The organism is Methyloglobulus sp. (assembly GCF_040079455.1).
In the GTDB taxonomy this organism is placed as follows: Bacteria; Pseudomonadota; Gammaproteobacteria; order Methylococcales; family Methylomonadaceae; genus Methyloglobulus.
This window is the reverse complement of sequence record NZ_JBEBKJ010000018.1, coordinates 1-48,499: the sequence shown is the minus strand read 5'-3', so window position 1 is coordinate 48,499 and position 48,499 is coordinate 1. Positions and strand designations below refer to the sequence as shown.

General features: G+C 45.6%; 43 protein-coding genes and 1 pseudogene. 25 read left to right on the top strand and 19 right to left on the bottom strand.

Annotated features, from left to right (window positions below; translation table 11 throughout):
• The first annotated feature begins 742 nt into the window (after positions 1–742).
• From ABL924_RS06285 to ABL924_RS06245, 9 genes are all read left to right on the top strand, one after another.
• On the top strand, positions 743–1,420 hold the full coding sequence (locus ABL924_RS06285) for a hypothetical protein (protein ID WP_349026220.1): 678 nt from the start codon (positions 743–745) through the stop codon (positions 1,418–1,420).
• Positions 1,421–1,807: 387 nt separating this feature from the next.
• Entirely contained in the window at positions 1,808–1,984 is a 177-nt protein-coding gene (locus ABL924_RS06280) for a CsbD family protein (RefSeq protein WP_349026219.1), read from the top strand.
• A 97-nt stretch (positions 1,985–2,081) separates the two neighbouring features.
• Positions 2,082–2,360: a CsbD family protein gene (locus ABL924_RS06275; protein ID WP_349026218.1), complete on the top strand. Its 279-nt coding sequence runs from the start codon at positions 2,082–2,084 to the stop codon at positions 2,358–2,360.
• Between the two features lie 90 nt (positions 2,361–2,450).
• Positions 2,451–2,768: a small metal-binding protein SmbP gene (smbP, locus tag ABL924_RS06270; RefSeq protein ID WP_349026217.1), complete on the top strand. Its 318-nt coding sequence runs from the start codon at positions 2,451–2,453 to the stop codon at positions 2,766–2,768.
• A gap of 331 nt (positions 2,769–3,099) precedes the next feature.
• Positions 3,100–3,339 carry a DUF2171 domain-containing protein gene (locus tag ABL924_RS06265; RefSeq protein WP_349026216.1) on the top strand — a complete coding sequence of 80 codons (240 nt, stop codon included), beginning with the start codon at positions 3,100–3,102 and terminating at the stop codon, positions 3,337–3,339.
• Positions 3,340–3,436: 97 nt separating this feature from the next.
• Positions 3,437–4,069: a DUF502 domain-containing protein gene (locus tag ABL924_RS06260; RefSeq protein ID WP_349026215.1), complete on the top strand. Its 633-nt coding sequence runs from the start codon at positions 3,437–3,439 to the stop codon at positions 4,067–4,069.
• 165 nt (positions 4,070–4,234) lie between these two features.
• Positions 4,235–4,780 carry a hypothetical protein gene (locus ABL924_RS06255; protein ID WP_349026214.1) on the top strand — a complete coding sequence of 182 codons (546 nt, stop codon included), beginning with the start codon at positions 4,235–4,237 and terminating at the stop codon, positions 4,778–4,780.
• Positions 4,781–5,012: 232 nt separating this feature from the next.
• Positions 5,013–5,396 (top strand): DUF302 domain-containing protein, encoded by a 384-nt coding sequence (locus ABL924_RS06250; protein WP_349026213.1) that lies wholly within the window; start codon positions 5,013–5,015, stop codon positions 5,394–5,396.
• A gap of 122 nt (positions 5,397–5,518) precedes the next feature.
• Positions 5,519–5,755 (top strand): DUF2789 domain-containing protein, encoded by a 237-nt coding sequence (locus tag ABL924_RS06245; RefSeq protein WP_349026212.1) that lies wholly within the window; start codon positions 5,519–5,521, stop codon positions 5,753–5,755.
• On the opposite strand, the gene ABL924_RS06240 is transcribed toward ABL924_RS06245, so the two are convergent.
• Together ABL924_RS06240 and ABL924_RS06235 are read right to left on the bottom strand one after the other, a co-directional pair.
• Entirely contained in the window at positions 5,756–6,802 is a 1,047-nt protein-coding gene (locus ABL924_RS06240; protein WP_349026211.1) for an AI-2E family transporter, read from the bottom strand.
• A 136-nt stretch (positions 6,803–6,938) separates the two neighbouring features.
• Positions 6,939–7,085, bottom strand: coding sequence for a hypothetical protein (locus ABL924_RS06235; protein ID WP_349026210.1), 147 nt, complete (start codon positions 7,083–7,085; stop codon positions 6,939–6,941).
• Between the two features lie 556 nt (positions 7,086–7,641).
• On the opposite strand from ABL924_RS06235, the gene ABL924_RS06230 reads away from it, so the two are divergent.
• Positions 7,642–8,418: a Crp/Fnr family transcriptional regulator gene (locus ABL924_RS06230; RefSeq protein ID WP_349026209.1), complete on the top strand. Its 777-nt coding sequence runs from the start codon at positions 7,642–7,644 to the stop codon at positions 8,416–8,418.
• Positions 8,419–8,470: 52 nt separating this feature from the next.
• On the opposite strand, the gene ABL924_RS06225 is transcribed toward ABL924_RS06230, so the two are convergent.
• Complete coding sequence (locus tag ABL924_RS06225; RefSeq protein WP_349026208.1) at positions 8,471–8,650, bottom strand: hypothetical protein; 180 nt, start codon at positions 8,648–8,650, stop codon at positions 8,471–8,473.
• Positions 8,651–8,948: 298 nt separating this feature from the next.
• Here ABL924_RS06225 and ABL924_RS06220 point away from each other — a divergent pair, with 298 nt between their 5' ends.
• Positions 8,949–12,740, top strand: a complete 3,792-nt coding sequence (locus ABL924_RS06220) for a PAS domain S-box protein (RefSeq protein ID WP_349026207.1) — start codon at positions 8,949–8,951, stop codon at positions 12,738–12,740.
• Entirely contained in the window at positions 12,737–13,585 is an 849-nt protein-coding gene (locus tag ABL924_RS06215; RefSeq protein WP_349026206.1) for a response regulator, read from the top strand. Before ABL924_RS06220 ends, ABL924_RS06215 begins: the two co-directional genes overlap by 4 nt.
• A 261-nt stretch (positions 13,586–13,846) precedes the next feature.
• Here ABL924_RS06215 and ABL924_RS06210 read toward each other — a convergent pair whose 3' ends face one another.
• The 6 genes and pseudogenes from ABL924_RS06210 to ABL924_RS06185 form a co-directional block, all read right to left on the bottom strand.
• The gene (locus tag ABL924_RS06210) at positions 13,847–14,284 is read right to left on the bottom strand and encodes a DUF2721 domain-containing protein (RefSeq protein ID WP_349026205.1); all 438 of its coding nucleotides are present in this window, start codon (positions 14,282–14,284) and stop codon (positions 13,847–13,849) included.
• 166 nt (positions 14,285–14,450) lie between these two features.
• Complete coding sequence (locus ABL924_RS06205; protein ID WP_349026204.1) at positions 14,451–23,189, bottom strand: glucoamylase family protein; 8,739 nt, start codon at positions 23,187–23,189, stop codon at positions 14,451–14,453.
• 308 nt (positions 23,190–23,497) lie between these two features.
• A complete protein-coding gene (locus ABL924_RS06200; protein ID WP_349026203.1) occupies positions 23,498–23,656 on the bottom strand; it encodes a DUF3309 family protein in 159 nt (52 codons plus the stop codon).
• An 80-nt stretch (positions 23,657–23,736) separates the two neighbouring features.
• Complete coding sequence (locus ABL924_RS06195; RefSeq protein ID WP_349026202.1) at positions 23,737–23,877, bottom strand: DUF3096 domain-containing protein; 141 nt, start codon at positions 23,875–23,877, stop codon at positions 23,737–23,739.
• Positions 23,878–24,065: 188 nt separating this feature from the next.
• Positions 24,066–25,065: pseudogene (locus ABL924_RS06190) on the bottom strand (DUF1207 domain-containing protein).
• Between the two features lie 131 nt (positions 25,066–25,196).
• Positions 25,197–25,847 carry a BON domain-containing protein gene (locus ABL924_RS06185; RefSeq protein ID WP_349026201.1) on the bottom strand — a complete coding sequence of 217 codons (651 nt, stop codon included), beginning with the start codon at positions 25,845–25,847 and terminating at the stop codon, positions 25,197–25,199.
• Between the two features lie 565 nt (positions 25,848–26,412).
• Here ABL924_RS06185 and ABL924_RS06180 point away from each other — a divergent pair.
• From ABL924_RS06180 to ABL924_RS06155, 6 genes are all read left to right on the top strand, one after another.
• Complete coding sequence (locus ABL924_RS06180; RefSeq protein WP_349026200.1) at positions 26,413–26,727, top strand: BON domain-containing protein; 315 nt, start codon at positions 26,413–26,415, stop codon at positions 26,725–26,727.
• Positions 26,728–26,798: 71 nt separating this feature from the next.
• Complete coding sequence (locus ABL924_RS06175) at positions 26,799–27,017, top strand: DUF883 C-terminal domain-containing protein (protein WP_349026199.1); 219 nt, start codon at positions 26,799–26,801, stop codon at positions 27,015–27,017.
• A gap of 13 nt (positions 27,018–27,030) precedes the next feature.
• On the top strand, positions 27,031–27,468 hold the full coding sequence (locus ABL924_RS06170; RefSeq protein ID WP_349026198.1) for a phage holin family protein: 438 nt from the start codon (positions 27,031–27,033) through the stop codon (positions 27,466–27,468).
• A complete protein-coding gene (locus tag ABL924_RS06165; RefSeq protein ID WP_349026197.1) occupies positions 27,465–27,896 on the top strand; it encodes a hypothetical protein in 432 nt (143 codons plus the stop codon). The genes ABL924_RS06170 and ABL924_RS06165 overlap by 4 nt, the downstream gene beginning before the upstream one ends.
• A gap of 517 nt (positions 27,897–28,413) precedes the next feature.
• Positions 28,414–29,097, top strand: coding sequence for a hypothetical protein (locus ABL924_RS06160; RefSeq protein WP_349026196.1), 684 nt, complete (start codon positions 28,414–28,416; stop codon positions 29,095–29,097).
• A gap of 462 nt (positions 29,098–29,559) precedes the next feature.
• Positions 29,560–30,537, top strand: coding sequence for a hypothetical protein (locus tag ABL924_RS06155; RefSeq protein WP_349026195.1), 978 nt, complete (start codon positions 29,560–29,562; stop codon positions 30,535–30,537).
• On the opposite strand, the gene ABL924_RS06150 is transcribed toward ABL924_RS06155, so the two are convergent.
• Both ABL924_RS06150 and ABL924_RS06145 read right to left on the bottom strand, forming a co-directional pair.
• Positions 30,508–31,026, bottom strand: a complete 519-nt coding sequence (locus ABL924_RS06150; protein WP_349026194.1) for an oleate hydratase — start codon at positions 31,024–31,026, stop codon at positions 30,508–30,510. The two genes, ABL924_RS06155 and ABL924_RS06150, sit on opposite strands and share 30 nt — an antisense overlap.
• Before the next feature lie 20 nt (positions 31,027–31,046).
• A complete protein-coding gene (locus ABL924_RS06145; RefSeq protein ID WP_349026222.1) occupies positions 31,047–31,310 on the bottom strand; it encodes an oleate hydratase in 264 nt (87 codons plus the stop codon).
• Between ABL924_RS06145 and ABL924_RS06140 the strand changes: the two genes are divergently transcribed.
• Positions 31,290–31,457, top strand: a complete 168-nt coding sequence (locus ABL924_RS06140) for a hypothetical protein (RefSeq protein WP_349026193.1) — start codon at positions 31,290–31,292, stop codon at positions 31,455–31,457. The two genes, ABL924_RS06145 and ABL924_RS06140, sit on opposite strands and share 21 nt — an antisense overlap.
• 271 nt (positions 31,458–31,728) lie before the next feature.
• Here ABL924_RS06140 and ABL924_RS06135 read toward each other — a convergent pair whose 3' ends face one another.
• The 4 genes from ABL924_RS06135 to ABL924_RS06120 all read right to left on the bottom strand — a co-directional run bounded on the left by ABL924_RS06135 (position 31,729) and on the right by ABL924_RS06120 (position 33,585).
• A complete protein-coding gene (locus tag ABL924_RS06135; protein ID WP_349026192.1) occupies positions 31,729–31,878 on the bottom strand; it encodes a lmo0937 family membrane protein in 150 nt (49 codons plus the stop codon).
• Between the two features lie 222 nt (positions 31,879–32,100).
• Positions 32,101–32,283: a CsbD family protein gene (locus ABL924_RS06130; protein WP_349026221.1), complete on the bottom strand. Its 183-nt coding sequence runs from the start codon at positions 32,281–32,283 to the stop codon at positions 32,101–32,103.
• 416 nt (positions 32,284–32,699) lie between these two features.
• Positions 32,700–33,080 (bottom strand): hypothetical protein, encoded by a 381-nt coding sequence (locus ABL924_RS06125; RefSeq protein ID WP_349026191.1) that lies wholly within the window; start codon positions 33,078–33,080, stop codon positions 32,700–32,702.
• 247 nt (positions 33,081–33,327) lie between these two features.
• The gene (locus ABL924_RS06120) at positions 33,328–33,585 is read right to left on the bottom strand and encodes a hypothetical protein (protein ID WP_349026190.1); all 258 of its coding nucleotides are present in this window, start codon (positions 33,583–33,585) and stop codon (positions 33,328–33,330) included.
• Between the two features lie 594 nt (positions 33,586–34,179).
• Here ABL924_RS06120 and ABL924_RS06115 point away from each other — a divergent pair.
• The 3 genes from ABL924_RS06115 to ABL924_RS06105 all read left to right on the top strand — a co-directional run bounded on the left by ABL924_RS06115 (position 34,180) and on the right by ABL924_RS06105 (position 36,332).
• Positions 34,180–34,323, top strand: coding sequence for a hypothetical protein (locus ABL924_RS06115; protein ID WP_349026189.1), 144 nt, complete (start codon positions 34,180–34,182; stop codon positions 34,321–34,323).
• Positions 34,324–34,624: 301 nt separating this feature from the next.
• Entirely contained in the window at positions 34,625–35,140 is a 516-nt protein-coding gene (locus ABL924_RS06110; RefSeq protein WP_349026188.1) for a hypothetical protein, read from the top strand.
• 553 nt (positions 35,141–35,693) lie between these two features.
• The gene (locus tag ABL924_RS06105; protein ID WP_349026187.1) at positions 35,694–36,332 is read left to right on the top strand and encodes a Pycsar system effector family protein; all 639 of its coding nucleotides are present in this window, start codon (positions 35,694–35,696) and stop codon (positions 36,330–36,332) included.
• Positions 36,333–36,372: 40 nt separating this feature from the next.
• Here ABL924_RS06105 and ABL924_RS06100 read toward each other — a convergent pair whose 3' ends face one another.
• The 3 genes from ABL924_RS06100 to ABL924_RS06090 are packed head-to-tail and all read right to left on the bottom strand — an operon-like array spanning position 36,373 to position 40,549.
• Positions 36,373–39,738, bottom strand: coding sequence for an NAD-glutamate dehydrogenase domain-containing protein (locus tag ABL924_RS06100; RefSeq protein ID WP_349026186.1), 3,366 nt, complete (start codon positions 39,736–39,738; stop codon positions 36,373–36,375).
• Between the two features lie 37 nt (positions 39,739–39,775).
• Positions 39,776–40,201 (bottom strand): ATP-binding protein, encoded by a 426-nt coding sequence (locus ABL924_RS06095; RefSeq protein WP_349026185.1) that lies wholly within the window; start codon positions 40,199–40,201, stop codon positions 39,776–39,778.
• Positions 40,202–40,210: 9 nt separating this feature from the next.
• Positions 40,211–40,549, bottom strand: coding sequence for an STAS domain-containing protein (locus ABL924_RS06090; RefSeq protein WP_349026184.1), 339 nt, complete (start codon positions 40,547–40,549; stop codon positions 40,211–40,213).
• 1,113 nt (positions 40,550–41,662) lie between these two features.
• Between ABL924_RS06090 and ABL924_RS06085 the strand changes: the two genes are divergently transcribed.
• The 3 genes from ABL924_RS06085 to ABL924_RS06075 all read left to right on the top strand — a co-directional run bounded on the left by ABL924_RS06085 (position 41,663) and on the right by ABL924_RS06075 (position 47,476).
• On the top strand, positions 41,663–44,953 hold the full coding sequence (locus tag ABL924_RS06085; protein ID WP_349026183.1) for a multicopper oxidase domain-containing protein: 3,291 nt from the start codon (positions 41,663–41,665) through the stop codon (positions 44,951–44,953).
• Between the two features lie 138 nt (positions 44,954–45,091).
• A complete protein-coding gene (locus tag ABL924_RS06080) occupies positions 45,092–45,379 on the top strand; it encodes a hypothetical protein (RefSeq protein WP_349026182.1) in 288 nt (95 codons plus the stop codon).
• A 315-nt stretch (positions 45,380–45,694) separates the two neighbouring features.
• The gene (locus ABL924_RS06075; protein ID WP_349026181.1) at positions 45,695–47,476 is read left to right on the top strand and encodes a hypothetical protein; all 1,782 of its coding nucleotides are present in this window, start codon (positions 45,695–45,697) and stop codon (positions 47,474–47,476) included.
• A 688-nt stretch (positions 47,477–48,164) separates the two neighbouring features.
• Here ABL924_RS06075 and ABL924_RS06070 read toward each other — a convergent pair.
• Positions 48,165–48,440: a hypothetical protein gene (locus ABL924_RS06070; RefSeq protein WP_349026180.1), complete on the bottom strand. Its 276-nt coding sequence runs from the start codon at positions 48,438–48,440 to the stop codon at positions 48,165–48,167.
• Positions 48,441–48,499 lie beyond the last annotated feature (59 nt).

Genomic DNA, 48,499 nt, shown 5'->3' with positions numbered 1-48,499 from the left:
TTTTGGTCGTTTGCACGGGGATGACCTTGCCGTCTGCGCGGTCGCTGGATTCTTTAGTTTACTGTTATTGGAAGCGATCAAGTCATTGTGGTTTCGTGTTGGAGGTACGAAATTGCCGCAACGGAGTTTATTTTGACCATGTTATTGACAAGAAACTCAAATAATCTTAATGGAATCTCTAAGAACCCAAAAATGATCCTTCTCTCTGTGGGAGAGAAGGCTGGGATTATTGCATTACAATCAATAATTTATAACAGCCATCTAGCCCCCTCTCTTGCTGGAGAGGGTTGGGGTGAGGAGAATAAAATCAACTGTTTATATCTCCCTCATCCCGACCTTCTCCCTCAAGGGAGAAGGAGCAGATACTTGTGTAGATACTTATGCCCAGATGGAGAGCTAGAAGTTACCTTATGTGTGAAAACGCACAGACTGCGGCTGCTTTTTCGACTAGACTGCACACAGAGTTTTAAGTCAAGCCCGACTGTACATTGAGACTTGGCTCATCAGTTAGGTGAATTATCCTTTTTTGGGTGCTTTCATGTATTTTGATTCATGAGAGTTATTCCGATTTCTGGGTACGACAATTCGTCACGTCCACACAACTGATAAAAGCTAGTAGGCTACACCTTAATTTTGTAGATGTTCATCGCCATGTGATTTAGCAACCCCTCTAATGCGGATTTTTAGTTCGATCCGCATTTCTTTTTAACGAGGTCATTATAAAACACAACTACTCAGCCCTATGAAAAACAGTCACTCCGCCAATAGCTGCCAACAAAACCCGTGTATTGAAATTGACAAACGAATCGCCTATCACCAGGCAGGACGTGCCGCAGCCATTTATCTTGGCAACAAACAAAAACAATTACCTGCGGTGTATTTTCATATCATTTTTAAACAGAGGGAGAGATCTGAACAGCAAGCAGATCGATTCCCGCGCTCGTACGGTAACTACACCGCAACAGTTGAAGGTGGTCATTTAATTCAGAGTTTGCCCATCTCATTCGCCGAGGCTACAAGAGGCTTTACCCGACCCCAAGAAGAAGAATACCGATGTGCCTTTGAAGCAGATATTATGAATTTGCTGACGGGATCACTGGCCGAGGCAAAATTTATGGCATCGCGCTACGATAAGGTTTTCAATGCCAATTTAGCTAATCTTAGTGTGCTACGCTTCTATGGCGGCAGTTCTGATGTTAATGTTATCAATGAATATTTGGAGTGCCTTGTACCCCACAAGGCAGGGCGTAATCAGAAACTGATAGAGCTATTTTTAGAGGCTTTCAGCTTTATCAACGAAAGCTCAATCTGGCATGCTATCTCTGCCTTAGCAGCATTTATCCATGATGAACCAAAAGATATGATTAATTGCGAAGATGTTATTTCATTTCTTGATTCTCATTTTGTCGAAACCACCTAGTATTATTCGATGCTGTGATTCGGGTATTGTGTATTTTTTATGCTGGTTCACAATACATTGTACAAATACAACCAATCACCCGGATGGTATGAGCATTGTAGAGGAAGCCCTTGTGCTGCTGCCTAGGCAACTCAAGGGATTGCCCCTACAATAGCGTGAAAAATCAAACCTACTGATTATTTATGATGATCAGTCTCAAACCTGCTTATATTCCATAAACATTAGCCACTATGGAATTGGCAACCACGAATTTATCCCTATCTGTTCGATACCGCACCGACCAAGGTTGATTTTGAGCGTATCTTCTCACCCAAGCGTTGGGAAACATCAATCCGCGCTTTGGTTGTGACTATCTGGTCATGGCTAACACCTTATCAGGAGATACTCATGAACAAAGATCAAGTAAAAGGCAAAATCGAAGAAGTCAAAGGTAAGATCAAAGAAGCCGCTGGTGTAATATTGGATGACAAAGGGTTGGAAGTAGAAGGGAATGTCCAGAAGAACGTCGGTAAGATACAAAAAGGGGTTGGTAATATCGAAGAAGATATTAAGAAAGGCAACTAGTACCACTATCTGAAGTGTGCAGCCGAGTCGAGACAAATTTATCAGGCTGCACGGTGACAACAAGATAGTTACAAAAACAATTACACGGGAAATAAACATGAAATTTACTAACATGAAACGCGCTGGTTTATCAGCGGCAATTGTTCTGTCCTTATGCTCCTTGTCCGCTTATGCCGAAGAAAAGCAGGATGAACCTTATATGAATAAAGACCAAGTCGATGGCACGGTCGATGAAACCAAAGGTAAGGTCAAGGAAGCCACTGGCAAAATACTGAACGACAAGGGACTGGAAACAGAAGGGACTGTACAAAAGAATGTCGGCAAGATACAAAAAGGCGTTGGCAATATCAAGGAAGATATCAAAAAAGACAAATAAAACCCACACTGCCGAAGTTTTTTGGCAAGTCAAAATAGGCAGCCAACTACCCGGTAGCGATGAGATATCTTATATTTTACAGGAAAAAATATGAAACTTACTAACATGAAACTCACCGGCTTATTATCCGCCGTCATTTTAGCTTTCGCCGCGTTTGGTGCTTATGCCGGTGAAAGCCACATGGCGGAAGCGCTCAAACATGCAGAAGCCGCGGTCAAAGCCGACGATGGGAAAGGTATCGCCAAACATGCAGAAGTAGCGAAAACCCATGCCAAAACTGCCGATGAACATTTGGATGCTGGTGTCACCAGCCTGACTGATGCTATCGATCACGGCAAGATGGGTCATACCGACTTGGCGAAGAAAGCCGCCGAAGAAGCAGTAACCCATCTGAAAGCTGCACAATAAAATTGTCGGCTTAGGAATTGCAAAGAACGGCGGGTGAATAAACCCGCCTTTTTTATGCCCATTTATGCAGCAACATCAAGCCTTATCATATCTGTGGCGAACAACCCTGCCCTATGTGCGTAGCCGCACAGACCCGCCTTATTGAGACGTGTATATTCCAAGGTGAGACAAGGAATTTAGTGGGATAAACGGTGAAGGTTCTCGTCAAGAATAAATCGAGAAGTTGGCTCAAGACTTAAATAACCATCGGTATTCCTAAGCCTTGCCTGTTGCCCATTACTAAGAAGTATCACTCAACCTGCTCATCACACTGAGCCAAGCGGAGAAAACCATGATTAATAGCGACCAGATTAAACCTGAAATGCCCGTCGTATGTTCCGAAGACGGTCAATTTGCTGTTGTAGACCACATGGTAGATAAAAATACCATCAAGCTGAACAAAGATAAAACAGGGCTGCACCATTACATTCCGTTAAGCTGGGTAACCTCAACCGAAGGCGGTAAGGTTAAAGTTGACCGTCCGGGCGATGAAGCCATGGAAGATTGGTCGACAACCCCGCCAATAGCATAGATAGACGCATCATTCCACTGATTATAAAAACACGGCGACAGTAGCATTTGCTACTGTCGGGAATTTGGACTCACTTTTTAGGAAGGTAATCTAGAGTATGAATCAATTATCGGGATTAAAAATGAAACGGGTCAGTAGAACTTTTTTTAAGGGGTTGATCGCCATTGTCCCTCTTGTCCTAACGCTTTATTTGCTTATCTGGCTTGCAGCCACTGCTGAGTTCGCGCTGGGGAATATCTTCAAATTTTTCTTTCCTCATAGTTGGTACATAAAGGGATTTGGGTTTGTGTTATGTCTTCCTCTCGTATATTTTTTCGGAAGATTTCTGGATTCCCGAACTTTCCGTGGACTGTTCAATATGCTTGAAGAGCTATTGTTTCAGATTCCAGTTGTCAAAAGCATTTATAGCGCAATCCGCGATTTTACTTCCCTATTCTCCGGCAAACAGACAGGGAAATTTAAACAAGTCGTGTTGGTCAATGTGCCTCAGGGTAAGGGCCAGCAAATAGGCTTTATTACTGTTTCGGATATTGAAGAGAATCCCAATAGCTTCCTTACCAATGACCAAATTGCCGTATTTTTGCCATTTAGTTATCAGATGGGTGGCAACACAGTCATTATGTCGCGCAAAAATGTCTTGGAAATAGATTTGTCTGTTGAAGATGCCCTGCGTTTTATCGCAACAGCCGGAGTTGTCGGCAATGTTAACGGTGAAAAAGATAAAATCTAAAGGGTGTGAAATTCACTGAGATGGAAAAAACACATTAAAAAAACATCATAAACCTGCACATTCAATGTGCGTTACCGAACAGTGCGGAATAGGAAATTTTGCTATCGTTAACCTCAAAGCTAAGGTGGTTTTCTCATCTATAACTGAATATTGAGGGGAAGGGTTATGTCAATCAAACAAAGTAAATATGTCTTAAAAGTGTTGATTATTTCAGCATTCGCATCGGTTTTAGTCGTTTCAATGCCGCAAACAGCAAACGCTAATATCTTTCCTTCAGCAAGTTCTATGGAATTGATCAAATCTAGCTGTAGCTCTGGGCCAGAACAATACCGGGAACTTAATCAATTAAAGAAAGAAATAACTTCCGCTGAAACTGTTGACCAAGCTCGTAAATTAGCGCTTGCACCTACTGATGATGCTATTAACGCATTAATAAATGCCAATAACTTAATGCCATTCAGTGATGATCTCCGTTCGGCAGAAACCCGTCTTAGTGATGCTCGTTCACGCATTTTAGTGGCATCCTCGCAAGCGCAAGTTGCCGATGAATTTTCCGGCATGATGTTAGCAGGGCTTGATGATGACAGTGCTGCAAGAGTAAGTGGCGGTGGTGGTAGCTGCAATTACTCAACCGGTGAAGTTATCGCCATCGTGGTCGGTTTAATTCTGGGCATCATCCCTGGACTGATCTTGCTTATAGTGCTTTGTTAATACACTAAGCAATCATTGAATCACTCTTAAAAAATATAAAAACTTACTTGATTATCATAGGTTTTCTGCCGGCACCGTCATTCCGGCTCCTCCTTCGGAATGACGGATTTTTTGGCGCTGAGTAAAGAATCTTGCTAAGAAGGATACCTAAAAGGTGCGAAACTCAATAAAATAAAACATATCCAACAGACAATTATTATATAAATTCAGCTACAAAAGACGAGGTTATTTTATGTACTATATCGTTGAGACCGATAAATCATTCGGCCAAGCATCGGCAGACCTTGAATCTGCCGTTAAACATAATGGTTTCGGGGTGTTACATGTCCATGATTTGGGTGTCACGCTTCGCAGCAAAGGCATTGATTTTGGGAATGAGTGCAAAATTTTTGAAGTCTGCAATCCGGGTCAGGCTGCAAAAGTGCTGTCCACCGATATGCGCCTGAACATGGCATTGCCGTGTCGTATCTCGGTATTTACGGAGCAAGGTAAAACCAAGATTGGACTTATCAAGCCGATGCAAATGCTTTCGGCACTTTCTCAGGATGCAGCGTTAATCGACGTTGCCAGAGAGGTTGAGAAGCTTACCATTCAGATGGTTGACGAGGCGAGATGAGTAATTAGCCTATAAATTAAATTGGGCAAGAGTTTTGAAAGTTATTCAATATCAATAAAGATTCAATGGCTTATTAATTGGGCCATCACAACAGAAAATTGTAATCATTTCTGAAAGCTCAAATGGATACCTCAATACACACGCTGCAAATGTTATTTCGTCAATTAGGTTTAGCAGACAACGCGGAACAGATTGTCGCTTTTATCGAATTGCACAGACCGCTACCCATTGATATTGTCTTATCTAAGGCATGTTTCTGGAACGAAGCACAGGCTACGTTCCTGACTGAAGCCATTGAAGACGATTCGGATTGGTGCGAGTTAGTGGATAAGCTGGATTGTTTGTTGAGGGGAAAATAATCAGGTTTTATTGGCTTGGCTATCTTTCCCTAATATTTCCCAACAAGTGACAAACAAAGCCGCAATGATGGGGCCTAACACAAAACCTGTTAATGAAAACCAGGCTAAGCCACCTAGAGTAGACACCATGACCAGATAATCCGACATTTTACTGTCTTTGCCTATCAGACGTGGTCGTAGAAAATTATCTATCAGGCCAATGGCTAAAATACCCACCGATAAAATGACAATCGCTTTCACGGTTTGACCTTGTAAAAACAACACGACGGCAGCGGGAGCCCAGACTAAAGCACTCCCTATAGGCAATAGAGACAAAATTATCATCAACATACCCCACAAAAAAGCGGCGGGAATGCCGACAAACCAAAATAATAATCCCCCAATACAACCCTGGATTACAGCGACTATCAAACCGCCTTTAACAGTCGCCCTGGCTACGCTGGTGAAACGTTCAAATAATTCTATCTCGATTCTGTCACCTATCGGGATAAGGGATATGAATTTTCTCATCAATTGATGGCCGTCCCGCAATAGAAAAAACAGGATATAGAATGCCAAGGCCACTTGAACGATAAGGTTCAATAGGTTCTGGGTCATTGCAGGGACTTGTTGCGCTGTGTATTTTATGGCTTGTGCAAAGGCATTGCCGACTGAAGTGCTGATTTGCTCAACGCTTATTCCGCCTATATGCGAGAGGCGATTGAATTTTGGCAACAGCGCAAGGGTATCTTGAAAATAACGTTGTGGATTTATTTCGCCGCTTTGAATCTTATTGTAATAATCTGTACTTTCCGCCGTTACCATCAAGGTTATGGTAGACAAAGGGATAACAAAAACAAGAATAATCAGCAACATAGTTAGGAACAATGACAATTTTTCCGAGTTTTTATAATATTGCCTCAACCGCTGATAAGTAGGATCAAAAACGACCGCTAGAATGATTGCCCAAAAACAAGCCAATAAAAAATCTTTAATTAACAAGAAAAACGACACGGTTACCAACAAAACCAATGCCATAAAAAGAATATAAGGGGTATTTTTCTGCATGGAATACAAATTGAGCTAAATAATACGTTTCAGCATCCTATCATAGTTATCAGCGGTACTCCGCCACCCTTGTGTCAAAGCCTATCGCCTTCAGAATCATGAAGGCGAGCCAGTATCGCAAACACGACTCCTTAGATTAATCCCTAAAGAAAAATAGCCATAGGATTATAACAATGCCTCCGGGTACACCGAGCATCCATAAAAGCAATGGCGGCAGTATCCTGCCTTCCATTTTCCGGCCAAAAATCATAGCCTTACTGTTTAGTTGTCTTAAATTCTTCATAGCATTCTCCAAGGTTGATGTTTATGTTGTTGATAACAATTTGACTTGGGTTTTGACCAGATGGTCATGACCTGAACATCGAATAGCAATATCCGACACTCACTCCAGATGGTACGCACAAAACAGGGGGCAGTCTGTACGGTGACATACATAACGCAAGGGGTTCTTAGTTCCACTTTGTCAGATTACACAATCCCTGTTTTCCAAGATCGCCATACCAGCAATCCGGTATGACGACTTAGCTGAACCGTCTCTAATCTTTAATAGTGCAATTCTGACTACATCCTTGTAATCTATAGCATTGTTTTTAATACTTAAATGAATTGCCGACGATAAGGTTCAACTGAGCAGTTTTGGAGATGTTACACTTTTTGCGAAGTATTTATATTTACCTAATAACGCCTACTCAATTTTTGTTCGGGTAAACTATATTAACTTCTGGACTTCCCATAGTGTGTTATAAAGAAGCTCAGAACCCAGCTTTTACAGCCTTAACCTTCGTTGCCCTGCTTTTTTTATTTTCACCTAACTCGGGTGCGTTCTCCAGAGACAAAAAATGGTAGCGAGTATTTCCGCACGGCATAACCCCAACCAAAACCAGCTTCTCGCTGCTCTTCCTGCGGAACTATTTGCGCGTATCGCGCCCCATCTGGAACTGGTTTCGATGCCGCTTGGTCAAGTTCTCTACGAATCCGACATTCAATTGCACCACGCCTATTTCCCGACGACCGCCATCGTGTCCCTGCATTACGTCATGGAAAGTGGCGCATCGGCAGAAATTGCGGGGGTGGGCAATGAAGGCATGGTCGGAATTTCATTGATCCTGGGCGGCAACACTACTCCTGGCATGGCGACAGTGCAGACTGCCGGCTGCGGTTATCGGCTGAAACAACGCTTGCTGATGGAGGAGTTCAACCGCGCAGGGCCGATGATGCGCTTGCTGTTGCGTTACACCCAGGCATTAATGACCCAGATGTCACAGACTGCAGTGTGCAATCGGCACCATTCAATAGAGCAGCAACTATGCCGCTGGCTATTGTTAGCCGTTGATCGTTTGCCCGAACATGAATTGACCATGACCCAGGAATTGATTGCCATCATGCTGGGTGTACGCCGCGAAGGCATCACAGAAACTGCGGGTAATTTGCAACGTGCGGGGCTGATTAGTTACCGCCGTGGTCACATCACTGTCCTTGACCAGTCGGGATTGGAGTCCCGTGCTTGTGAATGCTATAACGTAGTCAAGAAAGAATTCCAGCGTTTGCTTTGTGCTGAAGGAGCCGCTAATAGCTTTCCAGTTAATTCAAGGATTGGGGTTCCTCGGGGAGAGTAAGGTTGATGGCTGGGTTGTTAGCATAGTTTTTCCTGATTAAAAGATCCAATAGCTAAGCCAAAATATCGTCATCTCGGCAGGGATTGCCGAGATCCAGAAGCCACGGATGGCAAGCGATGAATACATCCCTGTGGTCTGGATTCCGGCAAGCGGCACAAGTTCCTACTTGCTTGCCGCACTTCCGCCATCCTTGGCGGTCGTCCATGCCGGAATGACGTTGTTGCTGAAGCATCTTTATAATTAGGTAGTTTTTTGAATCCTTATAAGCAGCAAATGCTGGAGTGCAAACCTAGGTTTGTACTCCAGGTGAAAGAGGTCTCAGCGCTTAACTGTGGACAGTGACACCGTAGCGCAGGAACGATGAATTCCACGCTTATGTTCGATAACGCACAGAAATCGACAAGTTTGATGGCTACGCTACCGTGGGCGGTATCAAAAACTCATTTTGCATCAAGGTAAATCATGGCTGAAAAAACTCCGCATCTACCCTTAACAACTACCGCACCGACACGGCGCAGGATCAATCTACCTTGAAAAACAGCCTTAAAAAATTTGCTGCTCCCACTGCTGGCTTGGGCATACTTTTAGTAGTAGTAGTAGTAGTAGCATCGTTTAGGGCTTTTAAACTAAGCGAGACATCAGCTGAAATCCACATGCACACCCTTGTGGTAATAAAACAAGCGAACGAATTGCTATCTGAATTGACAGATGCCGAGACTGGGGAACGCGGCTATGCGTTGACGGGCAACGAAGCCTTTTTGGAACCCTATTTGAAGGTGCGTAACAACATCAGCAACCATTTGCTAGCGTTAAGTAAACTTACCTTGAACAGCGCAGCCCAGAAGCATCTGGACGCATTAGTTCCCTTGATTGATGCCAAATTGTCAGAAATAGCGACTGTTGTTGAGTTGCGCCGCAACCATGACATATCTGCCATACAAGCCACCATAGCCAATAACGAGGGCAAGCGGCTGATGGATTTGATGCGCCTTGAAATGAGCGGCTTTCTTAAAATAGAGGAAGGGCTGTTGGCGCGGCACGATGCAATATTACAATCGAACATGAAACAATTGTTCTACATCATCGTTGCCACCAGCCTGTTTATGGGGCTGTTTGTGTTTGCGTTTACCTATTTTATTTATCGGGAAACCCAGCAACGGCTCAAGAATTTGGTGCATCTTGAAACCCAGCATTTTCTTGAAAAACAGGAGGAAATTAATAAACAACTAGAGCTAACTAACCTAAGTTTAAAGATTAGTGAGGAAAAACTCGGCATTACACTTAACTCCATCGGCGATGCCGTGATCGCCACCGACACCCAAGCGCGGGTGACGCTTATCAATCCCGTGGCTGAACAGCTTACCGGTTGGGCACAAGCTGAAGCCATCGGTCGCCCAGTGGATGAGATTTTTCATATCATCAATAAAGAAACGCACCATCTCGCCCTGATCCCGGTCATGAATGCCTTGACTCATGGCACCATTCAAGGCTTGGCCAACCATACTGTACTGATTGCACGCAATGGCAGCGAGCGTGATATCGCCGACAGTTGTGCACCGATTCGCGGCCTTGACAATAAAATAGTCGGGTCTGTGCTGGTGTTCCGCGATGTCACTGAAGAATATGCTTTGCAGCAAGCGTTGCATGATAGTAACGCGCTAGTCCACGCCATTGTCAATACTGTGGTAGACAGCATCATAACCTTACGTTTCAATGACTACACCATCCAGACAATTAACTCGACCACAGAGAAAATGTTTGGCTATTCCCCCGCAGAGCTCATCGGGCAAAATTTCAACCTGTTAATGCCTGGGCTTGACCAAGACATTGGCAAGCAATGTCTTACGGTTGCCAATAAAAACGACAATAGCCAAAATGTTGGTTTCGGACGCGAGGTTGTAGGTCGGCGCAAGAATGGCAGCATGTTCCCGATGGAAATAGCCATAGGTGAAATGTGGCTGAATGGCGGACATTATTTAACGGGCATTTTGCGTGATATTACCGTCACTAAGCGCTTAGCGGAGGAAAGTCTTCGGTTTTTTGCTATTTCGCAAGAAATGTTATCCGTGGTTGGCTTTGACGGTTACTTCAAAAGCTTAAACTTGGCCTGGGAAAAAACCCTCGGCTACACACTTGCAGAGCTTCTCGTCAAACCCTTTATCGAAGTTGTCCACCCAGATGACCGGCAAACCACCCAAGCCGAAGTTGACAGGCTTAAAAACGGAGGCGATGATGCCAATTTTCAAAATCGCTACTTATGTAAAGACGGTTCTTACCGATGGTTTTCATGGAGTGTGACAACGTCCATTCAAGACCAACTATTCTATTGCTCTGCCCGTGACATCACCGAACGTAAGCTCTACGAAGCAGAACAGAAAAGGCTCCATGGTCGCGCGCAACTTGCCCTGGATGCGGGGCAACTGGGCGACTGGAGCTGGGATGCTGCGACCGATCAAGTGTCCTTAGGGCATCTTGCTGCACACATATTTGGCTTCCCAGAGGGTATCTCGGTCACGCGGGCGCAATTGCGCGAACGCTTGACCACGGAGGATGCCGAACATGCACGCGAGGCTTGGGATAAGGCGCTCATCGAACATACGGACTACCGCAACGAATACCGAGTAAGGCGTCTTGACGGACTCTGCTGGGTCGCCATCACGGGCCGGGGCAACTATGCGGAAGACGGCAAGGCACTCGGCATGAACGGCGTGATGCAGGACATCAACGAACGCAAACTCGCAGAGTTGGCAAAGCTACGGCTTGCCGCCATCGTAGAGTCATCTGACGACGCTATCGTCAGCAAAGATTTACAGGGCATCATCACCAGTTGGAACGCCGGGGCAGAAAAGCTGTTCGGCTATTCGGCTGCCGAGATCATAGGACAGCCCATTTCGCGCCTAATACCCACGCAGCGCCAGGTCGAGAAGAATACTATTCTTACTGAGATTAAGCGTGGCGCGGACATAAAACATTTTGAGACGGTGCGCCTGCGCAAAGACGGCAGTTGTATCGATGTATCAGTGACCATATCCCCGATCAAAGACTTGTCGGGAACAGTCATCGGCGCTTCTAAGGTGGCGCGTGACATTACCGGGCGTAAAGTTGCCGAATCGAAACTGCTTGAAGCGATGGCCGCTGCGGAAAAAGCCAATCGCGCCAAATCGGAATTCCTGTCCAGCATGAGCCACGAACTGCGTACCCCGCTTAACGCTATCCTAGGTTTCGCCCAATTGTTGGAGGTAAGTAATCCGCCGCCAACAGCTTCTCAGCTGATTAAGATAGAGCAGATCGTAAAAGCGGGCTGGTACCTACTGGAACTGATTAACGAAATCCTTGATCTTGCTTTGATTGAGTCAGGTAAGCTATCGTTGTCACAAGAAACAGTGTCAATAATCGATGTGTTAAGCGAATGCAGGGCCATGATAGAACCACTGGCGCAGCAGCGTGGCATTAAACTGACTTTTGTGCCCTTTGACCAAACTTGGGTTATCCATGCCGACCGAACCCGCCTAAAGCAGGCTCTGCTTAATCTGCTTTCCAATGCACTTAAATACAACTGTGAGAATGGCACGATTGAGGTAGTTTGTTCCACTAATATCACGGGACAACTACGTATCACCATCAAAGACAGCGGTGCGGGATTGCATCCGGAAAAGCTGGGGCAACTCTTTCAGCCGTTCAATCGCCTTGGGCAAGAAACCGGCAGCGAAGAAGGCACAGGCATTGGCTTGATGGTCACCCAGCAATTGGTCGAGCTGATGGGGGGCAAAGTCGGCGTGGATAGTACAGTTGGAGTTGGCAGTGAATTCTGGATCGAACTAAGCCAAAACGTGACACCAGAACTTGAACTTGTCGCTGGGAATACCATGCCCAAGAGGCTTGTGCCGCAGCCACATAAAAATACAGCGCTACATACCTTGCTCTACGTGGAAGATAACCCAGCCAACCTCCTGCTAGTCGAGCAAATAATTAAGGAACGCCCAGATTTTACTATGCTAAGTGCCCACGATGCCAAGCCGGGCATTGCGCTTGCCCGTAGCCATCAACCGGATATAATCCTAATGGATGTCAACCTGCCCGGCATTAGCGGAAGCCAAGCGCTTAAAATACTTCATGAAGATCCGGCAACGGCACACATTCCCGTCATTGCCATCAGTGCGAATGCCATGCCCAGCGATATCGAAAAGGGGCTGAAATCAGGATTCTTCCGTTATCTGACAAAACCCATTAAAGTGGGTGAATTGATGAACGCCCTGGACGATGCGCTGAAATCATCTAATATTAGATCAATGAACACTAATGAAACCGGACAAATACGATGATTAGCAAACAAGAAATCCTTAACGCCAGCATCCTGATCGTTGACGACCAACAATCCAACGTACTTCTGCTTGAGGAAATGTTGCAAAATGCCAGTTACACCTGCATCACATCAACAAATGATCCTTATGCGGTCCGCGAGCTATACCGTAAAAACCGCTACGACCTGATCTTGCTCGATTTGCAAATGCCTGGGATGGATGGTTTCCAGGTAATGAAAGACCTTGAAGAAATCGAAACAGAGGGCTACCTTCCGGTACTTGTGATTACTGCACAACCGAGCCACAAGCTGCAAGCACTTGCTTCGGGTGCGAAAGACTTCGTAGCCAAACCTTTTGATCTGGTGGAAGTGCAAACACGCATCCATAATATGCTGGAAGTCAGGTTGCTGTACAAAAAACTTGTGGATCACAACCAAATACTGGAGCAAACGGTGCTGGAACGGACTGCCGAGCTACGTGAGAGTGAAACACGTTTTCGCCGCTTTACGGAGCTGTCGTCCGATTGGTATTGGGAGCAGGACAAGGACGGGAACTTTACCAATGTTTTCGGTCCGGTGGCTGAAATGCTGGGTATTTTGCTCATTGAAACGGAGGATAATACAAGTGATGGTCAAGGTGAAGTCTGGAATAAGAACGAGCGGGAAATACTTGAGGCTAACCTGGCCGCTCGACGACCCTTCCTGGATTTCGTTTACGGACGAACTACGCCCAACGGCTCGAAGCAATATTTAATGGTGAGTGGGGAGCCTACTTTCGACGCTGGCCGCTTTACCGGCTATCGTGGGATAGGTAAGGATGTGACCGAATCGATACGATCCAATGGGGAATCGTCGGCGAATAGGTAGGCCGCTTTATCGTTCCCGCGCTCAAGCGACACAGCCATTAAGTTAAGAAAAATCTCCCTCTCCTGTTGGAGAGGGGTGGGGTGACGACTGCATGGATGCAGGAGGTAGGGCAACGCATGGAGCGGTTGCCGAGGAAAATCAAAAATAAGGATAAATGCATTTAAATTCCCCCTCATCCTAACCTTCTCCCTCAAGGGAGAAGGGACTCAATCGTTTAACTTAATGACTGTGTCGCTTGAGCGTGGGAACGATAAAAAAATATTACGTCGAGCTACCTCGGACATGCACGGTTGCCAGATAAATCTCGCCAATAAAATTGAGCAGTGCAGCAATCAAGCACAGCATGGCGGCAACAAATAACAAGGCTATTACCACCGCCATGTTAAGCGTAATAAATGAACCTAAAAACAATACCGCAACCACAGAGCATATCAACAACAAACAGGTCGTGCATAGACCAATCGCCAAATGAATAAGGCGAGCGCGTTGTTTCAAGGATTTCAGTTCAACATGAATAGCTTTATGGGTTTCATCAATCGGCAATGATTTGCCTTCTAAAAACCTTGATCTATCAATAATGCGACCTAAACGGTTCGTCAACACCGACAAAATACTGGCAACTCCAGTCAGCAAAAACACGGGTGCCACAGCAAGTTGAATGGCATGGGCAATCGTGGTAACAGGCAGTTCTGTGATCATATAAATATATTTCAATCTCGTCGTATTGAAGCCGTAATTATTGAGTTACGCTAATAAGCTAACCTACGATGTTTAACAGACGGGACAATTTTAAGCCAAACCGTTCGCACCCAAAGGGCATAAATGGTGAGCTTGTCGAACCATGATTGGTTTAACCATCCACTATTCATTCCCCCAGCACCACCCGCACTTGATGTGGTTGCCCATCATCTTGCAAAGAAATGCTATTGCCGTCTAATTGCCGTACTCCGTCCAGTTCTATTAGAGAAATGCCGCGAGACACGCCCTGCGGGTTTTCAATCGTGATTTCATAACGGCTTGTTTCATACTGGTAAATAATATTATAACTGCGCCAAGCTTTGGGAATACAGGGATTAAAAATCAATTGTTCGGCTTGGACCTGTAGTCCTAAGATCCATTCCAGTCCGGTACGGTAATACCACCCAGAGGCACCTGTGTACCAAGTCCATCCACCACGCCGTGTGTGTGGCGCTTCCGCATAGATGTCCGCCGCCAGCACATACGGTTCGACCTTATAGGCATAAACGCCAGTGCGGGTGGTCGTGCGGTTGATGGGATTGAGCATGCGTAGCAGCTCCGCCGCCTGATCGCCATCACCCAGCATGGCATAAGCAATAACCGACCAGATTGCCGCATGGGTATATTGCCCGCCGTTCTCACGCACACCGGGCGGGTAGCTCTTGATATACCCAGGATCGTGTTCGGTTTTATCAAAAGGCGGTGTGAACAACAATAACAGTCCATCGCCGTGCCGAACCAAGTATTCCCGTACTGAGTTCATGGCTCGTTGTGCGCGTTCGCTGTCGGCGGCACCGGAAATAACTCCCCAGCTCTGTGCAATGGAATCAATACGGCATTCAGCGTTAGTGGCAGAACCCAGCGGTGTGCCGTCATCGAAATAAGCGCGTCGATACCAAGCCCCATCCCACGCTTCTGATTCCACGGCAGCTTTCAGTTGAGCAACATGGGTGCGCCAGCGAGTGGCATGCTCAACATCTCCCTTGGTTTCTGCTACTTTGGCAAATTCGGTGAGCGTGGCGATAAGAAACCATGCCAGCCAAACGCTCTCGCCCTTACCCTGATTACCAACCCGGTTCATGCCGTCGTTCCAGTCGCCGCTGCCCATCAACGGTAAGCCGTGTACGCCTACGGACAAACTCAGGTCAAGCGCACGAGCGCAGTGTTCAAACAGGCTCGCTTGTAGGGCTGATTGCGTTGGCTGGTAATAAGCATCATCCTGCCCTGCTTCCAGTGCTGAACCTTCCAGAAACGCTATCGGCTCATTAAGCACTTCAATATCACCACTTACCTTGAGGTAGTGTGCCACCACATAGGGTAACCAAATGCGGTCATCGGAAAACCGCGTACGCACACCGCGCCCAGTGGGGGGATGCCACCAATGTTGCACATCGCCCTCGCCAAATTGCCGTCCCGCAGCACGCAGGAGGTGGGCGCGGGTCAGGTCGGGTCTGGCGACAGTTAACGCCATGCTGTCTTGCAATTGATCCCGAAAGCCGAATGCGCCGCCCACTTGATAAAACCCAGCTCTAGCCCACATGCGGCAACTCAGGGTTTGATACAGCAACCAACCGTTCAACAATAGGTCTAGCTCCCTATCAGGTGTTTTCACCTGAACTTTGCCCAGTATTTTTTCCCAGGATTGTTTGGCTTGTGTAAACGTTGTTGCCACCTCGGTTGCGCGGTAACGCTGAATTAATTCTCGGGCATGAATGCGGTCATTGCCTTGTCCCAATAGAAATACGATTTCGATGCTTCCGTTAGGTTCAAGCTCTATTGCCGTCTTTAGTGCTGCACAAGGGTCTATCCCAGCACCAATGCGGCTTTTCAGCCCTTTACGACCTAGCAACCCTGAAGGTGCATCCAAGCTGCCGTTGCGCCCAATGAATTCAGCCCGATTTGCCGTCCATGCGGTCTGTTGACCATTAAGATCAGCGAAGGCAATGCGTTGACCGAATTCCACGTCCCATGGGTTGTGAGCGAACAACGCCCCCGTATCCTCATCTCGTTCGGTGATAATGTGCGTCGCGGTGACACTGCGCGAAGCACCGAGTACCCATTCCACATAAGCCGCAACCGTAAGCTTACGGAGTCGTCCAGAACTATTGGTCAAAGTTAAAACCGAAATTTTGACTGGATCGTCTGGGCTAACGAATTGCAGTAGCTCGCTATGAATACCATGTGAGGCATGATCAAAACGGCTATATCCTTGTCCATGTCGAATGATATAACTCGCATTTTCTATGCGGATCGGCAAGGCTGTCGGTGTCCACAATTCATTGGTCTCATCGTCCCGTATATAAAAGACTTCTCCGGGCGTGTCACTGACCGGATCATTCGACCAGGGTGTCAACTGGTTTTCGCGGCTGTTTCCACTCCAGGTACAGCCACTGCCGGATTCAGAAACGATAAAGCCAAATTCAGCATTGGCGATCACATTAACCCAAGGTGTCGGTGTCCATAGGCTGTTGTTTAGCACGATCACATATTCGCGACCGTTATCACCAAAGCCGCCAAGTCCGTTGAATAGTTCAAGTGGAGGTGTTTCCAATTGTGATGAAGCGGCATTGGCGACAGGTAAGGCTTTCGGCACAACGAAAGCTGCGATTGGTCGTGGATGCCGTAACAGTTGCTCGGCCAACGTCCCCCGCTTGCTGATCAATACCACTCGTGCGGCCGTTTGCAGCAGTAAACTTTCTTCTGTCGATAGCTGGTCAGCTCGCAAGACGTAAATCGCACCGTGGCCAACATGTTCTTGCTGGGCTGAAAGTGCCTGATTTTCACGCACCATGCCTTCCAGTAGTGCCTGTAAATCTCCAGCGTAAGATAATTCTTTTTCGTTCAGGATCACTAAGTCAACGGCAAGGCCTTTCATGCGCCAGTATTCATGGGCACGTAGCAATTGTTCGACAATCGTCCGGTCTTCCGGCTCCGCTATCCGCAGTAATACAATCGGTCGATCACCTGAAATACCACGCCGCCACAGCCCAGTAACACTCAAGCTATTCAATTGCATTAACTTACTGGATGGCCGTAACCAAGGATCGGCATACAGTAAGCGGCTAGCCAGATCCTGAAACAACTGCGCCTCGCCCGGTTGGATACGCAGATGCCTTAATTGCACATGCGCGTGTGTCCATGCCAGGGCAGATACGCGATCCCAGGTTGTCAGGTTGTGGTATTTATCGGCCAGCTCCGCTACCAATGGGCGTGTTGTAGCAACTAAGGTAGTGAAAGTAAGGTGCTCAGTAGCACCTGGGGCAATGCTAACCCGTGTCCGCAAACTAAAGATCGGATCAAGGACATTGCCCACAGTATTCGTCAGTGGGCGACCATCCATCAATGCAATCGGTTCCCGCAATGTTTGTCCACGCCCAACGAAGCGAGAACGATCTGTTTCGTATTGCAAGCCATCGCCAGTTTTAGGGCCAGCTAATACGTGGGCTATCCATATTTTTTGGTCGTTCTCTGATCGCTGGCGCCGTTGTGCTATCAGCCCATGTGACTGGGGCAGATACTCGGTTTGTACGAATAGATTAGAAAATGCTGGATGCGCTATGTCGGCCGGCATGGGAGCAAGCACAATCTCCATGTATGAAGTCACTTCGATTTCTCTAACGCGAGACCCATTGTTGGTTAAACTCAGACGACGGATTTCCGCATCGTCTTCAGGTGAGATTACAATCTCCAGGGTACTCGCTATATGGCCGTCAGTACGGGTAATCCTTACACGGTCTTCGGCAAAGACTACTTCATAATGATCTGGGGTCGCCGTTGTTGGTTGATATCCAGCTGACCACAATTTTCCGCTGATGACATCGCGTAAATAAAGATAGCTGCCCCACGCATCCCGCGTTACATCTTCTCGCCAGCGAGTCACTGCCAGGTTTCGCCACGCACTATAGCCAGATCCGGCAGCGGTAATCATCACCGCATAACGACCGTTGGACAGTAAGTGTGCAGCAGGTACTGAAGCAGTCGGCGAAGGTAAGCGCCTGATGGTGGAATGTACGGATTCTTTTACTTCGTGAACAGCTTCTAGTAACGGCACACTACTACTATCAGCGCCACTTGGAATACGTTCTTGTAACAATAAGTCTGCCGCCTGGATCAGCGGTACGCGATGGAAACGATGGCGCATTTCCCCATCATGCACGACATTGGCAATGGCGACCAAGGACATGCCTTGATGATGCGCCATGTAGCAACGCACAATTGCAACACGTTGACCTTCTGCCAGTCGGATCGGGTTGAAGTCGAGTGCTTCAAAAAAGCCGTAGCGACCCAAAGCACCTTCCTTCTCCAACCTTACGAAGTTCTCCACGGCAGCATGAGGGAAATACATTGCAGCCAAGGCGGTAGAGTAAGGTGAAATCACCAGTTCTTCGCCGAGTCCTCGCTTCATCCCTAGGCCAGGTACACCAAATGCAGAATATTGGTAAGTGAAATTTAGGTCACGACCATTGAAAGCCGATTCCGAAACCCCCCAAGGCACGCCACGTTCTTTTCCATATTCGACCTGACGCTTTACCACTAGGCGGCAGGTTTGGTCGATCAGGCTATAGCGGGGCGTAAACGTCACCAGCGAGGGCATCAGATATTCAAACATTGATCCCGACCACGATAATAGCACCGTGCCATGCGCGGCACGCGTTACGCGACGTCCTAGATGGAACCAATGTGTACTGGGTACATCGCGCTTGGCAATTGCCACCAAACTGGAAAGCCGAGCCTCGGAAGCCAGTAGATCATAATTGCTGGGATCAAGCGAGCCTTCGTTAACGCGATAACCGAGCGATAATAGATGGCATTCAGTGTCATATAGAAAGCTGAAATCCATTTCTTGGAATAAAGCTTTGAATTGTGCAGCCATGTTTGTTAAGCGCTGCGTAAGCGCGTTGGCTTGCGCTCCGGCATGTCCTAACGTGATCGCCAATGTTTCCTGATCGCCGGTTGAAAAAATACCTTCAGAAGATGCTCCGTGATCGGCCAAATAGTTTGCATAGTTCTCAGAGAGATCACTGAGGTGAGTTTCAAGTTTGAGTGGCTTTTGCAGCACCTCCAGATGTGGATATGGGGTTGCCGATTCCACAGCAGCGTTTAGGTGTCCAGTATAATGAATCCAAGGAATCAGGTTATCCACATCGCGACCATGAGAGCGGATATCGTCCCGTAGCAAGGTAGCCCACACGAGTACTTCATTATCGTCCGTATCGCCACGTTCAGTGGCATAAGTATTTGCAAGATCCAACAATGTATCAGCGCAGCTTGTTAATTGTCGCCACAAATGACTCCAATCAGCCGATTTAACTGGATGATTTTTTAAAAGTTCTCCGAGTATGCTGCATTTCTTTTGTAGTTCTTTGTGAGTGACTGTAAGTGTAAGCTTGTCATCAGCAATATCAGTAACAACAGTCATGAGCAATTGATGCGTATCAGTAAGTCCGGTCAGCGCATTAGAAAGCATGAGCGGTTTTTGCAGTAATTCTTGGCAAGTCTGAGCCAATGTAAGCAAATGCCCCGCTAGATTGCCACTGTCAACGGTTGATACATACCGAGGTTCTAGCAGATGTAAATCGCGGGTATCATACCAGTTATAAAAATGCCCATGTAAGCGCGGCAGTGCGTGTAATGTGCCTAGAGTGGCTTCGAGCCGCTCAACAGTATCGATCAAGCCAAGCCAGCCGAAATCCCTTGCTGCCAGCACCGATAATAGATAAAGGCCAAAATTGGTAGGCGATGAACGATGGGCGATAACGGGGTGCGGATCTTCCTGAAAATTATCCGGTGGCAAATAGTGTTCTTCTGCAGTAACGAAGGTCTTGAAAAAATACCAGATACGCCTGCCGATCAAGCGCAGTTGTATACTATCCGCTGGCAATAATGCTTCGGCTCGATCAAGTCGGGGCGGCAAGCTTAGTATGCGGGATACGATTGGCTCCAGCCACCACAGCAGTAAAAATGGTACAGCAACTATGATTCCTGCCGGATTAAACAGCAGTACCACAGCGGCAGCAGCAATGGTGACCGAAGACGAGCGACCCAACGACTGGAAGAGGTGTTTCAGCGCATGACCTGATTTAGTTTTTGCTTGTAGGGCAGTGACCCATTTCAGTAATTGGCGTCTGGTAATGAACAGCCGTATTAAGGTACAGATAATAGCGTCCAACATTAACCAAGTATGCTGTGCAAGTAAGACCAGCGCCACCAAGCTGTTACTAATTGCCCAGAATACATTCTTTGCCGCTGCGCGCAAATGCGTCCCCAGTGAAATGCCTCGACGAGGTAAAGTAAAGCTGCTAGTAATCGCCAAGATCGCAGGAAAAGCCAATGCCGTAAGCACCAACCCAATCAGAATTGCCTGTGGCGCATCCGGAATAGCCCAAGTTGTGACCAACGCAAAAAAAGCACCGGGCGCAGAGAGTGAGCGGCGTAAATTGTCGAGCATTTTAAATCGCCCGATTAATGGCATACCTTTACCACGCACACCAAATATCCAAGGCAATAATTGCCAATCACCCCTAGTCCAACGGTGTTCCCGCGATGCCGCAACCTGGGTGTGGGAAGGAAACTCCTCAAAAAATTCGATGTCACTCACTAACGCACAGCGTGCGTATACGCTTTCGAACAAATCGTGGCTGAGCTGGGTATTGTCCGGCACGCGTCCGACTAATGCCGCTTCAAAACTGTCTACGTGATATAAGCCCTTGCCACTGTATGTACCAAGGGTGAACAGATCCTGATACAGCTCGGATACTGAACTGGCGTAAGCATCAGTCCCAGAAGCACCAGCAAAAATCTGATGAAATAGGGTCTGTTCCTGCCGATGCGGCAGGGTTGGTGTCACGCGTGGCTGGAGGATGCCATAGCCCTCAACAATACACTGTGTGTTTGGATCAAACACGGGGCGGTTCAGGGGATGCGCAGCAACACCCACTAATTGCGATACCACGCCCATGGGCAACTTGGTGTCAGCATCAAGCGTAATGACATAGCAGATGCCGACAGGTGCTACGGCAGGCTTGCCATCAATCGCTAGAAAAGAGGTATCAGTAGCACCACGCAATAATCGGTTAAACTCTTGCAACTTGCCGCGCTTACGCTCCCAACCCATCCATTTGCCTTCACCGGGATTCCATAAGCGTTTGCGGTGGAACACAAAGAAGCGCTGGGTACCATACTTGATATTGAGTGCAGCTACTCCGGCAGTGGCTACGCTCAATAACCGGTCATCGTTCGGCATCGTTTCCTGGTCGGAATCTGTCCAATCGGATAACAACGCAAAACGCACGTTTTCACCTGGATTCGATAGATAGCGGATTTCCATCTGCTCTACCTGTTCTTTTACACCTGCCATGCTGAAAAAAAGTGTTGGTACAACAACGAACGTACTTAGCGACTCCGGCACGCCATCCTTCAATGCTAACCGTGGCAGGTGATTAGGCGGAAGACCCGCAATGATGAATCGGTTCACCAAACCGACGGCAATATCTGCCGCTGGAAACAGGGCGAATAGTGTGAGTAAGAACAGCTCAAAACCGTTAAGTCCTGTGGCAAAGCTCGCACTTAAAGGCAATGCAAGCAAGGCAACTGTCAACAGCAGGATACTACCAATATATGCGAGTCCCGCACGGCCAATGTAAATACGCAGAAGCCTTTGCTTTATAGAAGGTTTAAAATTGACTTCCCGTTCAAATGCATATCGTCCGCCACCGATCAAATAATAGCCCGGCTCTTGCTTACGTTCGTTAGTGTCGGGTTGTTCTTTGCCTAGTTGTTCTTTACTTAGTTGCGTTTTGTCGATTACTTTACGGGCAATTTCGACTTCCGAATGTGGTGAGCGCTTGGCGAGATCCTCAATCGCGTGGCGGTAACGGTCACGGGTCAGGAAATCCATCGCAGCGTAGCCGTCGTGAACGCGCAGACAAGCATCCGCCAGGCTCACGTCTTCCACGAATTGCGGCCAATCAAATGCGGAAATAGCCCGCATACTGGTGATGATATTGCGTACAGTCAGGTTGCCGGCGATCTGGGTGGCATGTTCCCGTTGCACAATTTCATCGAGGCTGAGTTCTTGTTCGCGTAACCATTCATTAAGGAAGTCCAGGGAAACCACGGCACCTGGATGTGGATCGTGCAAACGTTGCAAAATCTGCACTACGTAGGCCTGACGCAGTGGTGGCGCAGGTAGTTCTGCTTCCAGAACGGGAGGCTCTGGCTTATCGCTTTCAGCGGCAATACGTTCGATGTGATCCATAAACGTGTCCGCAAGCTCTCGACCAGTTTGTGAACGCATGATGCGCACGGCTAATCGGCGCAAATTTTCGACCAATAATACACGTAGCGTAATGGGTATCGCCCAAAGTTCACCAAGAGTGAGTGGGTCTACGCTTTGATAGGCCTTTACGAAAAGAGTTAACATCTCTGAATCAAAGCGGCTATCGGTATGTGCCACTAATGCCCAAGCAATTCCATAGACACGGGGATAACCGGTAAGCACGCCTTCGGATAGCTTGGGAAGTTCCCGGTAATAGCTTTCGGGCAAGTCGCCGTAAATGTCGCTGACCTGCTCTTCGAGTATATGAAAGTTGTCCAAAAGCCATTCCGCTGCGGGCGTTATGGCATGTTGTTCGTTCACCGCCTTAGCAACTGCTTTATAGGCTGCAAGCAAGACCCTGGAATTCTCACGCACCCGCGGAATCACTTTTTTTCCTGCTTTAATAGCACTTATTTTCTGAGCTAGCGCCAAACTTGCTGCATGTTGTTCGAGCCGTTCAGTGCTGAATAACTCAAAGCGGATGGGAATTTCGTCACCACCCGGATGTTCAACTCTAACATGCTTTCTTTGTTCTCGCCGCTTCGTCATGGTTTGATTCTCCGAACCCAAATAAAAATAAGCAAGCCACGATCTGTGAAAAATTTTGGCTGTTACTTGCTGCCAAAACCAACTCGCTAACGCGACAACCCTCGAAGGTCGGTCACGATGCTATGTGTGAAGCTTATGACTGCCGTTTATTTCAACGACATTTGGCTAAGCACCCGGCATTCGCACTTCTGGATACATTTTTACTTTCAATTTAGCCGAGTAAGTTATGCACAATCCAAAAGGTGTTAGCCAATGCACACTGGCAGGCTAGTAGATGAAAGTACAAATGAAGCTGTTTGACTATGAGGCTAGATTCTGCCCATTAAGATCAAGATTATTAAGATGAGTAAAATTAGCCCTATCCCGCCACTGGGTCGATAACCCCATCCTCGACTATGTGGCCAAGCTGGAATGACGCCAATAAGCATCAGGATGATAATGACGAGTAAAATTGTTCCTAGTGACATAGTGGTACTCCTGTTAAAAATAAAACATTAAATAAGATTTTTGCAAACAAAGTTATGGCTTTGCCTTTTCGTCCGATCGATCACTTAATGCTGTGACCCATTAGTCCCAAGACACCCACGACGATCAAATAAACCGCCACAAAATAATTTAAAAACCTTGGTATCAGTAAAATTAATATTCCCACCACAAGTGCTAGCAGGGGTTCAATTGCGATATTCATTGAGTTCTCCTTAAATATTAAACAGGTTAAAGCCAGAATAACGGCAAAATCAGACACCGTCTGTGCGGTATAGTACACAAGGTTACTGCCAACGAAAATATCCATTAAATTCTTGGCAGTTGATGCAATGGATGATTTTCAGTTACCAAAAAGGCGTTGAAAATCATCGCGTAAACATACGAATTGTGTTAGAAATGGTAGTGCGCTCCTAAGCCTATATATTCCACTTTATCTTTATAAAACTGACCACTAGGCGTATAGCCGTTGAAGTATTCCACAAGAATCTGCAGTTTCCTGTCTAATACTTGTAAATTATCAAACTCAACACCCGCTCTGGCTGAAACATCTGCGCTCCAGTTATTTTCATCAAAATGCTTGATATCAGCGGCAATAATTGGCCGCATTGACGCAAAATTGATACGCCAGGGGCTTCTAAACTCGATACCATATTGTGCACCACGGCCTAAGCACCGAAGGTTCCTTATGAAATAAACCACCCCCACCGCCGTATATGCGTACCCCATAAGGCAGTTCATAAGAGAGTTTTAAATCCACGCCTTCGTAACTGAGGTTCTCGCGCTCAAACTTGGATGTATGTATCTTACCAAGCAGAAATTCGTCACCAAGATGTGAGCTCTGATGGTAAATACGGCCAAAGGCTGAGAATTGACCAGCACGTACGCTTGAATAGATTGATGCAATAAAATCGGTATTGACGAGATCGGACGATGAGGCATTCAGATTAAAGTCACTAAAGACCCCGGCTTGAATACCCGCTTCCCATTGCGCCGTGGATTGTCCAAAGTTACTGCGATAAATTGGAATAGTTTCACCAAGACTGACGGAAGCTATATCTTTTCCAGCAAAATTGTCGGTCTGATAATTTCTGTAAGCAACTGAGAAATGCGCCCAACGAGGATCGGCTAATAATGGCTTGAATAAATGACCAGTAGGTAGAAGTCCTGTGGGCAATATAATTGAGTCGGTTGCTGATACATTCTCAGCACCTGCAACCTGAACTGGCTGTGTAAGAGCAGCCCTTGACTGCTCGCTAGTCATTTCGGATACCTTTACAGCTTGAACGCCTGGGATTTCCGATAATAGCTGTACCGCTTTTGCTTGATCGGCGGCTTCCAAGCTACCGGTTGGTAAAGTAATGACGCCATCCCGGACAATTAAGGATGGCATATCAAGTTTTAAATTTTGTTTAAGAACGCCAGCGGCATAGCCGGCAATGTAAGTATCGTCAGCAGTTGTGGCATGGGCAATAGAAATAGACAACATAATGCCCAAGGCAACCATCACTCGTAAGGTAACCATTATTTTTTACTCGATTCAGCAACGCTTACAATCAGGTTAGTTTCCACCGCTTTTACATTCTCCTGACTACGGGCGACTTCTATTGCCCTGGCGATATTTTGCTCGGTATCAACTGTACCACTCAACACCACAATACCTTTGTTTGTGGTGACATCGATATGGGAATCGCTCAGCCAGGAACTGCCCAAGATAGCGGCCTTGACCTTTGTGGTAATAACCGAGTCATCAATATATTCCCCGGTTGTTTCCGATTTCTCGGTTGTTGAAGCTTTAATATCATCAAGTTTTTTTTCTACATTTTCTTTTATTTGCTCAACCTTTTCCTGCACCTTCTCGGCATTTTGATCAACTTTATCTTCAGATTTTTCCAATACTTCTTTAGCGGATTCAGCAGATCGGTCAATACTGTCTTTCGCTTGTTCGGCATTCTGTTCCACTGAATCCTTTAAACCTTCAAGTTGCTTACTGGCAGTTTTACTTGATTGCTCAATCGTTTTTTCGGCATTATCTGCTGCACGATCAATTCTTTGCCCTGCCTTTTCTGATGAACCATCGGGACAACCCGTCAGTCCTAGAACGGCTGATAAACAGGACATCACAAGGACTCTCTTAGCTATAATTTTTTGTTTGGTTTCATTGGTCGTTTTCATACGATATTCCTCTGTTTTATATGTTTTAAAAGTGCGTCAAGTCTCAGGGTAGCACGCCAACTTTAAAAATATCGGAGGTAAAACCTCTCTATTTTGGAGTAAAAATGCAATGAGCTGGAAACTCAGTTCGAGTCTATTGATAAGCACAAACATTGTCTGTACGGTATCGTACATAGGGTGGCTGTAGATGATGCGTTTATTAAATGAAGTAGTTGACAAATAAAACCCGCTTTTAAAGCGGGTTTTATTACTTATGCTTTTAACAAGTTCGCCGCGCGCCACGTAATTACCCATGTCAAAGCAGGGTCAATTCATTCGCGCCCCTCTTGACAGTCCAGCATCCACATCTTCTATGTGCGTTACCGTACCGACTATGGCTAGCTTTGTAGCTAGAGTGTCTACAAGGTTGTAGGCAACCCCAGTTACTACACGGCACTTAGATCGCGTTAGAGATGGCTTATCCTCATGTAGTCAACTTTGTATACCTACTGGTATAAGTGCATGTTTGGGGATTTAGTCATGAAAACCCTTATTTGATTTTTCAAGCATTATTGGAGATTTACTTATGAAACACTTTATTAGATTAATGTCGGCATTTTTTATGGTTTTGACCTTATTGATTGTCGCAGGTTGCGCGTCAACACCAAAGCAAGAGGGAACGGGTGAGTATGTCGACGACAGTGTACTCACCGGAAAAGTTAAGGCGGCCATATTGCATGAACCTACTTTAAGTTCTGCGGAAATCAACGTAGAAACTTTTAAGGGCGAGGTTCAGTTGAGCGGTTTCGTGAATTCCCGTGCCGATATTAGCAAAGCGATAGAAGTTGCCCGCTCTGTTAACGGCGTAAGAGTTGTAAAGAATGACATGCGCCTTAAATAAAACACCGAACCATAATGCCGCAAGCAACTTGAAGTAGCGTGCGGCTTAATTAACTAACAGGAGAAAACACCATGGAAATTGCAGACAAAGTATCTGATTTTGCACATGAAGCTGGCGATAAATTCACCAGTGCCAAGGAAACGATTACCGATAAAGGCGAGCAGTTGTTATATGCCGAACAACGTTTGATGAAGAATTGCCAACGTTATGTCCGCGATAACCCCATAACATCACTGGGTATCGCAATGGCGACTGGCTTTTTGTTGAGCCGCCTATCTAGCGGTCGTTAGGCTATCTAAGATCATGAACGCTAACACCCTTGATGAAGCACCTAAACAAACTGCGACGCGTAGCGATCCTATGAACAGCTCAAGCTTACTGGATGATGCTCGTGATTTATGGGGTGAACTGCGTGGATTAAGCCATGACCGCTTCCAGCTCGCTGCACTGGAAACACAACAGGTAGGTGTGAGCCTGGTGAATATGATCATTGCGGGTATACTGGTTGCTGGATTGCTGTGCGGTGCGTGGATGGGCCTTCTGTCCGCTGCCGTACTGGGGCTGATCGAGAACGGTGTTATGGTAAGGAGTGCCATACTCCTTGCCGTCGTGCTAAATTTGCTACTCGCCCTGATCTTTTGCCGTGTCATCCACCGGAAAAGCCGATACCTGAAATTTCCGGCGACCCTGCATAGCCTTAAACCCGAGCCCCCAGGACATCGGGATACGGAGAAGTCATGATGGTTACACCTACTAGAAACCGAATTAATCCCACATCTTTGTCAGCTCAAATCAAAGATGCGGAGCAGCAAGTGCTGAACCGTAAGCAGAAGATCAATGTTGGCACAGCTACGCTGTTAAGGAAGATGCAGCAACAAATGATCGCTCCAACGACCTTTCTATTCGCTGCAGGTATTGGTTTTCTTCTTGGTGAAATTACCAAGCGTGGACCTTCAAAAACTCACGCCACTACCAATCAATCACAGACAGTCGAAATATCTCCCTTAAAAACCGCCCTGAGCCTCGTGACTTCTATCCAAACTTTATACACCGCCTTGCCGATAGCCTGGATGATTAACACGATCAATCGACGAGGCACGTCTTATCAAGTACCCGAACAACCCGTGCATCAGACGATGACCAATTCCGGTTCATCCGATAGCGTTTAATATCAAAGATAAATGTAACGATTCTTTGAATATTGAAGACATTTTGTAATAAGGGAATCTCTAAAAATTCAAAAAACTCCTTCGCCCTCCAGGGAGAAAGTTGGGATGAGGGATTTGTAATCAAGCATTTACAATTCTCACCTTAGCCCTCTCCCAGAGTGAGAGGGGATTTTTAGAGATCCCCATAAGTCAAACCAGTTTTCCCGAATCCATCCGGTCAATATTTCATCCATTTTGTTTCAGCAATTGATATTTTTCACAGAATATGTCCAGTTCTGTCTCTAGTCAGGGCGAATATCTTAAAGCAAACATATTGTGTCTTGTGTGTTAATAAACTACTATTCGCAGACTAGCACCTTACCTGAACTGTTTGAGGTTATCCTTATGATACTGAAACAAAACCTATTCAGATGAAATTTGATCACCATCTGACGGGTTTCTACACATGATTACCCTGCGCTCAATTTGTTTATTTAGCGTGCTATTTTGCGTGGTGCTAACACCCTGTGTAGAAGCTATGCCAAACACGCATATTTATGTAATTGTGTCCCTGGTCGACAACGTATCACAAGGCATCGAGCCTGTTCCTGCGAAAATTGGCGATGGTAACAATCCAAGTAGCAATCTCTATTGGGGCGCGGCTTATGGCGTGAAAACCTTTTTGAGCAAGGCGAATGGTTGGCGAAAGTTGGGGTGCGAAAAAGATATTAACGATACTATTTTAGAACGTTGTCAATTTGCTTGGAAGGACAATCTCACGGTTACCGCCGATGCTTATCGAGGCAACCGGATTGACCAGGCGATGCTTGACTTTATGCAACAAGCAGCCACTCCGCCCAATCCGGCAAAGCGTGAAATGGTGGTTTTCATCGGCCATGATGGCTTGATGGATGTCCAATATCAACCCATCGTCGAACGCTTTCCAAAACACGCCAGACACAATAAACAAGCAGTTGCACTTGCCTGCATGAGCGAAGAGTTTTTCTCAGGACATTTACTCGCCGCAGGTTCCAAACCGGTAGTAACCACTTATAGCTTTATGGCACCAGAAGCCTATGTTTTGGAAGCGGTTGCACGGGGATTTGCAAACAAAGCGAGTGAAGCGGAATTACGCAGTTCTGCCGGCATCGCTTATGCTAAATACCAGCGTATCTCAGCCAAAGCTGGAAAGTCGGTTTTTGGCGCAAAAAATTCAAACTAGTGTAATGTCCTCTCTCATGCTTTATTAAGTATGCCAAGACAGGCTCTGGCTTGTTTGTCCAATGATAAGGTTTAAGTTTTAGCTCGTACGAACTTGGAGCATACATTTTTAGAGCTTGTGGTCACGTCAGTCAACCTTTAAAAAGTCTTTCCGCCCCGATTTGCTGTCATCGATATTGAATAAGGTTGTGTACGATACCGAACAGACAAATTCGTGATAATTTCCTAGGATTTCAATAGATTTATCTTATGGGCTTTCTCGGTTAAAGGTAACCATTGCTCGAGTTGACAAGTCAATTTTAAAGAACTTTCTAGAACGACTTGGTTTTAGGGCAATTTATGGGGTTGTAATTTTATGATTACCTTAGTGTTTCGGATATTGGTTTCTCTATTCTTGCTGGGAATTTATACAGCCAATGTTCACAGCGATGAACATTCAGTTAGACCATGTTTGCCATATTCTGTGAAATTGAGCGATTTAAAGTTACAGCAACCACCAAGGCATGTGCTGCTTGTGCCTTTGTTGAAAGGGGTAGAGGATCTCAATGAGAATCCAAGGTGGCCTGAGCAACCCGCCCGAGGTTTAGTAACTTTTTACCGTAACCGGTTCCATGCGATCGTTAAGCAACTCCACAATGTTTGGAGCTGGACAGATTACTACCAACAAGTCGAGCAGTTGATCCAGCAGGGGATGACTTTTGACCGGATTATTTTTATCAGTCATGGCGGTTATGACGGCCCGGTGCTTAAGAATGCCGTGTATCTGCAAGAATATAAGATCACTGGGAGCACAGGAAAATTGCTTCTGCTTTCCGAGGCGCAGCCGGGGCTAAAAAACATATTGTCTCTGACTTATGATGTAGAAAAGAATCGCCTATTTAGCGATTATATGGCCTTGCACTGGCAAGATTTGGCTTCGATGGAATACGATGGTATCTGGCAGCAGCTTACGGATTATGAAATACAAATCCAACCGTTGGATAATAGTTGTTATCAACGTTATTGTTCGACAGAAAAACTATCTTTATGGTCTCCCCGGCAGCGCGAATACCAACAACATCTTTGTGAGCTTATTTGTAGAAAGCCACTATTCGACCTAAAAAAATCAGTTGAGCTATCTCCTGAACGATTTTTTCATTTTGCAACCTCCCTGAAATCGCTTTTACCAGAAGACGGGTTGATTTTTTTCGGTGCGTGTAATCCCGGCAGCGTTGCTCCTGATAAAGTCGAACTGAAAGATGAGACTGAGTTATTAATCAATTCAACGTTAGCGGGTGGGCCGCATATGAGCTATGTCCATTTGGTAAGCGAAGCAAGCGGCCATATAACTTCAGGCCCAGTGGGCGATAGCAGCGGCGAAGACGTTGTAAATCGAATAATTCAGTTTGAATCCAACCGTCCCCAACGCCATTTATGTATTGTGGTGCCTCCGACTAACTGACCTGCAACCTGTTGACGAATTGGCTATTGAATTATGGCAACTCGTCAGAAATTTTAATCTCTCCTGATAGTCTAGAGCCTTAGAAATTATTAAGTTGCTGTCGTTAGTGCAACGAATATTCTGCACCGACCGTTCACCTCCACCTAAGTCAAAATCAAGACCAGTAACTTCAGTGTTCAGCGAGAATTGCACGCCTTGCGCCTTAAGCCAAATAGTGAGCGGGGGTATCATTGAGTCGTATTGGTTATAAGGAGTACGCCAGCCCCCACCCATCTTGTTGAAATCGGGAAATAATTGAATAAACCGCAAGAGATAACGCTTAAGTTCAACCACACTATGCCAAGGTTGAAACGCAAACATCGTTGACCACATCAGCCAGAAGTTGTTTTCAAAAAACATTGGCGAAAACCAGTCTTCAATGCGTTTGGTATCCAGTGAATCTTTCAGAGTGGGCAACCATTGACAATAAATCCAAGCGATCTTTTTCACTTAATCCAAACGACGAGACATCAACTTTTTGACCATCCCCTAACCAAGCGGCATCTGGATAAGCTGACGTACTTGTGGCTAAATTCGAAAATTTCGTCTTTGACGCTTTTGGCAGGATCGGTCACTGAAGGAATGCTTCCAAATAGATCGTAAGTACAAACATAGTGTTCTTCAATCATCCGGCCACCCCGAATAACATAGCCTTTGTCTTTTGAATCGGTGCCACCCAAACTGCCACCCGTTCCCTTGAGTTCCTCGAAAATATGGATATTTTCGCCAGGTATAAGGCCGTACCGTATCAGAAATGCGGCTCCCGAAAGAGATGCGATGCCGCCGCCGACAAACTACGCATTCCTGTTGTTGGGTTGCATATTACCAAGCTCAATTGGAACACCAGTTTTATCGCTTTTATGGGTGTGCTGCATGGCTAGGTTTCCGTTTTGGTGAATGATATTGAACTACGTAAACGATCAAAGAAGGCCATGTCATTAGCACAATTTCATACTGCCTAATGACGCATTGTGATTTTTATAACTGAGCGGATAGTAGTGCGACAAATTTATCCATTCCTGCTCCAAGATTTACACATTATCACTGTGAATCAAAGGCAAGCCTGAAAACTATACTCCTGTTTTGAGATATACGTCTTCAGGCTGTGTGTGGTTATTGTATTATTACTGCCGATACAACAACCCCGTGCCACTAAAGGACACGTCGGCCTTGAATGACACGCAGTATGATCACGATCACCGCGATAACCAACAGAATGTGAATAAACCCGCCCAATGTGTAAGCGGAAACCAACCCCAGTACCCAGAGGATAATTAAAATGAGTGCGATACTTTCAAGCATGTGTGCTTCTCCGTAGAAGCCGTCGATTGACGGCGATATGAATCATTGGTGAACATGTTTTGAAGCTGAAATTCAGTGATGCCTACATATAAACCAGTAGGCTGCATGTTCATCTGTTGAGAAAAAGGAATAGTCGAGCATCTTACGCGGCATTGCCACGAACCAACTTGGCTGCACACACTGCACCTCCCAGCAATGCTGGCATTAGTTTTCTTCCTTAATCTATTTTTTAATTTCGTCCTTTATTTCTTCCTTGAGATCGCCAAAGCCCGCTTGGACTTTGCCGACATTCTTTTGGACATTGCCTTCTGTCTCCATGTCTTTGTCGTCCAGTAATACGCCAGCGGCTTCTTTGACTTTACCTTTGGCTTCTTCGACGCGGCCTTTTACTTGATCTTTGTTCATGAGTTCTCCTAATAATGTGTAAATCATGACCGGATAGCCATAACCAAAGCGTAGGATGATGTTTTCCAACGCCTGGGCTAACAGTACAGGGATAATCGAATGCGGTCTGTGCGGCATCGTACATAGATGATACCTTTACACTACCAACTTAGTGCAATCAAGTTTTCCAAGCTAACGCAAAGTCAGCACAAGTGCTAGGTGATAAGATTGGATTTAGTCAGTTTCGAGTCGTCTATTGGGATACACGTGCCGTTAACGGCTTTCACTGTAACGTATCAGGATATGCGCCTAATGCGGTGAAAATGTAGGTTGTGGGTGAGCTTGCGAACCCCAACAAATCGTGCTAAAAAATGTTGGGGTTCGTACCTCACCGCCAACCTACAAAATACCCAACATACGGGATTAACCATTACAATTCAGCATCCGAAAGCGGCGCAAGTACCAATGACGCCAGCGCAAAAGGCGATGCCAATCCAAAATAGCATACCGCCCCCCGCCTCTTGAAAAGCTTCCTCTGTCAAACCAATCTTCAATGCTGTTGCCTTGGCAGCTTCCATCCGCCCCGCGAAAGTATCGTTGATAATGGAAGCCATCTCCGTTGGGTATTCTCGAAGAAGCGATGTGATCATTTCGGAATCGGTCAAAGCCTTCTTTACTTCCATAGGCCCGAATGGACTGAACTCGACCGTGAATGACTGATCGAGGCTCACCGACAGACCATCCAACTTCAAGGGATTGCGAGTTATACTTGCGGTGAGTTTCGCCCTGTTGGCAGTTTCTGTCATGTTCTCTTTCATAACCTTCTCCTTAACTGGTGAACTTTAACATATTGAGTTTGCGATGCCGCCGTTCCATTGAGAAGGAAGGCCTAACGTAAAGCTAAGGGGTGCGCCTTTCACGAAAGATTGGCGAAGCCGCCGAAGCTGGAAAAACAACAAACCTTCAAAATCGCCACGAAAAGGCGCGTCCCGCTTGAGCGCAATGTTAGCGAGGCCACAACTCTTCCTCACTCCGCATAAGACGAAACCGCTGTCGCGCTTTGCCTTATACAGGTTTTCGGATGAGGCAACACATGTTTTTTTGTACTTCGACTTGATACCCAAAAAGCTCACAATGAAGTGTAGATACGTCATGGTGCATGAGTTCTTTGGGCGCTTCGATTTCATAAATCATTTGCTCGGGTAGCGCAGTAAGGCTACTGCCAGTTCCATAACTCAAACGTTCTGAACCCAAGGGTATTGTCTGTACGGCGATGATCTGACCATCTTTTTGTGCTAAAACTTGTACCTTCTGAGGTTTCATGATTGCTCTCCTAATTCTTAAACATATGACAAGTAAACGAGACCGGGAATGATTCAATGTTATCCACCCGGAACTCATAGAAACACTTGCTAGTAAACCCATCGGGCATTCGAGCCGTGAACCTGATGTCAACGTCTGATGTCACCACACGCTGATTAAGTCCTGTGGGGATGGCGGTTATAACAACCGGCCCATGGTACTCGCCTCCGCTCTCCGCTTCGCCGTTGATCCAAGCTCGCACTACTGTGAACTGGTCTGCGCCTAGCGTGAACACATTGGGAAAATAGAGAATAGCCATTTCAATCTCCTCAAAATAATAGTCAAATTGTGGACTGCCTAACTGCAATTAGATACCCTAATTGACGTAAAGCATTGCGTCACACGACGACCTAAAAAAGAATAAAATAATTTGAATTTCAATCATGTGGAATAATTTAGCCTATCCTAAATAAATTCACTGCCCTTCAAATAATTCTATTGCTCTAAACACGCCTTTACTCTAATCTAATTTAAAAATTAAAGCTGCGAACTATCTCACCCTTTAATAGTGAAATAGTTCACAGCAAATAACCTCGATATAGTGTAAGAAAACCAATGAAGTCAGTGTCGTTGATTTTGTTATTTCTTGGTGCATTGGCTTTGGGTATACTTATACAAAGCCTAACAATACAATCAACCGGAGCGCGGTTAAGGCAACAAGGCCGTAAGGCGGATTCGCCGCGAGGCAATTCGCCTTAAACGAAGCCTATCTTGCTGATTATGCCTCGGATATTTCCGGGCATGGATTTTGGGTTGGGAGGTATATCTGAAAATTGTGCATTGTTTGGCATGGCGGATTGTCGCCGTGCTCCGAATCCGCCTTACGAGTTACGAGTTACGAGTTAAATTAATTCTTTTTAAGTCGTAATTAATATTCTTCTGATTAACTAAGCTAGGGATTATGTTTTGGAATAGCCTGTTATCAGGGCTGTGCCTGAATTTATTCCCAACAAATGATATCAAACTCAGGTTGATATTTTTTTATTTAAGGGAGAATAAAATGAAATATTTGTTACTTGTTTTAAGCCTAACTTTGGTAGGCCTGTCTTTTCAAGCCAGTGCTGCTACAAAAGATTTAGGGATGATAGTGGACAATGAAAATTTTGGGAATAAAAGTGTGGTCACGGGATTTTCCGACACTTTCACTTTTATGGTTTCTGACAACATTGAAACCACTATTTCGCTCACGAATTCTTTTTCAGGGCCTGGTAAAGATGGCTTCATTAAAGGATTTTCCGCGAAGTTGAACGGCGTTTCCTTTGACCTAACGGCCAATAAAAGTTCACAACTTTTAGAAGCTGCTTTTAAAGACCTTGTTGCAAATTCGTCGTATTCTCTGTTGGTAACCGGAACTGACGTTCTTGGTACTTCCGGTAGCTACGGCGGTAGTTTCCAACTATCGATTAATAATACTGCCAATACACCCATTCCGGCAGCGATTTGGTTGTTTGGATCAGCATTGTTGGGCTTGACTGGTCTGAAACGGCATCAAGCAGCACGCTTAAACCTTGTATGACTTAGGATTGTATTGTTTTGCAAGGATGCTTAAGCAAATAGTCCAGTGGATGCCGGTAATCGGGAAACAAATAGCTTAGCCCACTATGCCGTTACTCGACATCCGATCTATTGCTTACAAATTAGTAAGTTAAAGCCCTGTTATCTGTATAAGGTGCAGGGTTTTTTTATGGATTACTTTTTGTCGGGGAAAATAGATTGATAAACGGGTTTTTGTGCGCGAAAGCGTTTTAGCTGAGTAAATCGCATTCCATGTGCTTAATTTTTATACGTAAACACCACTTATATAACTGTTTACTGCTCGTCCCGTCGAGACTTAATCAGCATTTACTTAATTCATGTTAGGCACTTAAGCGTTTGAAGCTCATCGAAAGCCAGCCGGACGGCTTTCAAATACAGCTTGGCCCTGAACGCGAAATAGTTGTGCTTGTGTTTGATTGAAAGGCACTCCAGGCGTTACGCGGTATAGATCGACAGGAAGCATGGTTGCCTTGTGTCCTGCCCCGTTGGGGCGTGGAATGAAATGGTTTAATTAATTATTGAGGTCAACTACCATGCAAACTCAAAATCATCAATCCTCGACTGGTGATGAGCCGGTATCTGCGGACATTTCGTCAGCTACACTGGCTTTAAATCATCCTTCTCGCACGGACACAGATGGAATCAAGGCAGATAGTCTTAGCACTGCGGACCAACTAAAGGAATTTGAACTTAGGCTAAAGTTTGGCGAAGAAATTCATCAGTCTATTCGGCATAGCATAAGATTGGCGGACCAAAAAGCAGCAATCTTTTTTGCGGGTGCCACTGCACTCCTTACCTATTTAAATACACTTGGACTTACCAATAAGTGGATAACCAACCCTAGTTCGTGGGAATTGATACATATCCTATCGCTTACTGCAACATTAGGGCTGGTTATTGGCTGTATTTTCTGTGCATTCACAATTATGCCCCGCTTCGACGGATCAAAAAAAAGCATCATCTTTTTCAATGCAATTGGTGAGTATGGTAGCGCCTCGCAATATTCGGAAGATGTGCTAAGTCGAAAAATCAGCCAGCTATGCGATGCAGAGTACAGGCACACTTATGAATTGTCAGGTGTGTGCAGAGCTAAATACAATTCACTAATCTATGGCTTTTGGTTTGGTATAGTTGGCGTTTTTTCGGCTTTTGCGCTATTAGCCTTCAAGTGATTAGCGTGGTGGTTAGTTTAAATTCAGGCATAGTTACAAACTATACGTTTCCCTCAATCAATTTTCCCAGCACTCTTATTAAAGTAACGTAAGGTAACAAATTTATTGGCGGTATATTTTGAATTTCCAGATAAAGCCGCCGGTATTGCTTGATGTACTGTTTTTCAGGTTGAAGCTCAAAATAGTCGGTGCAGGTCTTGACTTGGCTAGCCAGGATTTTCTTCAGTAATTGGCCAGTGAAGTGTTCTATATCTTCCTGCAAATCATTGCATATGCTTCTCTCCCAAACATCACGCAAGGGCATGCTGACTAACTGTTGCTTGATCTCAGCCAAGCCGAGCGTATCGGTAATGTCATTCAATAAGGTCAAGACAGTCGTAAAATCTTGCTGGGTTTCCGTCACCAATAACATAATGAAGGGGAAATTCTGGCAATTGGCAATAAAAACTAGTTTTTGTGCCAGATCTGTTGGCGTCTGTGCCTGTTGATATTGCTTGAGTTTTTCTTGTAAATGATCTAGGTGGTGCTGATTTACATACGCTTCGTAGTCTTTTAAATAACGGCTGTAGCAGTTAATCGTGCTTATCTCGGGTCGGATGATTCTGCCATGCGCTATTGCCCAACGGCAAAAATACGTCAATGTTTGTTCAAGTTGGATTAACAGTTGGTATTGCTGATCTGCTGAGACTTTATTGTCTAATGCAGCAATCGCTTGTCTTAACTCATCAGCCTGCAAAATCTGGTCAAATGCTAAATAGCAATTGACGGTATCCAATAGGGTGCCGTTTTCACTATCAGCAGCCAGGCTTAGAAAACCACACCCCGCCTGATTGATAATTTTATTGCTGATAACGGTTGCTTTAATTTCATTCGCTAACGGATGCTCGGAAAGATACTGTTTAAACGGAACACTAAGCTGAGTTGGAAAATAGGTATGCAAATAACAGTCATAGCATTCGTCACTTAATTGCGCGGCATGATTCTGTAAATGCTGGGACAAATACATTTTACCGGCGGCCATTAAATCCGCCAGCTCGGGGCGAGAAATGACTTGTCCGGGACGGGATTGGATTTCTTTGGTTTGGGCAAAAGACTCAACGCTTCTATCTAAAATTCCGGCAGCTTCCAGGCGGTCTGCCACTTGCAAAAATACCGACAAATTTTCTGCGCTATGTTCTGAAATACGGAGTTGTTCCAAGGATAAGCAAAGGCTTTGTGCAATATTATCTGCTAGTACTAACTGGCAGACGGCTTCCGTCATATCAATAAATAGAGACTGATAGTCAACGATTACCTTTTTCTTATGCAAGCCTGTGAGTAATATTTTTAAATTAACTTCATGATCGGATGTATCGACACCCGCCGAATTATCCACCGCATCGGTATTAATGCAACCACCACGTAAATTGTATTCAATGCGGGCTTTTTGCGTAAAACCCAAGTTTGCACCTTCACCCACTATTTTTGCGCCCAGGTCGCAGGCATCCACACGCACGTTATCGTTGTTTCTGTCGCCAACCTCTTCGTGCTTTTCCGTGCTGGCTTTCACATAAGTGCCAATGCCGCCCAGCCATAATAATTCGACGGGCGTAACCAACAAATAACGAATCAGGGATTCGCCATCTATAAATTTATAGCGTATGCCTAACCATTTTCTTAATTCAACGGAAACGGGAATGTCTTTGGCCGACCGGGAATAAACCCCGCCCCCTTCGGAAATCAGGCTACGGTCATAATCATCCCAAGTGGAGCTGGGTAATTCAAACAAGCGTTTACGCTCATTAAACGGTGCGTCATCGTCTGAGGGACTTGGATCGATGAAGATATGCTGTCCGCTGAATGCCGCAATTAATCGGATACCAGGCGACAACAACATACCATTACCAAACACATCGCCATCCATGCTGCCAATACCGATCACCGTAAAGGCTTCTTGTTGAATATCTTTGCCCAATTCACGAAAATGCCGTTGAACGCATTCCCAAGCTCCACGCGCCGTAATGCCCAATGCTTTATGGTCATACCCGCGAGATCCCCCGCTGGCAAAAGCATCATCCAGCCAGAAGTGATACTCGGTAGCAATTGAATTGGCAATATCTGAAAACTGGGCGGTGCCTTTATCCGCTGCAACTACCAGATAAGGATCGGGGCCGTCGTGGATGACTATACCTTCAGGGCTTACAATGGTGTCATCACGATAATTGTCTGTTAAATCAAGCAAACCGCGCATTAATGTTATATACGCTTTTTTTCCAGCCGCTTTGAAATCTGGTTGAGAACCATTCCCTTTCACTACAAAACCACCTTTAGCACCAGTCGGAATAATTAAGGCATTTTTGTTAATTTGGGTTTGCATCAAATCCAATATTTCAGTCCTGAAATCATCGAGACGATCAGACCAGCGGATACCGCCACGGGAAATTTTTCCGCCCCGTAAATGGATTCCTTCCATATCGACACTGTGTACATAAATCTCATACTGTGGTTTTGGGGCAGGCAGTTCGATAACGCCTAGACTATTAATTTTAAAGGCGATAAAATAATCTTGTTGAGACCGGCGCTTATGAAAATTACTTCTAACCGTTGCATCAATCAAGTTAAAAATAGTACGTAAAATTCGGTCGTCATTAATATCGGACACCTTATCAATATTCCCCAGCAATTCCATACGCAACGGAAACATCGCCTGCTCTTCCCGAAGCATGGGATCTTCCCATTCAGGATTCGGTCTGAAGCGTACTTCAAAATAATGGTATAGACCGAGTCCAACCTGCGGATTGTTAATCAAGGCATGGTGAAAACTGGCCCGTGTCGTTCGATGCCCTAATTGCAGATAATAGTTTCGGTAAGCACGAAGGACATCTATTTCGTGCCAAGTCATTCCCGTCAACACACACAATTTGTTGAGCGCATCATTTTCAACCTGCCCCTGCATGACGGCTTGAATGGTTTTCAGCAGTTGGCTTTTTAGCTGGCTAAATGGGGCGCATTGGCTTTTGGCGGCTTTGATGGTGAAACTTTTAATAGTCGCACTGACACCATCAAGCATAAAGGTAAACTGGACTTGATCCATGATCCGTAAATGCAGGTTTTCAAGTACAGGAATAAACTCGTCCAGATAACGTTCTTGAAGACTGTAAAAATGTAGCCGATAGTACGGATGATTTGCGTAAGGCTTAAGCAGGCTGATACTTTCGCAATTCGAGGCTATTAAGCGCTCAAGCTGGAGAATATCATTAAGGGCGTAACGGGGTGAAATCAGCTTTTGATAATCGGCAGGGAACAACGCATGATATTTTTGCCATAAGTGTCTACCTGTTTCCTTGCCCAAGACTCTAATTGACAGGGCTTTTAAGGTTTCTTGCCAGGATTTGGTACGTTTCTGTAGTCGTTCATCCAAGTTCATGGTTATCGGTAGCTGGCGTTTTCGTCACAGGTAAGCCTCACTTTAGAGTTTTGATCATCTCCAGCACATTGTACTCATCTTGTCGACTATACGTAACGGAGTCCATCAAACTGCGGATAAAAAAAAGTCCCATTCCGCTTTCTTGAGGATGCTCGAAATCCGGTAACGGCACCGCTTCCAGATCGAAGCCCTGTCCATGATCGTAAACTTTGATGTTTAACTCGTTTTCCTGGAGATGAATCGTTATTCTGACGCAGTTTTTGGGGTCATCATCACACGCATGTTTGATGGCATTGACGGTCGCTTCTGTCAGCACCAAGTTCAACTGGTACGCCAAGGCCGCACGATCACCCGTAAAGTCATCCAGCTCCTTGGCGATGCCCTCGCCAATGCTGCCGATCAAATCCAGATATTTGGTTTGCGTCGGGATAACGACATCTACCTGTATAAAAGGAGTACACATGACCATTCGCTAATTTTCACTACTGAGAGCCTCATTTAAATCGGCATATATGTCAAAGACACGGTTAAGGCGCGTTAATTCAAACATCGACAGGACTTGTTTCTGTATATTGGTTAAAGCCAGCTTTCCCGATTTAACAATGATGTGCTTATTGCCGGACAATAAAGCCCCTAAACCGGAGCTGTCGATAAAGCGGACATGTTCCAACTGAACGATAATCTGCTTTTCCCCGCTTTCTATCATCTGTAAGAGATATTCTTTTAATTCGCCCGAGTTGTGTGCGTCGATCCTTTCATCTTGGATGGTCAACACGTTATAGCCACTTATTTTTTCTAGTTTCAAATTCATGGTGTTTTCTTGGTAATTAAACTATGTGGTTTCACTTTTAGACCCAACGTCAGTTGGACGCGAATTCAATTCAGAAGTGCAATTTTTACAGGATAATCTAGTTGGTTAACTCTGCCAAGTGAGCTTTAGAAGATCTCTAAAAATCTCCGGCATCCTCGCCATGCTCTCCCTCTGGACACAACTATCTACCCCTTCTCCCTTGGGGGAGAAGGTCGGGATGAGGGGGATTAACCAGTTGATTTTATTCTCCTCGGCAATTGCTCCTGCATTGCCCTAATACCTACATCCTTGTAGGCATCCCAGTGGGGAGAAGGAGTTTTTTGAATTTTTAGAGATTCCCTTATGGGAGCGAAATCAATTGAGCATGACGCTATTGATTTCCCATACGCGATATATAGCATAGTTAAATTAAATAAACAAGTAGGTGTTTACACCTATATGAGAATTAGAAAAGCCCTTCATAATGCCATCACCTAAAAGGTGGGTAAGCAGCTTAAATGGAGAATCGTGCAGATGAAAAGGTAAGTTTTCCCGCGTGTGGAATTAGATAATTAAGCACTGCGATATTTTATTGACAGCTATAAAAACGATGCTATATTGCGTCGGCTGAGTGCAGCGTCATCTTTACTATAGTCCCATGTGGAAACATGACAGCCACCAAGATAGCTTGCGTAACTATGAATTTCCAAAACAATCATTTGGTTAAATTAATTTTGGATTATATGAATGTAATAAACCGAGCCTAGCTCTATTGATTCAATTTGACAGCACTTTAAACGGTGATAGATTGCGTAAGCACAAGATTACAGAGCTAATGCCTAAAGAGTTATCAATGTAACGATGGTGCTTTACGTACTTTAAACAACAATACAATCAGTTGGCCTAGTAACCATTGATTGCACAACACAGGAGGCTAAAAGAGAAATCACAGAAATAATTTCTCGCTTGAAAATACTATATCTACTCAAAATTAAAAAACACTTAAGTCTGCTTGCATTATTTTGAAGCTGCGGTTGTCTGCGCCTAAAATTTTAGCTCTAAATCCTTTTTGGATGAGAGCCAATGCACTCACGCTGAATTATAGTTAATAATAATAATATTGGAAGGTCATTTATGAAAACTTATTTGCCACTAAATAAAAGTGCGGAAATAACGAAGAACAAAAAACGAACGGGGTCGAGATCAATGACACCCATCTCATTAGCCATCGGTTGTGCTTTATTTTTTGGAGCGGCACAAAGCGTTTCAGCGGCGACTACCTTTACTCTTAGTTTGGCTCCTCCTGGGCCCATAGGTGCTGGTATCAATACTAACATCGCCTACACCGCAACGCTTACTGAAACGGGCACTACTGCATCAACAGGCACTACAACACTTAGAAGCACTTTGCCAGCAGGCATGGCTTTCGTCTCTGGTGGTGCTGGAACGAGTGGATTTAATTGTACGTATGCGACTGCGTCGCGGATTGTAACCTGTACGAGGGCGACCTCAATTGCCCGTAACGTACCGGTCTTGATCCCCTTGACGCTGACTTCAACTACGACAGGAACCAAGTCGGTTAGCGTGAATGTTTCAGGCGGCGGCTCCCTGCTAACCCTACTGCTTCCACTTGTTTCTAATGCGGTTTCCACCGTTATAAGCACCTTACCTCCACCCGCCTTTACACTGTCTCTGACAGGGCCAGCTAATGGCATGATTGGCAGCCCGTACGCTTATAGCGCGACGGTTACCAATACGGCGGCAACTGCATCGACAGGCACCACTGTAGTTAAAACCACATTACCAGCAGGGCTAACTTTTGTATCAGGTAGCTCCCTTGGTGGCTTTACTTGTACAGCAGCAACGCAAGTAGTGACCTGTAATAGAGCGACACCCATCTTGCCAAACACACCTGATGTGGTCACCTTGAACGTCAATCCAACGACTGCTGGCGCCAATGCTACTAGCGCAACTATTACTGGCGGCGGCTCTGTTGGAACGGTAACGTCAAATACAGTGACCACAACAGTGGTTGCGCGACCTGATGTGTCTGTGACACTCAGAACACCAGCACCTGCGCTGATGTTAAATACCATGAGCCAAATGGAAATCCGTGTTGCTAACGTAGGCAGCGTCGCTAAAGCACCGATCAACGTGACCTTCACTATGCCTGCTAATGTCAGCGCTCCGTTGAAGTTCTCACGTATAGCCGACGCTTGGGTTTGCTACACGACTGGGCAAGTGGTCAATTGTACCTATAGCAAAGATTTAGCTGCGGGTGCAAATTCACGCTTACGTATCCCTGTGACTCCAAAGGTTGCCAGCGTTTTGGCTTCGCCGTTTATTGCATCGGTAGCCACTGTGGTGGATGAAACTAATTTGGCTAATAATGGCCCAGTGAATTTTGCTGTGGCAACCGCAGTTGCTGCGTTTGTGCCAAAGCCAGCGTTCCCTTTGTTGGTGGGTCTAAGTCCTTATACTTATCCAGTTCTCAACCCTGGGTCTATCCCTAAGTATGCGATGCCATTGCCTAACCCCAATGCGCCATTCTATAAACATACGCCGGACACGACTACAGTGGTGGGTACGGATTCTTATAATCTGGATATTAAACAGGTTACGGCGCAAATATTGCCACCTGGTTTCCCTGCAACCAAAGTGTTTGCTTACGGTGATCCTGCGCGCTTGGATACCTATAGCTATCCAGCGCATACGATTGAAGCTCGTTCTACCAATATCAGCAATGTATCTGGACTAGGTAAGCCGGTAAAAGTTAAATATACCGATTCTCGCCCTAGTAATGCACTGCATTTAGCACCGGTTGACCATACCATCCACGGAGCGATGGCTGGACGTGAGAAGAATCCGTGGCCGACTGTTACCCAATCGCTTTTTGATCAAGGGATTATACCCCTAAACCCACCCACAGGAACTTTTCCAGGTGTCCCTGAACCTGACATACGGAGTGTGGCGCATTTACACGGTGCCCAAGTTATCGATCAAGGCAGTGATGGTTACTCGGAAGCATGGTCTTCACCGACTGGTGCAATTGGTGGGGCAACGTCTGCCAACCCAACGGTACCTTTCAACATAAATCCGTTTGATTACACCAACAACCAAGAATCGACTATGTTGTGGTATCACGATCATACCTTGGGTATGACCCGTAACAACGTGTATGCGGGCTTGGCTGGTTTGTATTTACTTCGTGACGACAATGAAATGGCAATGATTGCTAACAATCAATTGCCTTCTGGCCCTTATGAAGTGCCACTCGTCATGCAAGACCGTATGTTTAAGTTAAACGGTGATTTAGCTTATCCTGATATCGACATCAATACCGGCACAGGTACAGCCAATGATCCGAGTGCTAATCCTGAATTCTTCGGTGATGTCATGGTGGTTAACGGAGTCTCTTGGCCTTATTTGCAAGTTGAACCACGTAAGTATCGTTTCAGGTTATTGAATGGCTCAAACGCCCGTTTTTATACGCTTACATTGAGAGTTTCAGGTACAACAACCACTGTGCCATTCCAGGTGATCGGTACGGAAGGCGGTTTCTTGAATGCGCCGTTGACAACCAGCACACTGACAATGGGGCCGGCTGAACGCTACGATATCGTAGTGGATTTCTCCACTTTGTTGGGCAGAAACATCACTATTAGAAACACAGCAAACCAGCCATTCGGAAGAAATAATGCTTGCCCTGCGGTGGGTACAACCACCAATACTGGCGTCTGCGCTCCGGTTACGGTTCCTACTGTAGGCATGGCCGATCAAATTATGCAGCTTAGGGTGAACATTCCATTGAATGCCGCAGTGCCTAATGCCGTTGTTCCCGCTTCGTTGCGTACACCGATCCCAGCATTGGTGAATACCAACCCTGCTGCGCTACCGCATCAAGTATTGCTTGGCGAAAAAGCTGATATATATGGCCGTGTTAATCCGATTTTGGGAACTCCGACCGACGGTTTCTTAGATTGGACCAATACTATTACTGAAAACCCGATTGCCCATACCGTGGAAACTTGGGAAATCTTCAACAGCTCTGTTGATGCACACCCAACTCATCTGCACGACGGAGCATTCCAAGTATTAGAGCGGCAACCATTCAGTGCTATATTAGGTGCCAATGGTACGTTGCTCAATATTTGTTATTCGGCAACCGCGCAAGTTAAAGGCAATCCGGCGTGTCCTGCTGTTACACCTGCAACACCTGCTTTGGCGACTGAAAAAGGTTGGAAAGAAACCGTCATTGCTTATCCTGCCGAATCGTATATCCCACCTGGAGCAATAGGTGAGATTGTCAAAGGCCAGGTTACACGAGTACGTATGAAGTTTGAAGGGATTGGTCAGTTTGTTTGGCATTGCCACATTGCTGAGCATGAAGATCACGACATGATGCGACCTATGATAGTGCATTAAGCGCTTAAAGCATCAAACGACGACAGTGCGCCGATTCTGGGACAATAAAAACCATAGGAACTCGGCGCACTTTAACTTTAAAAAAGCAAACGCTGTCCTTTATACAAAATGAAGAACAGTTTTAAAAAAGGAAAAACCATGAAAAAAACTATAGTGACTCTTTTTTGTTGTGCCTTATCGGTTTCAACATTTGCAGCGACTGATGGCCTTCCGGCCAACTACACGATAACTTCTACTGATATTGAACCGACTGACGTGATCGGGGAGCTTAACGACGACCCCGAACAGCCTGCGGCACCGACATCAACCGAAGTTACAACGATGAATACCGAGCAAATTTCCAAATCCACCAATACGCGTTCAGAATGGAGGTCACGCAAAGACTCCGCACTTAAACGTCGTAGATCTGATCCTAGCCTAGACTAGTAGATATTGAATTAGCAGTAAAATTAGGGGCGGGGCTTAAAGCCCCGTTCCGTGTTTCGGGTATTAAAACGATAAAAAACTATGCCTTTAACATGCAGTTTAGGTCGGTGGCTTATAAAATTAAGTGACGCTTAATTAATTGATACTATGCTTAACACGGCGGTTGCTAACTTGGATTGATAAGCTAAGAAAATCAAAACCTCAAAGGTTGACACTTTAGCTGACTTTACACTGCTAGCAATTGTGAATAAAGTAACTAATAAAAATTTTGGCGGGAAGAGAATGAAGCACAACAAAAATACTACAGGATCAAACATGACGCAGCTAAGTTTACGTTCACTTACATTGGGTTTAGCATTAGCGGGTTGTGGTGTGCAAGCACTTGCCGCAACGTCTTATACCTTAACGACTGATTTTACAACGGTGGCTGCGGCATCAGGGGGATTTATCCCTTATAAGATTGAAGCCAATGGCCAAGTTTTTGGGAAAGCAGCGGCAACATCAATTGTCAATAATGTCCAATCTGGTACCCCTCAATTGTATGATATATCTAGTGACACTATCACCAATTTGGATACCTTAGCCAACGGAGATATATTCGTTTCGTCCAACGCAATCAATGCAGTTGGACAGGCCATAGGTCAGGTATCGCTCGCAGGTTCGACAACCGGTGTAAGTCCCAATATTTTTGTGCGCAATGCAAATGGAACAGTAATTGACCTAGGTGCTTTTGCTGGGACAACAGCCTATTCGACAAGCATTGCCGCAGGAATTAACGATGCCGGCCAAATAATTGGTAATAGCAGTGGCACCAGTAAGTGCGATTGGCGTGCATTTGCCGGCAACACCAACGGCGGCGGATTGCAATCATTAGGCTCATTAGGCGGCGGTGTTTATGATTCTACAGCGGCGAACGCCATAAACGCCAGCGGACAAATCGTCGGTGGCAGCTCGATTAATGGCGCATGTTTGCCGTCCGATATTTGGCACGCTTTTATTACTACACCGACCGGATTGAAAGACCTGCACTCACCTGCTATGCCAGTATTGAACGTTGGCGGCAGTACCGCTACTGCTGTCAATAATAACGGCTTTGTTGCTGGAGGATACGCTTACGCAGTCGGACCTGCTACCCGTGTTGCACCAGCCGGCACCCCTGTCATGCACGCCGTGATATGGGATACCTCGGCTGGGATTTATACGGATCTCGGTAAGCCGAACTTCAGTAGTATGTTGAGTAGCATTAACGCCAGCGGGCAAGCCGTCGGTTCCGAAACAGCAACCACCACTGCAATCGGCGGTTACGGTTACGCGGTAATCGGTGATGTTGCCAGCGGCAGCCTAACCAACTTGAACAGCTTGGTTACCAATTTGCCGACTGGCTGGTCGTTGGTACGAGCATTCGACATCAGCGATACTGGCCAAATTTTAGTTTATGCCAATGATACTGCTGGTGTAGTACATTACGCCCTGTTGACACCATCGACGACTCCTGTTGCATTGCCTGCTGCACCGACTAACCTCGTATCCACGGTAGTTTCAAGTGTGCAAATCAATCTCACTTGGGCGGATAATGCTACAAACGAGACCGCGCAATATCTGGAACGTTGCCAAGGCGTAGGCTGCACTAACTTTACGCAGATTGCCTCATTGGCTACTGGTGTGACAAGTTATAGCAATACCGCCTTAACTGCTGCAACAGCCTACAGCTACCGCATACGGTCGCATGGAGTAGCGGGAAATTCTGCTTACTCCAATATTGCCACTGCGACAACCTCAGCAGCGGTAGTTACTCCACCGGCGGCAACTACAGCTCCCGCAGCCCCAAGTAGTCTTAGCAGTGTTGCAATATCAAGAAGTAAAGTGGTTTTAAGTTGGCTTGACAATGCCACCAATGAGAAAAATTATCTGATTGAACGCTGCAAAGGGCTAACCTGCACCAACTTTAGCAAGATTGCAACAGTCGGTGCGAACGTTAAGACCTACTCAAACGCTGGCCTTAGCGCTAACACAAGCTACAGATACCGAGTTAGAGCATCCAATGCAGTAGGCAAATCCGCTTGCAGTAACGTTCTTAGCGTCACAACATTACCATAAGCCTGTTAGGAGGAATCCCGTTAGGGGTTTCCTCCTCTCCATTCAGCACCAACTGCTCCTCTTCACTCGCCGCAATGTTCATTGCTGCTCTCATCCTCAATATTTCTATCGTAACTAAATTTTAGTTGAAACCAGCACACTAGATACCCATTATGCCCAGAGGAGGCGAGACTCTTTAGTGAAATAATGTATTTAAAATTAACCATTTACAATCATCATCCCCTTCTCCCTCAAGGCATAGGTATCTATACAAGTGCCTACTCCTTCTCCCTCGAGGGAGAAGGCTGGGATGAGGGGGATATAAACAGTTGATTTTATTCTCCTCACCCCAGCCCTCTCGGCAACTGCTCCTGCGTTGCCCTACTACCTACGTCCATGTAGGCATCCAGCAGGAGAGGGGCTTGGCACTTTTGCAGCCCATTGTTTTCATTGCAATGAAAAGTTGTGTAGATACCTTTGCCCTCAAGGGAGAAGGGGCAGATGTTTGTATAGATACCCATGCTCAGAGGGAGAGCATAGCGATGATGCCGGGGATTTTTAGAGATCCCCATAAGCACTTCGAACCATCGTAACATCACTATCCTAACGCACAGATGCTAAACAGTGCCTGGTCACGCCAATTATTACGTCCAAACGTAAGCGCTCAATTATCAGCATAATGATTGTAAGAATATTTGGATAACTACAATTAAGATCGTGACAATTCATATCGACATATTCTATATTGGCCATCTAAAAGGTAAGTGTTTACTACACGATCAACAACTTCTCCACCATTCCCGCTAGGTCCCTTAGTACCCTCGGAAGGTTTCTGATCATTAAAAGATTTATTAATTACAATTTTGAAGTCTTTTAAGTCGTCATTAATCTCTTGTTTAGAGAGAACAAATAATGTTCCAACATTCTCATCATCAGATGGCCGCAGGTAAGTTTGTTCTGCTAACGGTATTAGTTTTTTTCCCATTTTAAGTTCTGCTATACTTAGCAAATTTTCTTTGTACTTAGTAAACCCTGTCTCTTATA

Coding starts and splice junctions, on each gene's coding strand:
- ABL924_RS06160 (WP_349026196.1), top strand. CDS start 28,414: ATGCCAAACACGCATATTTATGTAATTGTGTCCCTGGTCGACAACGTA.
- ABL924_RS06095 (WP_349026185.1), bottom strand. CDS start 40,201: ATGTGTACTCCTTTTATACAGGTAGATGTCGTTATCCCGACGCAAACC.
- ABL924_RS06090 (WP_349026184.1), bottom strand. CDS start 40,549: ATGAATTTGAAACTAGAAAAAATAAGTGGCTATAACGTGTTGACCATC.
- ABL924_RS06200 (WP_349026203.1), bottom strand. CDS start 23,656: ATGTCACTAGGAACAATTTTACTCGTCATTATCATCCTGATGCTTATT.
- ABL924_RS06195 (WP_349026202.1), bottom strand. CDS start 23,877: ATGAATATCGCAATTGAACCCCTGCTAGCACTTGTGGTGGGAATATTA.
- ABL924_RS06180 (WP_349026200.1), top strand. CDS start 26,413: ATGAAACACTTTATTAGATTAATGTCGGCATTTTTTATGGTTTTGACC.
- ABL924_RS06215 (WP_349026206.1), top strand. CDS start 12,737: ATGATTAGCAAACAAGAAATCCTTAACGCCAGCATCCTGATCGTTGAC.
- ABL924_RS06165 (WP_349026197.1), top strand. CDS start 27,465: ATGATGGTTACACCTACTAGAAACCGAATTAATCCCACATCTTTGTCA.
- ABL924_RS06085 (WP_349026183.1), top strand. CDS start 41,663: ATGAAAACTTATTTGCCACTAAATAAAAGTGCGGAAATAACGAAGAAC.
- ABL924_RS06205 (WP_349026204.1), bottom strand. CDS start 23,189: ATGACGAAGCGGCGAGAACAAAGAAAGCATGTTAGAGTTGAACATCCG.
- ABL924_RS06260 (WP_349026215.1), top strand. CDS start 3,437: ATGAATCAATTATCGGGATTAAAAATGAAACGGGTCAGTAGAACTTTT.
- ABL924_RS06230 (WP_349026209.1), top strand. CDS start 7,642: ATGGTAGCGAGTATTTCCGCACGGCATAACCCCAACCAAAACCAGCTT.
- ABL924_RS06240 (WP_349026211.1), bottom strand. CDS start 6,802: ATGCAGAAAAATACCCCTTATATTCTTTTTATGGCATTGGTTTTGTTG.
- ABL924_RS06210 (WP_349026205.1), bottom strand. CDS start 14,284: ATGATCACAGAACTGCCTGTTACCACGATTGCCCATGCCATTCAACTT.
- ABL924_RS06100 (WP_349026186.1), bottom strand. CDS start 39,738: ATGAACTTGGATGAACGACTACAGAAACGTACCAAATCCTGGCAAGAA.
- ABL924_RS06110 (WP_349026188.1), top strand. CDS start 34,625: ATGAAATATTTGTTACTTGTTTTAAGCCTAACTTTGGTAGGCCTGTCT.
- ABL924_RS06130 (WP_349026221.1), bottom strand. CDS start 32,283: ATGAACAAAGATCAAGTAAAAGGCCGCGTCGAAGAAGCCAAAGGTAAA.
- ABL924_RS06225 (WP_349026208.1), bottom strand. CDS start 8,650: ATGCTTCAGCAACAACGTCATTCCGGCATGGACGACCGCCAAGGATGG.
- ABL924_RS06280 (WP_349026219.1), top strand. CDS start 1,808: ATGAACAAAGATCAAGTAAAAGGCAAAATCGAAGAAGTCAAAGGTAAG.
- ABL924_RS06105 (WP_349026187.1), top strand. CDS start 35,694: ATGCAAACTCAAAATCATCAATCCTCGACTGGTGATGAGCCGGTATCT.
- ABL924_RS06175 (WP_349026199.1), top strand. CDS start 26,799: ATGGAAATTGCAGACAAAGTATCTGATTTTGCACATGAAGCTGGCGAT.
- ABL924_RS06285 (WP_349026220.1), top strand. CDS start 743: ATGAAAAACAGTCACTCCGCCAATAGCTGCCAACAAAACCCGTGTATT.
- ABL924_RS06075 (WP_349026181.1), top strand. CDS start 45,695: ATGACGCAGCTAAGTTTACGTTCACTTACATTGGGTTTAGCATTAGCG.
- ABL924_RS06245 (WP_349026212.1), top strand. CDS start 5,519: ATGGATACCTCAATACACACGCTGCAAATGTTATTTCGTCAATTAGGT.
- ABL924_RS06140 (WP_349026193.1), top strand. CDS start 31,290: ATGGATATTTTCGCCAGGTATAAGGCCGTACCGTATCAGAAATGCGGC.
- ABL924_RS06080 (WP_349026182.1), top strand. CDS start 45,092: ATGAAAAAAACTATAGTGACTCTTTTTTGTTGTGCCTTATCGGTTTCA.
- ABL924_RS06115 (WP_349026189.1), top strand. CDS start 34,180: ATGAAGTCAGTGTCGTTGATTTTGTTATTTCTTGGTGCATTGGCTTTG.
- ABL924_RS06185 (WP_349026201.1), bottom strand. CDS start 25,847: ATGAAAACGACCAATGAAACCAAACAAAAAATTATAGCTAAGAGAGTC.
- ABL924_RS06070 (WP_349026180.1), bottom strand. CDS start 48,440: ATGGGAAAAAAACTAATACCGTTAGCAGAACAAACTTACCTGCGGCCA.
- ABL924_RS06235 (WP_349026210.1), bottom strand. CDS start 7,085: ATGAAGAATTTAAGACAACTAAACAGTAAGGCTATGATTTTTGGCCGG.
- ABL924_RS06170 (WP_349026198.1), top strand. CDS start 27,031: ATGAACGCTAACACCCTTGATGAAGCACCTAAACAAACTGCGACGCGT.
- ABL924_RS06275 (WP_349026218.1), top strand. CDS start 2,082: ATGAAATTTACTAACATGAAACGCGCTGGTTTATCAGCGGCAATTGTT.
- smbP (WP_349026217.1), top strand. CDS start 2,451: ATGAAACTTACTAACATGAAACTCACCGGCTTATTATCCGCCGTCATT.
- ABL924_RS06255 (WP_349026214.1), top strand. CDS start 4,235: ATGTCAATCAAACAAAGTAAATATGTCTTAAAAGTGTTGATTATTTCA.
- ABL924_RS06265 (WP_349026216.1), top strand. CDS start 3,100: ATGATTAATAGCGACCAGATTAAACCTGAAATGCCCGTCGTATGTTCC.
- ABL924_RS06135 (WP_349026192.1), bottom strand. CDS start 31,878: ATGCTTGAAAGTATCGCACTCATTTTAATTATCCTCTGGGTACTGGGG.
- ABL924_RS06250 (WP_349026213.1), top strand. CDS start 5,013: ATGTACTATATCGTTGAGACCGATAAATCATTCGGCCAAGCATCGGCA.
- ABL924_RS06120 (WP_349026190.1), bottom strand. CDS start 33,585: ATGAAACCTCAGAAGGTACAAGTTTTAGCACAAAAAGATGGTCAGATC.
- ABL924_RS06125 (WP_349026191.1), bottom strand. CDS start 33,080: ATGAAAGAGAACATGACAGAAACTGCCAACAGGGCGAAACTCACCGCA.